Source organism: Chelatococcus composti (assembly GCF_014201415.1).
In the GTDB taxonomy this organism is placed as follows: domain Bacteria; phylum Pseudomonadota; class Alphaproteobacteria; order Rhizobiales; family Beijerinckiaceae; genus Chelatococcus_A; species Chelatococcus_A composti.
In genome coordinates this window covers 55,894-107,654 of the sequence record NZ_JACHEH010000008.1, presented here as the reverse complement: position 1 = coordinate 107,654, position 51,761 = coordinate 55,894, and the positions used below count along the sequence as shown (strand labels likewise).

Annotated in this window: 48 protein-coding genes, 2 tRNA genes and 1 pseudogene (1 of these 51 running past the window's edge); 24 read left to right on the top strand and 27 right to left on the bottom strand. The window is 68.1% G+C overall.

Annotated features, from left to right (window positions below; translation table 11 throughout):
* Window positions 1–176: 176 nt before the first annotated feature.
* The 3 genes from HNQ73_RS16140 to HNQ73_RS16130 all read left to right on the top strand — a co-directional run bounded on the left by HNQ73_RS16140 (window position 177) and on the right by HNQ73_RS16130 (window position 3,407).
* Window positions 177–1,175: a Bug family tripartite tricarboxylate transporter substrate binding protein gene (locus tag HNQ73_RS16140; protein ID WP_183336139.1), complete on the top strand. Its 999-nt coding sequence runs from the start codon at window positions 177–179 to the stop codon at window positions 1,173–1,175.
* A gap of 159 nt (window positions 1,176–1,334) precedes the next feature.
* Window positions 1,335–1,838 carry a tripartite tricarboxylate transporter TctB family protein gene (locus HNQ73_RS16135; RefSeq protein ID WP_183336137.1) on the top strand — a complete coding sequence of 168 codons (504 nt, stop codon included), beginning with the start codon at window positions 1,335–1,337 and terminating at the stop codon, window positions 1,836–1,838.
* A gap of 51 nt (window positions 1,839–1,889) precedes the next feature.
* Window positions 1,890–3,407, top strand: a complete 1,518-nt coding sequence (locus HNQ73_RS16130; protein WP_183336135.1) for a tripartite tricarboxylate transporter permease — start codon at window positions 1,890–1,892, stop codon at window positions 3,405–3,407.
* Between the two features lie 83 nt (window positions 3,408–3,490).
* Here HNQ73_RS16130 and HNQ73_RS16125 read toward each other — a convergent pair whose 3' ends face one another.
* Entirely contained in the window at window positions 3,491–4,891 is a 1,401-nt protein-coding gene (locus HNQ73_RS16125) for an NAD(P)H-dependent oxidoreductase (protein ID WP_183336133.1), read from the bottom strand.
* A 168-nt stretch (window positions 4,892–5,059) separates the two neighbouring features.
* Here HNQ73_RS16125 and HNQ73_RS16120 point away from each other — a divergent pair, with 168 nt between their 5' ends.
* A complete protein-coding gene (locus HNQ73_RS16120; RefSeq protein WP_244650260.1) occupies window positions 5,060–5,767 on the top strand; it encodes a GntR family transcriptional regulator in 708 nt (235 codons plus the stop codon).
* Between the two features lie 23 nt (window positions 5,768–5,790).
* On the opposite strand, the gene HNQ73_RS16115 is transcribed toward HNQ73_RS16120, so the two are convergent.
* The gene (locus HNQ73_RS16115) at window positions 5,791–6,258 is read right to left on the bottom strand and encodes a BA14K family protein (RefSeq protein WP_183336131.1); all 468 of its coding nucleotides are present in this window, start codon (window positions 6,256–6,258) and stop codon (window positions 5,791–5,793) included.
* Window positions 6,259–6,528: 270 nt separating this feature from the next.
* Here HNQ73_RS16115 and HNQ73_RS16110 point away from each other — a divergent pair, with 270 nt between their 5' ends.
* Entirely contained in the window at window positions 6,529–7,143 is a 615-nt protein-coding gene (locus HNQ73_RS16110) for a glutathione S-transferase family protein (protein WP_183336130.1), read from the top strand.
* Between the two features lie 163 nt (window positions 7,144–7,306).
* Here the strand turns inward: HNQ73_RS16110 and ada are convergent, their stop codons facing one another.
* Complete coding sequence (gene ada, locus HNQ73_RS16105; protein WP_183336129.1) at window positions 7,307–8,380, bottom strand: bifunctional DNA-binding transcriptional regulator/O6-methylguanine-DNA methyltransferase Ada; 1,074 nt, start codon at window positions 8,378–8,380, stop codon at window positions 7,307–7,309.
* A gap of 244 nt (window positions 8,381–8,624) precedes the next feature.
* On the opposite strand from ada, the gene HNQ73_RS16100 reads away from it, so the two are divergent.
* The 3 genes from HNQ73_RS16100 to HNQ73_RS16090 all read left to right on the top strand — a co-directional run bounded on the left by HNQ73_RS16100 (window position 8,625) and on the right by HNQ73_RS16090 (window position 10,526).
* Entirely contained in the window at window positions 8,625–9,824 is a 1,200-nt protein-coding gene (locus tag HNQ73_RS16100; protein WP_183336128.1) for a GGDEF domain-containing protein, read from the top strand.
* 160 nt (window positions 9,825–9,984) lie between these two features.
* Window positions 9,985–10,227: a hypothetical protein gene (locus HNQ73_RS16095; RefSeq protein ID WP_183336127.1), complete on the top strand. Its 243-nt coding sequence runs from the start codon at window positions 9,985–9,987 to the stop codon at window positions 10,225–10,227.
* Window positions 10,224–10,526: a hypothetical protein gene (locus HNQ73_RS16090; RefSeq protein WP_183336126.1), complete on the top strand. Its 303-nt coding sequence runs from the start codon at window positions 10,224–10,226 to the stop codon at window positions 10,524–10,526. Before HNQ73_RS16095 ends, HNQ73_RS16090 begins: the two co-directional genes overlap by 4 nt.
* Before the next feature lie 170 nt (window positions 10,527–10,696).
* Here the strand turns inward: HNQ73_RS16090 and HNQ73_RS16085 are convergent.
* The 3 genes from HNQ73_RS16085 to HNQ73_RS16075 form a co-directional block, all read right to left on the bottom strand.
* Window positions 10,697–10,773 (bottom strand) — tRNA-His (locus HNQ73_RS16085).
* Window positions 10,774–10,920: 147 nt separating this feature from the next.
* Window positions 10,921–12,012, bottom strand: coding sequence for a phasin family protein (locus HNQ73_RS16080; RefSeq protein ID WP_183336125.1), 1,092 nt, complete (start codon window positions 12,010–12,012; stop codon window positions 10,921–10,923).
* Between the two features lie 30 nt (window positions 12,013–12,042).
* Window positions 12,043–12,426 carry a phasin gene (locus HNQ73_RS16075; protein ID WP_183336124.1) on the bottom strand — a complete coding sequence of 128 codons (384 nt, stop codon included), beginning with the start codon at window positions 12,424–12,426 and terminating at the stop codon, window positions 12,043–12,045.
* A 237-nt stretch (window positions 12,427–12,663) separates the two neighbouring features.
* Here HNQ73_RS16075 and HNQ73_RS16070 point away from each other — a divergent pair, with 237 nt between their 5' ends.
* The 3 genes from HNQ73_RS16070 (at window position 12,664) to HNQ73_RS16060 (ending at window position 20,200) form a co-directional block, all read left to right on the top strand.
* The gene (locus HNQ73_RS16070; RefSeq protein WP_183336123.1) at window positions 12,664–15,576 is read left to right on the top strand and encodes an ATP-binding protein; all 2,913 of its coding nucleotides are present in this window, start codon (window positions 12,664–12,666) and stop codon (window positions 15,574–15,576) included.
* Window positions 15,577–16,209: 633 nt separating this feature from the next.
* Complete coding sequence (locus tag HNQ73_RS16065) at window positions 16,210–17,367, top strand: acyl-CoA dehydrogenase family protein (protein WP_183336122.1); 1,158 nt, start codon at window positions 16,210–16,212, stop codon at window positions 17,365–17,367.
* A 109-nt stretch (window positions 17,368–17,476) separates the two neighbouring features.
* Complete coding sequence (locus HNQ73_RS16060; protein ID WP_183336121.1) at window positions 17,477–20,200, top strand: bifunctional acetate--CoA ligase family protein/GNAT family N-acetyltransferase; 2,724 nt, start codon at window positions 17,477–17,479, stop codon at window positions 20,198–20,200.
* 54 nt (window positions 20,201–20,254) lie between these two features.
* On the opposite strand, the gene bfr is transcribed toward HNQ73_RS16060, so the two are convergent.
* Window positions 20,255–20,734 (bottom strand): bacterioferritin, encoded by a 480-nt coding sequence (bfr, locus tag HNQ73_RS16055; protein ID WP_183336120.1) that lies wholly within the window; start codon window positions 20,732–20,734, stop codon window positions 20,255–20,257.
* A gap of 112 nt (window positions 20,735–20,846) precedes the next feature.
* Window positions 20,847–21,221: a (2Fe-2S)-binding protein gene (locus HNQ73_RS16050; RefSeq protein ID WP_183336119.1), complete on the bottom strand. Its 375-nt coding sequence runs from the start codon at window positions 21,219–21,221 to the stop codon at window positions 20,847–20,849.
* A 202-nt stretch (window positions 21,222–21,423) separates the two neighbouring features.
* On the opposite strand from HNQ73_RS16050, the gene HNQ73_RS16045 reads away from it, so the two are divergent.
* Window positions 21,424–21,645, top strand: a complete 222-nt coding sequence (locus tag HNQ73_RS16045; RefSeq protein WP_183336118.1) for a hypothetical protein — start codon at window positions 21,424–21,426, stop codon at window positions 21,643–21,645.
* A gap of 153 nt (window positions 21,646–21,798) precedes the next feature.
* Here HNQ73_RS16045 and HNQ73_RS16040 read toward each other — a convergent pair whose 3' ends face one another.
* Both HNQ73_RS16040 and HNQ73_RS16035 read right to left on the bottom strand, forming a co-directional pair.
* Window positions 21,799–22,578, bottom strand: coding sequence for an outer membrane protein (locus HNQ73_RS16040; RefSeq protein WP_183336117.1), 780 nt, complete (start codon window positions 22,576–22,578; stop codon window positions 21,799–21,801).
* 348 nt (window positions 22,579–22,926) lie between these two features.
* Window positions 22,927–23,904, bottom strand: a complete 978-nt coding sequence (locus tag HNQ73_RS16035) for a LysR family transcriptional regulator (protein ID WP_183336116.1) — start codon at window positions 23,902–23,904, stop codon at window positions 22,927–22,929.
* Window positions 23,905–24,179: 275 nt separating this feature from the next.
* On the opposite strand from HNQ73_RS16035, the gene HNQ73_RS16030 reads away from it, so the two are divergent.
* Window positions 24,180–24,860, top strand: coding sequence for a TerC family protein (locus HNQ73_RS16030; RefSeq protein ID WP_183336114.1), 681 nt, complete (start codon window positions 24,180–24,182; stop codon window positions 24,858–24,860).
* A gap of 59 nt (window positions 24,861–24,919) precedes the next feature.
* Here HNQ73_RS16030 and HNQ73_RS16025 read toward each other — a convergent pair whose 3' ends face one another.
* Genes HNQ73_RS16025 through HNQ73_RS16010 form a run of 4 tightly spaced genes read right to left on the bottom strand, consistent with a single transcriptional unit; the run spans window position 24,920 to window position 27,613 of the window.
* Window positions 24,920–25,363, bottom strand: coding sequence for an arsenate reductase ArsC (locus HNQ73_RS16025; protein ID WP_183336112.1), 444 nt, complete (start codon window positions 25,361–25,363; stop codon window positions 24,920–24,922).
* A gap of 4 nt (window positions 25,364–25,367) precedes the next feature.
* Window positions 25,368–25,856, bottom strand: coding sequence for a UPF0262 family protein (locus tag HNQ73_RS16020; RefSeq protein ID WP_183336110.1), 489 nt, complete (start codon window positions 25,854–25,856; stop codon window positions 25,368–25,370).
* 12 nt (window positions 25,857–25,868) lie between these two features.
* Window positions 25,869–27,161 carry a histidinol dehydrogenase gene (gene hisD / locus HNQ73_RS16015; RefSeq protein WP_183336108.1) on the bottom strand — a complete coding sequence of 431 codons (1,293 nt, stop codon included), beginning with the start codon at window positions 27,159–27,161 and terminating at the stop codon, window positions 25,869–25,871.
* Between the two features lie 2 nt (window positions 27,162–27,163).
* The gene (locus tag HNQ73_RS16010; protein WP_183336106.1) at window positions 27,164–27,613 is read right to left on the bottom strand and encodes a DUF2948 family protein; all 450 of its coding nucleotides are present in this window, start codon (window positions 27,611–27,613) and stop codon (window positions 27,164–27,166) included.
* Between the two features lie 211 nt (window positions 27,614–27,824).
* On the opposite strand from HNQ73_RS16010, the gene HNQ73_RS16005 reads away from it, so the two are divergent.
* Entirely contained in the window at window positions 27,825–28,172 is a 348-nt protein-coding gene (locus tag HNQ73_RS16005) for a hypothetical protein (RefSeq protein WP_183336104.1), read from the top strand.
* A 53-nt stretch (window positions 28,173–28,225) separates the two neighbouring features.
* Here HNQ73_RS16005 and murA read toward each other — a convergent pair whose 3' ends face one another.
* Both murA and HNQ73_RS15995 read right to left on the bottom strand, forming a co-directional pair.
* The gene (murA, locus tag HNQ73_RS16000; protein WP_183336102.1) at window positions 28,226–29,515 is read right to left on the bottom strand and encodes a UDP-N-acetylglucosamine 1-carboxyvinyltransferase; all 1,290 of its coding nucleotides are present in this window, start codon (window positions 29,513–29,515) and stop codon (window positions 28,226–28,228) included.
* 45 nt (window positions 29,516–29,560) lie between these two features.
* Window positions 29,561–29,731: a hypothetical protein gene (locus HNQ73_RS15995; protein ID WP_183336153.1), complete on the bottom strand. Its 171-nt coding sequence runs from the start codon at window positions 29,729–29,731 to the stop codon at window positions 29,561–29,563.
* Window positions 29,732–30,006: 275 nt separating this feature from the next.
* On the opposite strand from HNQ73_RS15995, the gene hemA reads away from it, so the two are divergent.
* The 5 genes from hemA to HNQ73_RS15970 all read left to right on the top strand — a co-directional run bounded on the left by hemA (window position 30,007) and on the right by HNQ73_RS15970 (window position 35,488).
* Window positions 30,007–31,233 carry a 5-aminolevulinate synthase gene (hemA, locus tag HNQ73_RS15990; protein ID WP_183336100.1) on the top strand — a complete coding sequence of 409 codons (1,227 nt, stop codon included), beginning with the start codon at window positions 30,007–30,009 and terminating at the stop codon, window positions 31,231–31,233.
* Window positions 31,234–31,356: 123 nt separating this feature from the next.
* Window positions 31,357–31,431: transfer RNA gene (locus HNQ73_RS15985), tRNA-Thr, on the top strand.
* Window positions 31,432–32,344: 913 nt separating this feature from the next.
* Window positions 32,345–33,886 carry a calcium-binding protein gene (locus HNQ73_RS15980; RefSeq protein ID WP_183336098.1) on the top strand — a complete coding sequence of 514 codons (1,542 nt, stop codon included), beginning with the start codon at window positions 32,345–32,347 and terminating at the stop codon, window positions 33,884–33,886.
* 461 nt (window positions 33,887–34,347) lie between these two features.
* Window positions 34,348–34,638 (top strand): hypothetical protein, encoded by a 291-nt coding sequence (locus HNQ73_RS15975; RefSeq protein ID WP_183336096.1) that lies wholly within the window; start codon window positions 34,348–34,350, stop codon window positions 34,636–34,638.
* Between the two features lie 70 nt (window positions 34,639–34,708).
* Entirely contained in the window at window positions 34,709–35,488 is a 780-nt protein-coding gene (locus HNQ73_RS15970; protein WP_183336094.1) for a bestrophin-like domain, read from the top strand.
* 5 nt (window positions 35,489–35,493) lie between these two features.
* Here HNQ73_RS15970 and HNQ73_RS15965 read toward each other — a convergent pair whose 3' ends face one another.
* From HNQ73_RS15965 to HNQ73_RS15950, 4 genes are all read right to left on the bottom strand, one after another.
* Window positions 35,494–36,303, bottom strand: coding sequence for an inositol monophosphatase family protein (locus HNQ73_RS15965; protein WP_183336092.1), 810 nt, complete (start codon window positions 36,301–36,303; stop codon window positions 35,494–35,496).
* 34 nt (window positions 36,304–36,337) lie between these two features.
* Window positions 36,338–37,399 carry an ABC transporter ATP-binding protein gene (locus HNQ73_RS15960; protein ID WP_183336090.1) on the bottom strand — a complete coding sequence of 354 codons (1,062 nt, stop codon included), beginning with the start codon at window positions 37,397–37,399 and terminating at the stop codon, window positions 36,338–36,340.
* Complete coding sequence (locus tag HNQ73_RS15955) at window positions 37,396–39,636, bottom strand: ABC transporter permease (protein ID WP_183336088.1); 2,241 nt, start codon at window positions 39,634–39,636, stop codon at window positions 37,396–37,398. The genes HNQ73_RS15960 and HNQ73_RS15955 overlap by 4 nt, the downstream gene beginning before the upstream one ends.
* A 232-nt stretch (window positions 39,637–39,868) precedes the next feature.
* On the bottom strand, window positions 39,869–40,897 hold the full coding sequence (locus tag HNQ73_RS15950; protein WP_183336085.1) for an ABC transporter substrate-binding protein: 1,029 nt from the start codon (window positions 40,895–40,897) through the stop codon (window positions 39,869–39,871).
* A 191-nt stretch (window positions 40,898–41,088) separates the two neighbouring features.
* Between HNQ73_RS15950 and HNQ73_RS15945 the strand changes: the two genes are divergently transcribed.
* The gene (locus tag HNQ73_RS15945; protein ID WP_183336083.1) at window positions 41,089–42,144 is read left to right on the top strand and encodes a LacI family DNA-binding transcriptional regulator; all 1,056 of its coding nucleotides are present in this window, start codon (window positions 41,089–41,091) and stop codon (window positions 42,142–42,144) included.
* A gap of 16 nt (window positions 42,145–42,160) precedes the next feature.
* On the opposite strand, the gene HNQ73_RS15940 is transcribed toward HNQ73_RS15945, so the two are convergent.
* Window positions 42,161–43,171 carry a sugar-binding transcriptional regulator gene (locus HNQ73_RS15940; protein ID WP_183336081.1) on the bottom strand — a complete coding sequence of 337 codons (1,011 nt, stop codon included), beginning with the start codon at window positions 43,169–43,171 and terminating at the stop codon, window positions 42,161–42,163.
* Window positions 43,172–43,480: 309 nt separating this feature from the next.
* Between HNQ73_RS15940 and HNQ73_RS15935 the strand changes: the two genes are divergently transcribed.
* The 3 genes from HNQ73_RS15935 (at window position 43,481) to HNQ73_RS15925 (ending at window position 45,753) form a co-directional block, all read left to right on the top strand.
* A complete protein-coding gene (locus HNQ73_RS15935; protein ID WP_183336080.1) occupies window positions 43,481–44,911 on the top strand; it encodes a PTS galactitol transporter subunit IIC in 1,431 nt (476 codons plus the stop codon).
* 9 nt (window positions 44,912–44,920) lie between these two features.
* On the top strand, window positions 44,921–45,385 hold the full coding sequence (locus tag HNQ73_RS15930; RefSeq protein ID WP_183336078.1) for a PTS sugar transporter subunit IIA: 465 nt from the start codon (window positions 44,921–44,923) through the stop codon (window positions 45,383–45,385).
* 80 nt (window positions 45,386–45,465) lie between these two features.
* Window positions 45,466–45,753 carry a PTS sugar transporter subunit IIB gene (locus tag HNQ73_RS15925; RefSeq protein WP_183336076.1) on the top strand — a complete coding sequence of 96 codons (288 nt, stop codon included), beginning with the start codon at window positions 45,466–45,468 and terminating at the stop codon, window positions 45,751–45,753.
* Between the two features lie 98 nt (window positions 45,754–45,851).
* Here the strand turns inward: HNQ73_RS15925 and ptsP are convergent, their stop codons facing one another.
* From ptsP to HNQ73_RS15895, 6 genes and pseudogenes are all read right to left on the bottom strand, one after another.
* Window positions 45,852–47,840 (bottom strand): phosphoenolpyruvate--protein phosphotransferase, encoded by a 1,989-nt coding sequence (ptsP, locus tag HNQ73_RS15920; RefSeq protein WP_244650257.1) that lies wholly within the window; start codon window positions 47,838–47,840, stop codon window positions 45,852–45,854.
* 3 nt (window positions 47,841–47,843) lie between these two features.
* The gene (locus HNQ73_RS15915; RefSeq protein WP_183336074.1) at window positions 47,844–48,227 is read right to left on the bottom strand and encodes a PTS glucitol/sorbitol transporter subunit IIA; all 384 of its coding nucleotides are present in this window, start codon (window positions 48,225–48,227) and stop codon (window positions 47,844–47,846) included.
* 15 nt (window positions 48,228–48,242) lie between these two features.
* A complete protein-coding gene (gene srlE, locus HNQ73_RS15910) occupies window positions 48,243–49,247 on the bottom strand; it encodes a PTS glucitol/sorbitol transporter subunit IIB (protein WP_183336072.1) in 1,005 nt (334 codons plus the stop codon).
* A 37-nt stretch (window positions 49,248–49,284) separates the two neighbouring features.
* Window positions 49,285–49,803, bottom strand: a pseudogene (srlA, locus tag HNQ73_RS15905) (PTS glucitol/sorbitol transporter subunit IIC); the annotation flags it as partial.
* Between the two features lie 105 nt (window positions 49,804–49,908).
* Complete coding sequence (locus HNQ73_RS15900) at window positions 49,909–50,346, bottom strand: transcriptional regulator GutM (protein WP_183336069.1); 438 nt, start codon at window positions 50,344–50,346, stop codon at window positions 49,909–49,911.
* A 218-nt stretch (window positions 50,347–50,564) separates the two neighbouring features.
* Complete coding sequence (locus HNQ73_RS15895; protein WP_183336067.1) at window positions 50,565–51,527, bottom strand: sugar-binding transcriptional regulator; 963 nt, start codon at window positions 51,525–51,527, stop codon at window positions 50,565–50,567.
* A 184-nt stretch (window positions 51,528–51,711) separates the two neighbouring features.
* Between HNQ73_RS15895 and HNQ73_RS15890 the strand changes: the two genes are divergently transcribed.
* A protein-coding gene (locus HNQ73_RS15890; protein ID WP_244650255.1) for an NAD(P)H-dependent oxidoreductase crosses the window boundary here: on the top strand, window positions 51,712–51,761 show its 5' portion. It continues 1,294 nt past the right edge of the window; 50 of the gene's 1,344 nt are visible here — the first part of the coding sequence; its start codon is at window positions 51,712–51,714; the stop codon falls past the right edge of the window.

Below are 51,761 nucleotides of genomic sequence, written 5' to 3'. Positions count from 1 at the left end.
TACGACATCGCTGGAAAAGGCATCGCAAACATCGGTGCCACACGCGCCGCCTTCGAACTCGCCGCAAAAATCGCTCGCAAACGCCTCAAGGAGGCCAATGACGGGGCGATGAAGGCGGCCAGCTGAACACCCGCCGGATCTGCGGCGGCCCCTCGAGAGAAAGTCAGGAGGAAACGATGCTGATGAAAAAGGCGCTGACGGCTGCGACGGCCCTCGTCGCGGCGCTTGGCATTTCTGCGGCCGAGGCCGCCTGGAAGCCGACGAAACCCGTCGAGTTCGTGGTCTCGTCCGGCCCCGGCGGCGGCACGGACCAGTTCGCCCGCACCGTGCAGTCCATCATCACCAAATACAACCTGCTCGACCAGCCGATCGTCGTCGTCAACAAGGGTGGCGGCAGCGGCGCCGAAGGCTTCGTCTACGGCAAGACCGCCGAGGGCGAGCCGCACAAGGTCATCTTCGGCACCAACAACGAGTGGCTGCTGCCCCTCGTCGCCAAGCTCGCCTACAAGCCCGAGGACCTGACCCCCGTCGCCGTGATGGCCGTCGACGAGTTCCTCCTCTGGGTGACGGGCGACTCGCCGTACCAGGATGCCAAGAGTTTCATCGAGGCGGCCAAGGCCGAACCTGGCAAGATCAAGATCGGCGGCAGCCAGTCGAAGGATACGGACCACATCCTCGTCAAGCAGATCGAGCGCGCCGCTGGCATCAAGGTCATCTACGTGCCCTTCAAGAGCGGTGGCGAGGCGGCGACCCAGCTTGCCGGCGGCCACGTCGACGCCAACACGAACAACCCCTCCGAGAATATCGGCCAGTGGAAGGCCGGCGGCGTGCGTCCGCTTTGCGTCTTCGCGCCCGAGCGCATGGCCAAGGGCGAGCCGGTGGTGGACGGCAAGGGCTGGGCTGACATCCCGACCTGCAAGGAAGCCGGCATCCCGATCGAGCACTATCAGATGCCGCGCACGGTCTTCCTGCCGGGCGGCGTGAGCCAGGATGCCGTCGACTTCTACGTCGAGCTGCTGAAGCAGGTGCGCGAGAAGCCCGAGTGGCAGGAGTACATCACGCGCACGTCGCAGTCGAACCGCTTCTTTGTCGGCGAGGATCTGCATACCTTCATCAAGAACAACGAAGATGAGGGCCGCGCGGTCATCACCGCCGAGGGCTGGCTTGTGAAGTAAGGCGTTAAAGAGCGCCGCCGATTTGGGCGGGGCGAGGCGTGGGGGGCTCCCGGCTCCTGCACGTTTCGCCCCGCTCACCCTTCCCCTCCCCGGAAGGAAAGAGTTCCGTCGTTCGCTGGATCGGCCGTGCTCAAGGCAAGCCAATCGTAGAGGAAAGCCATGTCGACGAACGAAAGAAGCCTCATCTCCCGCTTCGCCATGGAGGTCGTGACCGGCTGCATCGCGCTCCTGGCCGGCATCGTCGTCGTTCTGGGCGCGCTGGAATACGAGATCGGGTGGGACGAGGCCGGGCCGCAGCCCGGCTATTTCCCGTTTTATGTGGGGCTCATCATCATCGTCGCGAGCCTCGGCGTGCTCGTGCAGGGCTTCCTCAACCGCAGCCGCACGACGGGCGAGGCCTTCCTCACGCGCGAGGGCTTCAAGCGGGTGATGGCCTTCTTCCTGCCGCTCGCCGCCTTCACCGCGGGTTCCTACGTCCTCGGTCTTTACGTCGGCACCTTCGTCTATCTCGCCGGCGTCATGATCTTCCAGGGCGGCTACCGCTGGCCATTCGCGCTCACGGTCGCCGGCGGGATCACGGTCTTCTTCTTCGTGCTGTTCGAGCGTTGGTTCCAGGTACCGCTGCTCAAGGGGCCGCTCGAAGCCTTTCTCGGCATCTACTGACCTCACCATCGCACAAGAAGCCGCCCCCAGCGGCCAGCAGGGAGAAAACGGGTGGATAACATCGCGTCCCTCATGCATGGCTTCAGCGTCGCGCTGACCATGCACCATGTGCTCCTGATGATGCTTGGCGTGCTGCTCGGCATCCTCGTCGGCGTGCTGCCGGGCCTCGGCGCACCCAACGGCGTCACGCTGCTGATGCCGCTCACCTTCTCGATGGATCCGATCTCGGCCATCATCCTCCTGACGAGCATGTACTGGGGTGCGCTGTTCGGCGGCTCCACGACCTCGATCCTGTTCAACATACCGGGCGAACCCTCCTCGGTGGCGACCACCTTCGACGGCCACCCCATGGCCAAGCAGGGGCGCGCCACGGAGGCTCTGACCTACGCCTTCCTCTCCGCCGGCTTCGGCGCCCTCGCCGGCGTCGTGCTGATCACCCTGCTGTCGGGCTGGGTTGCGAAGTTCGCCCTGCGCTTCTCCTCGCCCGAGTTCTTCGCGGTCTACTTCCTCGCCTTCGCCTCCTTCATCGGCCTCGGCGGCGCCTCCCCCTTCAAGACCGTCATCTCGATCATGCTCGGCTTCGCCTTCACCGCGGTCGGCATGGACACGGTGTCGGGCAACGTGCGCCTCACCTACGGCTTCGACGAGCTCCTTCGCGGCATCAGCTTCCTCGTCGCGGTCATCGGCCTGTTCGGCATCGGCGAGCTCCTCCTGACCATGGAGGAGGGGCTGCGCTTCGAGGGGGTCAAGGCACGCGTGTCGCCGCGCAAGGTGTTTGAGACGCTGCTGACGCTGCCGCGCTACTGGGTTACGCTGCTGCGCTCGGCGCTGATCGGCTGCTGGATGGGCATCACCCCCGGCGGGCCGACGGCCGCCTCCTTCATGAGCTACGGCCTCGCCAAGCGCTTCGCGCGCCGTCCCGAGGGCTTCGGCCAGGGCCGGGAAGAGGGCGTCATCGCGCCCGAGACAGCGGACCACGCCGCAGGCTCCAGCGCCATCCTGCCCATGCTCGCCCTCGGCATCCCCGGCTCGGCCACGGCCGCCGTGATGATGGGCGGCCTGATGATCTGGGGTCTGACACCCGGCCCGATGCTCTTCATCGAGCAGAAGGACTTCGTCTGGGGCCTCATCGCCTCGATGTACCTCGGCAATGTCGTCGCCGTGGTGCTTGTGCTCGCCACCGTGCCGCTGTTCGCCTCTATCCTGCGCGTGCCCTTCGCCATCATCGGGCCGCTCATCCTCGTCATCTGCGTGAGCGGCGCCTACACGGTGGATTCGGCGGCCTTCGACCTGTGGATGGTCCTGATTTTCGGCGTGCTGGGCTATGTCTTCAAGAAGCTTGACTACCCGATCGCGCCGATGGTGCTTGCCATGGTGCTCGGCGACAAGGCGGAGGACGCCTTCCGCCAGTCGGTGATCATGTCTGGCGGCGACCTGTCCGTCTTCTGGTCGAACAGCCTGGTCTCCTCGATCATGAGCCTCGGCATCCTGCTGCTGGCGTGGCCCCTGTTGACGCGGATCTTCCGGCTCCTGCGGCCTGGCCGCAGCACCGGGACAACGACCGCCTGATCTTCTTCCTCCCAGACGGCGGCGCTTGCGCCGCCTCACTTTCCGCCCCGGGGCCGTTGGCCCCGGGGATTTTCTTTTTGCGCTCAGGCCGCGGCCGAGGCCCCGAAGAAGGCCGCATCCTGCGAGCGGCGCAGGGCGAGGAGCACCGAGCCCTCAGGCACCTCGATGTCGGCCATGGTGATGAGCTCTCCCTGCCGGACATCGCGCACCAGGCGCTGGTTGGCGGCAAGATAGAACGGCGCCGGGGCCGTGTCCGACAGCGGCGCGGCCGGGCGCAGCTCGGCCGTCGCCCCGTCTATGGTGTGGTGGTGGCCGCCCATGACGAGCACCGAGCCGGCCGGCAAGTCGCGCTGCGCACGCGCGACGAGGTCGTAGCGCGGCTTCGGCACCGCGGCCCCGGTAGAAGCGCCATGGATGGCCGCCTCGAGAACGCTGGTGGCCGCCTCGAGGCCGAGCAGGTGGCGCGGCAGCAGGATGGTGGCGTGGTTGCCGGTGCGGCTCACGAGATGCCCCTTCTCGGCAAGGATGCGCCACGTCTCCTCGTTGGTGCAGCGCACGACGACGAAGACGCCGCCGGCCGCGCTGATCTCCCCTGCGCCGCGCAGACAGTGGAACACGTCAAGCCGCCCGGTGCCCGCGAGCAGCCCGCCGTCCTCGGCCGGGCACAGCAGCGAGGCGACCTCGTCGATACGGGCGATGGGCGCGTGCAGGTCCGGCCGGTCGAAGGTGAGGTCCGTCGCATTGGCGACGAGAAGCAGCTCACACAGGTCCGGCACCGCGCGCTGCGGCAGCGCCGCAGCGGCGCAAGACCGGGCAGCCACCCGCTCGACCGCCGGGGCATCGCCCAGCCGGCCGAGGCCGGCGAAGCCGGGCACCGCCACCGTGCGGCCGTTGCTGGTGATGGAACTTTCCGCCTCGTCGAGCACGAAGTCATATTCGCTGGACTTGCCGGCCGCGATGATCTCGAAGCCCAGCACCTCGGCCCAGGTGATGAGGCCGATCAGCAGGCTCGGCTGGTCGCCGTCCACGGGCGTGACGACGACGCCCTTCTCGCGCGCGCGGCGGGCGAGCTCGGGGCCAACGACGCTGTCCACCTCCTTGGAGACCATCACCACATGCCGGCCGGCTGCAATCGCGAGATCGCCGTGGCGGGCACCGGCCTCCGGATGGCCCGTCGCCTCGATGACGACGTCGATCGGCAGGCCGACCACGTGCGCGAGGTCGCCGGCGGCGATGAAGTCACCCGCCTGCCAAGCCGCGGCCGCCTCCTCGGCGCTCGCGCACTGGCGGATGCGCTCGGCCGGAACGCCGACCGCGCGCAGCGCCGCGGCCGCCGTCGCGGCATCGACATCGACGGCGACGCGCGCGTTCATGGCCTTCATGTGCTGGGCCTGCAGAAGGAAGCTGCGGCCGAAGCTGCCGGTGCCGACGATGGCCGTCTCCACCGGAGGGCGCTCGGTGGCAAAATAGCGATGGTAGTTCATGAGTGTCCCTGGCGTTCCTGTCACTACGGAATCCGGGCGGGCCGCAAGGCCGCGCGCGGTGGACATGATGGCAAATTGCATGCAATATGACCATCTATATTCTCCGGTCTCGCGTGATCAGCGCCATTGCAGGCCATTGTGCATTCAATCCATAAGAGGGAGGCGGACGTGCAGGCTGTGAGCCGCGGCCGACTGACGCCCGCCGTCGTCGAGAAGATCCGCGACATGATCGTCGGCGGCGACCTGCCGGCGGGCGAGCGCATCGGCGAGCGCGCCCTGATGGAACGCCTCGGTGTCACCCGCACGCCGCTGCGCGAGGCCTTCAAGGTCCTGGCGGCTGAGGGGCTCGTCGAGATCGTGCCGAACCGCGGCGCGCTGGTGGTGCAGCTGTCGCTCGAGGATGTCGATGCGGCGATAGAGGTGCTTGTTGGCCTCGAGATGACGGCTGCTCCCCTCGCCTGCGCGCGGGCGACGGAGGAGGAGATTGTGGCCATCGCCGCCCTGCACGCACGCATGGTGGAGGCGCACCGTGCGGGCGACTTGATGGGCTATTTCCGCCTCAACCAGGCGATCCACGAGAGCATCGTGGAGGCGGCCCACAACAGCGCCCTGTCACGCCTCTATCGCGGCGAGAGCGCGCGCATCAGGCGCTATCGCTACACGGGTAACCTCGACCCGGCCCGATGGGCGCGGGCACTGCAGGAGCACGCCCAGATTCTCGACGCGCTCCAGCAGCGCGCCGGTGTGCTGCTGAGTGAATTGCTCCGCCTGCATCACCTCGCCGGCTGGCGTGTCACGCGCGCGATGCTGGCCGACAGCACGGCCGGCGAGCCGAAAGCGCCGCGCCGCCCGCGGGCAAAGGAAAACCCCGCCTAGGCGGGGTTCTCAGGCATCAAGCCTCAGTAATAGGGCGAGATACACTGCTGGCGCGGCCCCTCATAGGGCTGGAAGGTATTGTCCGACACACGGTAGGAGCGGTAGCGGTCGTAGCACCAGCGCACGTGCGCGTCGCTGAGGCGCGCCCTGCGATAGACCGGCGGGGGCGGCGGCGCTGCGGCCTGGCTCGCGATGATGCCGCCGATGATAGCGCCCGTCGCAAAAGCCGCCGGCGGGAACCACCAGCCGTTGTAGTAGCGCCAGCCCTGCCGCGCGCGGGGAAAGCCGCGGTAGCCATTGTAGTAGTAGAACCCGCGGTGATGGTAGAAGCCGCGATGCGGCCGGTAGTGATACTGCACGGACTCGATCATGTTGCCGGCCGGCGCCACTTGCTCCATCCGCAGCGGCATCGCCTGCGCCGCGGTGCCGCTCGCGCCGATGGCCGCCAGCGCCAAGGCCGCTGCACCTGCTATTGAAGACAACAGCCTCATCGTTTTGATCCTCCGTTCCTAGATTCCCGGCCAGTTTGCAGCCAATCCGCTGAACCGATCCTGAATATATAATTAAATAATTGTAATGTTCTCGCCGCCGACCCAAGCAACCGTCGGGCGACGGCGAGGCTGCATGTCCCGCCTGCCGGCACAACTGTCCTCTCACAACCGTTCAGCGGCCAGAACATCGCTCTTCACCGCCAATCGGCCCGTTGACATCCCCGCGAGCCCGGCCAAGCTGCGAAACCTGCAACCGGCGGGAGCCAGTCCATGTCCGAAGAGGTGACCTTCTACTACAACCCGCGTTCGCGCGCGGTCATCGTCCACTGGATGCTGGAGGAGGTCGGCGCGCCCTACCGCATCGTCACGCTCGACATGGAGAAGGGGCAACACAAGGCGCCCGATTTTCTGGCCATCAACCCTATGGGCAAGCTGCCGGCCATCGTGCATCACGGGGTCGTGGTGACGGAGACGCCGGCCATCATCGCCTATCTCGCTGACGCCTTTCCGGCTGCCGGGCTCGCGCCGGCGCCCGGCGAGCCGGCCCGCGGTGCCTACTATCGCTGGCTTTTCTTCGGGGCCGGCTGCTACGAGCCCGCCGCGCTCGAGGTCGTTCTCGGGCGGGCGCCCCTCGAGGGCCGGCACAGGGCCATGGCCGGCTGGGGCTGTCACGCGGATGTTCTCGCCACCCTGAAAGCGGCGCTCACGCCCGGCGCCTTCCTCCTCGGCGACCGCTTCACGGCCGCCGATCTCTACATCGGCTCGGAACTCGTCTGGGGCATGATGATGAACGTGCCCGGCCTCAAGGACGAGCCGGTGTTCGACGCCTATGTGGCGCGCCTGCGCGAGCGCCCGGCCTTCCGCCGCAGCATTGGCGCGAGCTGACCGGTGCAGCCCGACGGCCACCGCCCGTCAGGCCGCATCGTGCAAGATGAGGAGGCCGGGAAGCACGGCGCCGCCAAAGGCGTCGGGCTCCTCCGCCACCGCGGGCCAGGCAAGTGCGCCACCCGGCCGGCGGCATCCTCCGTCATCTCTCGCACGGCGGCCGTCACGGCTTCGCCTCCCGGGCGAGCAGCGCACGCTTGCGTTCGACGCCCCAGCGATAGCCGGAAAGGTCGCCATCACGGCGCACTACCCGGTGGCAGGGCACGGCGACGGCCAGGCTGTTGGCGGCACAGGCATTGGCCACAGCTCGCACGGCCTGCGGCCGGCCGATGCGCCGGGCGAGCTCCGCGTAGCTCACAGTGCAGCCCGGCGGGATCTCCCGCAGCGCCTGCCAGACGCGTTGCTGGAAGGCCGTTCCGCGCAGGTCGAGCGGCAGGTTGAGCCCGCGCGAGGGCTGGTCGACCAGCCCGACAACCTGGGCGACGAGGTCGGCGAAGGCCGGATCATCGCCGACGAGACGGGCGCGCGGGAAGCGGTCCTGCAGGTCGCGCGCCAACGCCTCCGGGTCGTCGCCGAGGGCGATGGCGCATACCCCCTTGTCGCTCGCGGCAACGAGCACGGCGCCCAGCGAGGACTGGCCAATGGTGAAACGGATCCGCGCATCCTCGCCGCCCCGCCGGTAGGCCGTCGGCGTCATGCCGAGCATCGCCTTCGACGCCGCATAGAAGCGGCTGCTGGAGTTGAAGCCGGCCCCGTAGATGGCCTCGGTTACGGTGACGTCTGCCTGCGCCAGCTCCTCGCGCAGGCGCCGCGCGCGCCGGGCCGAGGCATAAGCCCGCGGGGTGATGCCCGTCACGGCCCGGAAGACGCGGTGGAAATGGAAAGGGCTGAGCCCGGCCGCCGCGGCAAGCGCCGCAAGGTCCGGTATCTCCTCGGCCTCGTCGATCATGCGGCACGCGCGTGCCACGGCCTCAGCATGGCGGCTTGCCGCCGGCGCCCTCGCCTGGTCCGGCCGGCAGCGCCGGCATGGCCGGTAGCCCGCAGCCTCGGCTGCCGCGCAAGTGTCGTAGAAGGTGACGTTCTCGCGCCGCCCGCGCCGCGAGGGGCAGGTGGGCCGACAGTAGACGCCGGTCGTCCGCACCGCGTAGACGAAGCGCCCGTCGCTCGCCGCGTCCCTGTCGAGCACCGCCTGCCAGCGGGCATCGTCCGTCGTGTCCGTTCTCGTGATGACGTTCATGGGATCCGACCTTTCCTGAAACGTCATCCCATCTATCGCGCAAGGCGTCGCCCGGCACTCCGCTGCTTGCTGCCGAATTGGGGCCTCGGGAACCGGCCGAGGATAGGGCGGCCGCCGGCCGCGGTCACGCCCGGTCTGCCCCGCGAACGGCTGGCGGTATTCTTTCAAGTTCTGTTGTAAAATTCGTGGCCTTCCCCGCGGTGACGCGGTATCGGCATTGTTCCTGCCACCAGCCCGCCGAGGCATGGCCGTGCTTGATCTCGTGACCGCCCTCGTCCTGTGGTCGTCCGCCACCGCCACCGTTGCCGTTGTGCTTCTGGTCGTCTGGTGGCGCAACCGGACGTTCACGGCGAGCCTCTGGTGGGCGGGCGCCTTCGCTCTGATGTCCGCCGGCAGGCTGCTGCTGGCCCTGCGCGGACACGTGCCGGACGTCTGGGCCATCGAGATGGCGATGGCGCTGACACTCATCGGCTTCGCCCTGTCTCTGACGGGCTTCGCGGAGCTCGACCGGCTGCCGCGGCGCCCGTGGTTCCTGCTGCCGCTCGCCTTGTGGGTCGTCGGCTGCTTCACCCCGTTCTTCGCCGCCAGTGGCAGCTTTCGCATCGCGCTGGCGCACGGCGCGACCACACTCGGCTATTTCCTGCACGTTGTGGCTCTGCGGCGGACGGAGAGGCGCTCGCCGGCGCGGCTGTGGCTCTACCGGATTTTCTGGTTCGCGGCCGGCCTCAACTTCGTCTCGCTGGTCTTGGCCATCGTCTTCCCGCCGGTCGACTTCTTCTCCTATCGCTTCGCCGCGGTGGCGCTCGTCTCCGGCTTCGCCGCACTGGTGGGTGCAGTCATCGCCGGCTCTCGCCTGCTGCTCGAGGAGACCGAGCAGGGCCTGCGCCAGCTCGTCGAGACCGACCCGCTGACGGGGGCGCTGAACCGGCGCGGCCTGGCGCGGTGTTTCGACGCCATGGTGGCGAGCGGCCGGCGCGCGCCACCGCTGATGGCGATGCTTGTCTTCGACCTCGACCACTTCAAGCTCGTCAACGACAGGCACGGCCACCAGGCTGGCGACCTGGCGCTTGCCCACTTCGCGCGGATTGCGAGCGCCTGCCTGCGGGACGGCGATGCCTTCGCACGCCTCGGCGGCGAGGAATTCGCGGTCTGCCTGCCGGTTTCGGCCCCGGCCGAGGCCCTGGCCATCGCCGAGCGTATCCAGCACACCCTGCGCGCGACGCCGCTCAACGTCGCGGGCCGCACCATCAGGATCACCGCCAGCATCGGCGTGAGCACCCGGCCGCGGTTTTCCGCCACGCTCGAGGAACTTATCGCCGCCAGCGACCGCGCCCTCTACGCCGCCAAGGCCCGCGGCCGCGACTGCATCATGACGGACGGCAGCCCGCTCGACGCCGCCGAACGACGCCTGCGCCAGCATGGCCAGGGCGCGTCTCTGGGCTAGCCTCGTCCGACGGCCGGAGCCCGGGCATGCGCAGCATCCCCCCCGCTTTTCTTGCGCCGCGCTGCCTTATAGGTTGGTGTCCTTGCCCCGCAAGCGATGCGTGCATGCCAGGAAGACCGAGCCTCTTGATGCTGTCGCCGTCCGTCACGGAGTCGCGCTCGTGATCGACCCCAGTACCCAGGTGGTGCTCGAGCTCGTGGCCGAGTTGCGGCTTCTCGTCGATGCCGTGCCGGTCGACCTGCGAGGGGTCCTCGGCAGGACGATGAACACGCTGCTCACGCTGGTCGAGGAACGGGACAAGATGGCCGCCGCCGTTGACGAACTGGCGACCGAGAACAAGGCGGTCGAGGTGGCGCTGCGCACGCTGGTCGACCATCTCGGCCCGATGGATGACGAGCCGTGAGCGGACAGGAATTGCTCCCCCTCTGGCCTGATGCGGACCAGCGCCTCGACAGCGCCCGTCGGGCCGTCGTCGTGCTTCTGGACATGGCCGGCTTCCGGGACGCACCGAAGGACAGCGAACTGCGCCGGCAGGCTGAGGCCCTGCTCGACATGCTGTCGTACCCCGGCAAGCCTGTCCCCTCCGAGCCGTGGACCTTCGGCCTGCCGCTGCCGAAGAAGGAAAAGCAGCGGCGTGGCAGGCGCCCGAAGCGCGCACCGGATCTTTTCGTGTGGGAGCGGCGTAACAGGCCGCAAGACTAGAACGCCGCCGGCAAGGGGGCGAACCGGTCACACGCCGATCCTACGCGGGTGATATCCGCAGCAAGTGTCGATGAATGTCCGTGGCGATCGATTGGCGGGAGCCGCGAACCTGAGGAGGCGCCACACCGCGCACCGCGTATCAGCTATCCAATGTTCCTGAGGACGGAGAGTGGTACAGCTGCCCCGGCTTGAACGGGGGACCTCCTGATCCACAATCAGGCGCTCTAACCAACTGAGCTACAGCTGCACACTCCGGGTGCCGCGGGCTCCGCAGCCAGCGGGAAACTAGGCGCATCGCTCCGCGATTTCAAGCCCCTTCGCTGCACCGCAAAGGGGCTGTTGAAAGAGGCCGCGCAGGAGGGCCGCAGGCGTTGCCCCGCCTCGCAAACGAGGCTCAGCGCGCCGGTCGCGCGCCGTCGTCCCTGCCCCAGGCGCCGATGATGCGGCGCATGGGAGCGAGCGACGTTTCGGCAACACGTCCGGTCGTCTCGGCAATGTCCTTGAGATGTGAGGACGTGCGCTCGTAGCCCTCGCGCAAACCCTTCGTCTGCAACTGCACGGCCTGCGAGAGCGAGTTCACGCCGAGCAGCTGCCGCCACAGGCTGAAGGCAGCATCGGTCTGCGCGCGCACGAGGTCCAGCACTTTGCCATTGATCTCCGCAACGCCCTTGGATGCGATGCCGGCGCTTTCGGCGAGGCCGCCCTGCAGCTCCTCGAGCGACTTGCGGATGGTCGCATAGCCTTCGCGCGCCTGGTCAAGACCGACCCGCGTCAGCACCTCGATGCCCGATGCCGTCTTCCGCTCGTCAATGGCGGCTTCCACCTGCCGCGCCGCCTTGGCACCGCGGTCGAGCGCCTCGGCCACTGTATGCGCCACCACACGCGCTGTCCGGGCGACGGAGGGGCGGTCTTCCGGCGCGGCCTTCGTGGCCGGGGAAGCAACGGCAGATGCAGGCCTGGCGACAGGCCGAGCCGAAGCGGGGGACGCCCTGCGGGCGGCGGAAGCCACGCGCCCGCGCACGGCACGCGGCGCCGTCGCCGCAGGCTTGGCGGGCTCTGCGGGCTTGGCCGGCCCCGGCGCCCCCGCGGCCTTCGCAGCCTTGGATGCCGGCGCCTTGGACGCAGAGGTGCGCTTGGGCGAGGCCGCCTGCTTGGGCGAAGCCGGCTTCGGAGCAGCCTCGACCTTGGGCGATGCGGCCGGGCCACCCTCCTTCACGGCCGGCTTCGGCGCCGGCCCGGCGGCGGCGGGCGCCGGGAGGGCGGCCGCCTCAGCACGCGCCTTCTCCCCCGTGTCCGTGCCGGCACTGGCCGCAGGCGCCGCCGCAACCGGGGCAGGCGCGGGCGGCGCGGACGCAACGGGCTCGGCGGGCTTGGCTGCAGGGGTCGCGACGGGAGAAGCGGCAAGCGCCGGCTTCTGCGCCGGGACATCCTTGTCCTGCGGACCCTGACCCGGCGGCGATGCCTCGTTCGACTTCGCTGTGGCCATGGTCGATCTCCTTCACATGTTGCGCACGGCTCAGCCCTTGCGCTTGGTCGCTCCGCCGACGGCCTTCTCCGCAGCGGAGCTGAATTCCTTCATCTGTTCCTGCAGGGATGCGAGCTGCTTCTGCAGGTAGTCGGCCTGCAGCTGCATGGCCTCCTGCATGTCCTTGGCGCGCACCAGCTTCTGCGCCAGGTCGAACGCGGCGGCGATGTTCTGCTCTGCGAAGGCCAGGGTCCGGTGCGTCAGATCCTGCGTGCTTGCCTGGACCGTCGTGGCCGATCCCTCGAAGGCGCTCACCGCCTTCTGGGCGGCGGCAATAAACCCGTCGAACGCCTTGCGCGCCTGCTCGACGCTGCGCTCCGCGAAATCGCGCATCTCGGCGGGAATTTCGTATTTCGGCAGATCCTTGGCGTCCATGGAAACCTCCTCGGGTTTATGCCGCCTGGGAGAGGACGGTGTTGTTGCGTCGCAATATAACATTGTGCGGCGCAAACTCAACCCGCGCCGTGCCCGCCGCGCCGTTAACGCTACTGCGAGGTCGCAGGGCAAGACAGCAAGGCCTTTCGTGACCTCGCCCGCGGATGCCTATATTAAGTCTTCGTTAGGCATTGGCCATATCAAGCTGGTGACGCGAGCAGGAGCGAACCGACAGGCATGAAGCGGACCGCACCCGAGGCTGGAGCGACGCTCGCCACGCTGCGGCACGATGCGATCTTCGGACCGCTCGTCGCTGCAGGGGGCGCGTTCGCGCTCGTTGACGCTCAGGGCGAGGTGCTCGAGGCATCCCCGGGCGGCAGGCGCCTCGTTGCCGCGTGGCTCGCGGCCGGCGGCGCCCCCCAGCTCGCGCGCCTCGCGGGCGGCCTTGCGCCGCGGGAGGGCATGCGGCTCGAGCGCGTGCGGCTCGCCCTCGGCTCGCGTATCCTCGCCGTCACGCTCGCCTGCCGCCGCATCGACGACGGCGGAACGCTCATTGTCGCCGCGACGCAGCCGCTGCCAGCGGCGCTCCCCGGCGCGGTCGAGGCTCCCGCCTCTGCGCCGCCGCAGCCGGCATCCGAGCCCCCTAAACCTGTGCCGGACGATGCGGACCCGGCGACGCGCCTGCGCGCCCTTGCCGGCCGGCGCACCACCGTCCGCTTCCTCTTCGAGACGGACGCGGAAGGGCGTTTCGTCAGGCTGTCGCCGGAGCTTGCCGAGGTCGTCGGCGCCGCGAGTGCCGACATCGTCGGGCGCACCTGGGCTGAGATCGCCTCCGATATCGTCAGCGACAACGCCGGGCACGTCGCTGCTGCCCTCGCGGGGCGCCAGACATGGAGCGGCGCAACCGTTCTGTGGCGCGTGGCCGGCAGCCCGCTGCGCGTCGAGGTGGAGCTCGCCGGCCTGCCTGTGCAGGGGCCGGACAAGAGTTTCGCCGGCTTCCGCGGCTTCGGCTTGTGCCGTCTCAACGAGATACACGAGGACGTGGCCATCGCGCCCCCCATCGGGGCAGCGCCCGCCGATCAGCTCATTCCTGCGACCGGGCAGCCGGCCCCGCGCGCCACGGACGACACGGGCGCGCCTGCCGCAACGCCTGCGGATGAGGCGCCGCCGGTCGAGACCGATCGGCGGCCGCAGGCTGAGGCCGCCGAAGGCGGGGCAGTGGTGCCCTTCCCCGCCGTCCGTACCAGCGTCGGTGCGACGCTCGGCACGCCGAAGGTCGTGCCGCTGCGCATCGCCGAGGGCCAGTCCGAAGGAGCGGCGCAGGAGCGGTCCGTCCAGCCGCCGCCCGTCGCACCGCGTCCCGGCCTTTCGCCGAGTGAGCGCAACGCGCTGCGGGAGATCGCGCGCGCGCTCGGCGCTCGCTTCGAGGGCTGGAGCGAGCCTCCCCCGACACCCGGACCCGAAGCAGAAGCAGCCGCGCCGGAGACCGGGACGGCGACGCCTGCGGTCGAGACACCTGTCGGGCCTCCCGCCCCCGCCGCGGTCGCTCCCGAGGCACCCGCCGCGGCGGCGGCGCCCGAAGAGCCGCAGGCCGCGCCCGCCGCAATCGCGCCGGTGCAGGCGGATGCGGCTGCCGCAACCGAAGCGGCCGCACCTCCCGCCGAGGCCCCTGTCCCCGCGGCGCTGTCGTCCTTCGCGCAGCTCGTCGACAAGCTGCCGGTCGGCGTACTGGTGAGCCGCGGCGAGGAGCCGCTCTATGCCAACCGCACGCTGCTCGACCTGCTCGACTATCCGGACGTCGAGGCCCTCGCTGCCGCCGGCATGTCGAAGATCTTCGCGAGCCAGCCCGACCGGCCGGGTGAGGAGCAGCGCATCGCGCTGCGCAGCGTGACGGGCGAGGCCATCCCTGTCGACGCGCGCCTGACCACGATCGACTGGCAGGGGGCGGCCGCCTCGCTGCTCACCTTCCGCCGCGCCCTGGAGCCCGAGCTCCAGCGTCACCTCGACGGGCTCGAGGAGGACCTGCGCAACTACGAGGAGCGCACCAACGAGCTCACCTCGATCCTTGACACGGCGACCGACGGCGTCATCGTGCTCGACGGGCACGGGCGCATCCTCTCCGTCAACCGCTCGGCCGAGGCGCTCTTCGGCTACGACCAGAACGAGATCGTGGGCGAGCCCTTCACCGTCCTGCTCGCGCCGGAGAGCCACGCGGTGGCGCTCGACTATCTGGAGGGTCTCAAGGCTGGCGGCGTAGCGAGCATCCTCAACGACGGGCGCGAGGTGACGGGGCGCGTCCGCCAGGGCGGCAAGTGCCCGCTGACCATGACCATCGGCCGCGTCAGCGAGCGCCCCCATCGCAAGTTCTGCGTCGTCCTGCGCGACATGACGGCCTCGAAAAAGGCTGAGGCGGACCTGATGGCGGCCAAGCGTGCCGCCGAGGAGGCCAACGCGCAGAAGTCGGACTTCCTCGCCAAGATCAGCCACGAGATCCGCACGCCGCTCAACGCCATCATCGGCTTTGCCGAGGTGATGCTGGAGGAGCGCTTCGGCCCCATCGGCAACGAGCGCTACAAGGAATACCTGAAGGACATCCACGTCTCCGGCGGGCATGTCATCAGCCTCGTCAACGATCTGCTCGACCTTGCCAAGATCGAGGCCGGGCGGCTCGACCTGTCCTTCACCAGCGTCAAGCTCAACGATGTCGTGGCGAGCTGCGTCGCCCTGATGCAGCCGCAGGCGAACCGCGAGCGCATCGTGCTGCGCACCAGTCTCGCGCCGCACCTCCCGGCGGTCGTGGCCGACGAGCGCTCCATGCGCCAGATCATCCTCAACGTGCTGTCGAACGCGGTGAAGTTCACCGATGCGGGCGGCCAGGTCATCGTCTCGACGGCTATGACCGACCGCGGCGAGGTCGTCGTGCGCGTGCGCGACACCGGCATTGGCATGACCGACAAGGAGATCGAGGCGGCGCTCGAGCCCTTCCGCCAGCTCGCCACCTCCCGCCGCACCGGGGGCACCGGGCTCGGCCTGCCGCTCACCAAGGCCCTCATCGAGGCCAACCGCGGCTCACTCACCATCAAGAGCGCCAAGAACGAGGGCACCCTCGTCGAGATCACCCTGCCGCGCACACGCGTGCTGGCGGAATAGCTGCCTGCCCGAACGGCTCAGGCGAGAGCGATGCCGCTTCCGGTCGACAGGCCGGGCAGCCGGCCCCGCCCGCAGCATCGCCATGTCCAGCGGGTGGATCGTTGCTGACGGCGGGCGCGCTGCGACTCGGAAATCCGCCGTAAGGGGCAACAGGATTCTGAAAGGCTGCTCCCGGGTCTCTTGAAACAGGGCATCTGCCGCCCCCGGCCTGTGCAGCCTTTATGCTTATGCACACGTCGCGCGCGGGCAGAGACGCGAACTCGCCCAGGAAGGCCTCAACCTGCCTGCTGGCCGCTTCCTCGCGCAGCAGCGGTGCAAGAAAAGAAAGCTCGTGTCGAGATAGCGCTCGCCGTCGCGCATCGCGCGAAGGGCCTTGGCACTGCTGCCCGGCCACGGAGGCAGCGCCGCACGCAGCCGCACGAGCTTCTTGAGCCGCAAGGCCGGCGGGGAGGGATCGCCGGAGGCAGGTGTGCCACCGGCCTGCCGTGGCGGATGATCACCTTTCGCAGGAACGGCCTGGCTGGAGAGCCCTCGCCGTGCGGGCCGCATTGATGCACAGCCGTCTGCCAGGCGCCGCGCGTTGCCCGTGGCAGCGGCGCGCCCTACCCTCGGCGCAAAGACAGGAGGTGCGCCATGCTGTTCGCCCTGAGCGACGAGGAGGAGATGATCCGCGAGACGGCGCGGCGCCTCGCGGCGGAGCGGCTGGCCCCGCTGGCCGAGGCGCTCGACCGCGGCGAGGGCCGCGACGGACTGCTCGCCAACCTGCGGCTTCTGGCCGAGAACGGCTTCATGGCGCTCAACGTGAAGAGTGCCTATGGCGGCACGGAGGCGGGTACGGTCGCCTTCGCCCTCGCCGTCGAGGAGCTGGGCTACGCCTGCGCCTCGACGGCCGTCACCGTCTCGGTCACCAACATGGTCGGGGAAGTCATCCAAGCCGTGGGGAGCGAGGAGCAGAAGGCCACCTACCTGCCACGCCTCGCCGACGGCACCTATCCGGCCGGCGCCTTCTGCCTGACGGAGGCCGAGGCAGGATCCGACCCTTCCGCCATGCGCACGCGCGCGCGGCGGGAGGGCGACAGCTACGTCATCGACGGCACCAAGGTCTACATAACCTCGGCCGAATATGCCGGGCTTTTCGTCGTCTGGGCGGTGACCGATCCCGAGGCGCCGAAGGGCCGCGGCATCTCGGTGTTCCTCGTCGAGGCGGGCACGCCGGGCCTCATCGTCGGCAAGGCCGAAAGGAAGATGGGACAGACGGGATCGGCGACGAACGTCGTCACCTTCGACAGCTGCCGCGTGCCGGCATCCGCCCTCATGGGGCGGGGAAACGACGGGTTCCGCGTCGCCGTCGGCGAGCTTGCCGGCGGGCGCATCGGGATCGCCGCCCTCTCGCTGGGCATCGCCCGTGCCGCCATGGACGCCGCCAAGGCCTACGCGCGCGAGCGACGGCAGTTCGGCACCCGCATCTGCGACTTCCAGGGAATCCAGTGGATGCTGGCGGACCGGGAGGTCGACCTCGAGGCGGCGCGGCTCCTCATTCTCAACGCCGCGGCGGCCAAGGATGCCGGTCGCCCCTTTGCCAAGGAGGCCTCGATGGCCAAGCTCTTCGCCTCCGAGGCGGCGCACCGGGCCACGGACACCGCCATCCAAATCCACGGCGGGGCGGGCTACGTGAAGGACTATCCCGTCGAGCGCTACGCCCGCGACGCGCGCATCACGCGCATCTACGAGGGCACCTCGGAGATCCAGCGCCTCATCATCGCCCGCGAGGTCCTGCGCCAGAACGGATGAGCGGCGCCTGCCGCAACAGCGGCGCGAGCGCGCCTTTGCCTTGCACGGCCCTGCCGTGTTTGATGGGGGTCAATGTCGTTTCACCCCCCATCGAGCAAGGCTGGGCCCCATGTCGACATATCGTCTCGACCGGCTGTTCTCGCCCCGATCCGTCGCCCTCGTCGGCGCCAGCCCGCGTGAGGGATCGCTCGGCCGGAAGGTTCTGGCCAATCTCAAGGCCGGCGGCTTTGCCGGCCGGCTCGCCGTGGTCAATCCGAAGTATCCTGCCATCGAGGGCATCGCGACCGTCCCCTCGATCGAGGCGCTCGAGGAGACACCCGACCTCGTCGTGCTGACGGCGCCGCCCGAATCGATCCCCGGCCTCATCGACACGGCCGGCGCACGGGGCGTTGCTGCCGCCATCATCATCACCGCCGGCCTCGGCCACGGCAGCGGATCGCTCGCCGAAAAGACCGAGCAGACGGCGCGCCGGCACGGCATCCGCCTCGTCGGCCCCAACTGCCTCGGCGTCATGGCGCCTGCGGCAAGGCTCAACGCCAGCTTCGCGGCGCGCATGCCGCTGGGCGGCGACCTGGCGCTTGTTTCCCAGTCCGGCGCCATCGCCGCGGGGCTCGTGGAATGGGCGGCAGAGCGCGCGGTGGGCTTTTCCGCCGTCGTCTCGCTCGGCGACAAAGTGGATGTCGATTTCGGCGACCTGCTCGACTATTTCGCCCTCGACCGCGGCACGCGGGCCATCCTGCTCTATGTCGAATCCATCAACGACGCCCGCAAGTTCATGTCGGCGGCGCGCGCCGCGGCCCGTGCCAAGCCGGTGGTCGTCATCAAGTCGGGCCGGCACGCGCAGGCCGCCAAGGCGGCCGCCACCCACACGGGGGCACTCGCCGGTTCCGACGCGGTCTATGATGCCGCCTTCCGGCGGGCCGGCCTGCTGCGCGTCTTCGATCTCGACGAGCTGTTCTCGGCGGCCGAAACGCTGGGGCGGCTGAAACCCTTCTCGGGCCGGCGCCTCGGCATCCTCACCAACGGCGGGGGCATCGGCGTCCTTGCCGTCGACAAGCTCGCCGATCTCGGCGGTGCGCTGGCCGACCTCTCCGCCGAGACGCTGGCGGCTCTCGACGCGGTGCTGCCGCCCACCTGGTCCCGCGCCAACCCGGTCGACATCGTTGGCGACGCCGACGCCGAACGCTACGGCGCCGCGCTCGAGGCGATGCTGGCCGACCGCGACTGCGACGCCGTTCTTGTCATGAACGTGCCGACGGCGCTCGCCTCGCCCACCGAGGCTGCCCGGCGCGTGATCGAGGTCACCGAGCGCCATCGCCGGCGCGCCATGCGGCCGAAACCCGTCTTCGCCGTCTGGCTCGGCTCCTCGGGCGCCACGGACGACCTGTTCGAGGAAGCGGCGATCCCGCATTTCGCGACGGAGGCGGATGCCGTCCAGGGCTTCATGCACATCGTGCGCTACCGCGAGGCGCAGGACCTGCTGATGGAGACGCCACCCAGCCTGCCCGAGGATTTCGCACCGCAGACGGACAAGGCACGCGCGGTGGTGGCCGGCGCGCTCGCCGAGGGACGCAGCTGGCTCGACCCGCTGGAGGTGACGGCGCTCTTCGAGGCCTATGGCCTGCCCATCACGCCGGCCGTGCTCGCCGTGACGCCGGATGAGGCCGGCGAGGTGGCGCGCCGCTTCCTCGAGGAGGGAGACCCCGTCGCCGTCAAGATCCTCTCCCCGGACATCATCCACAAGTCGGACGTCGGCGGCGTCCGGCTCAACCTCACCAACGAGGCGGCGGTGCGCGAGGCCGCCCAGGACATCCTCACACGGGCGCGCACGCTGCGACCGGAAGCGCGCATCACAGGCGTCACCATCCACCCGATGATCCTTAGGCCCAAGGCGCGCGAGCTCATCGCCGGCATCGCCGACGACGAGACCTTCGGGCCGGTCGTCGTTTTCGGCCGGGGCGGCACGGCCGTGGAGGTGATCAACGACAAGGCGCTGGCGCTGCCGCCGCTCGACCTCGCGCTCGCACGCACGCTGATTGCCCGCACGCGCGTCTCGCGCCGCCTCAAGGCCTATCGCGACGTGCCGGCAGCGGATGAGGACGCCATCGCCCTCGTGCTCGTGAAGCTCGCCCAGCTCGCCGCCGACCTGCCGGAGGTGCGGGAACTCGATATCAACCCCCTGCTCGCCGACCAGAACGGCGTGATCGCCGTCGACGCGCGCGTCGCCATCGCGCCGAGCGTCCAGCCCGCCCGCGGGCCGGCCGGCCACCCGCGCTTTGCCATCCGCCCCTACCCGAAGGAATGGGAGCGGCGCACGGCGCTGCCGGACGGCACAGGCGTCTTCATCCGCCCCGTGCGACCGGAGGACGAGGCGCTGTTCCGCAGCTTCTTCGAGAAGGTGACGCCCGAGGACCTGCGCTTGCGCTTCTTCGCGCCCATCCGCGACTTCAGCCACACCTTCATCGCCCGGCTGACCCAGCTCGACTACGCGCGGGCCATGGCGCTCGTCGCCATCGAGGAAAGCACCGGCGCCATGCTCGGCGCCGTGCGGCTGCACGCCGACGCCAACTACGACAAGGGCGAGTACGGCATCCTGGTACGCTCGGACCTGAAGGGCCGCGGCCTCGGCTGGCTTCTGATGGAGATGATCATCTCCTATGCCCGCGCCGAGGGCCTCAGTGTCATCGAGGGCCAGGTGCTGCGCGAGAACACGATGATGCTCGCCATGTGCGAGAAGCTGGGCTTCTCCGTCGGGCCTGACCCGAACGATCCCGACATCCGCCTCGTGCGGCTCGTCGTCCCGAAGGAGACACCGGCGACGGGGGGCGCCTGAAACGGCAAGGCCGCCGGCGCTGCCGGCGGCCCGGAAGGCGCCCGAGGGGCCAGATCAGTCGTCCAGCTTGCCGATGTGGTGCTGGCTGTAGAGCTGTTCGCCGAGCTTGTCGATGAGATCGAGCTGCGTCTCGAGGAAGTCGATGTGCCCCTCCTCATCGGCCATCAGTTCCTCGAACAGATCCTTCGAGGGATAATCCTTGACCGAGTGGCAGTAGGCGGCCGCCTCCTGATAAAGGGCCCGCGCCTCGTGCTCGGCGGCGAGGTCGCACTCCACCACCTCCTTGACGGACTGGCCGATGCGCAGCGGGTCGAGCACCTGAAGATTCGGATGGCCCTCGAGGAAGAGGATGCGGTCGATGAACCTGTCGGCGTGGTGCATCTCCTCAATGGATTCCTCCCGCCACTTCTTGGCGAGGTCCTTGAGGCCCCAGTTGTCCAGCATACGGTAGTGGAGCCAGTATTGGTTCACCGCCGTCAGCTCGCTGCGCAGACCGCGGTTGAGATACTCGATGACCTTGGCGTCACCCTTCATCGCTCCACTCCACAGTTTGGAAACCACAACTTAGAATCATTATAAATTAATGCCCGGGCACATCAAGGGCCCGGTCTCGCCTTCGGCGCATTTCCGCTTGCGACAGGCGCGGCTATTCCGCGGCAATGAGGGGCAGGGCCTCGGCCGGCTGCTCGGCGGGCGCCTCGGGACGCGGGCGTTTGTCAAACGGCACGACATTGTTGCCGGCGGGGACATGGGCTTCGTGCTCGGCGGCGCCGGGGCAGCCGGGACAGCCGACGTTGCAGGCGTCCATGCGCGCCGCCTGCAGGAGGCGGCGCACGGTGACGAGGCAGCGTCCGCATTCGGGATTGCAGCCGAGGCAACGATAGGCCTGTGCCGGCGAGCGCGGGGCCCCGGGGGTCTCGCTCTGCAACGTCGCGAGGATCTGCTTGTCGGTGAGGACGTTACAGGAGCAGACGATCATCGGACCCAGTTTGGAATGATTCAAAATTTTGTTGTCTTTCAATAACTTAATGACTGTCCCGGCGCTTCGCAACGCCCGAATTGCCGCAGGCTGTGCCGCCCTTTTGGGCAGGCCTGGCCGTTGCGACGGAACCACAGCGCCCCCATCTGATTCCCATGACTGGCCCGCCTTGCTGCGGCAGCAAGCGGGCTGCCCCTTTTTGGCATAGGATACGGAGCTTCCCTCAACCGACAGGAGGATAGCGATGCAAGCGAACATGCAGGACGCGGCGCGGCTCCACTATCGCTCGAGCCCGCACCTGACGGACCCCGACCATGTCATCGACTTCCCCTCGCTGGAGGATGCGGTCGCCTTCGCCATGACGCAGAACCCCGGCAACCGCGAGCTCGCCTGGGCGGATACGGCGAGCGGACGCAAGCTGCGGCCGAGCGAGATCGCCGCGCTGTGGGAGCTGCGCCGCCAGTGATCTTGGCACCCGGACAGATGGGCGCATGACGCCCCTTGCAGGAAGCCCGGCATCTTTCGGATGTCGGGCTTCTCCGTTCCTGCCCGGCAAAGAACAACGCCCGGCTGGGGAAGCCGGGCGTTGCTGGGTCGTTCGCCGTTCTGTCGGAGGAGCTCAGAACGTGTCGAACTTGTAGTTGACGCCGACGCGCACGATGCTGCCGCGGTTCTTGGCCTTGAGAACGGCAACGCTCGACGGATCGATCACACTCGGCGCAATCGCCGTCGTGTCGCCGAAGTCGTAGTAGAGATACTCGGCCTTTGCCGTCAGGTTGTTGGTGAAGGCGTACTCGAGGCCGCCACCGACCGTCCAGCCGGCCTGCGTGTCGGACTTGCTGCCGACGGCAAGCAGGGCGCCGGTAGTGTCGAAGATGCTGTGCGTCAGCTTGGTGTCGCCGTAGATCAGACCGCCGGTGGCGAAGATCAGCAGGCGATCCATCGCGGCGAAGCCGAGCCGGGCGCGCACCGTACCGAACCACTCAAGCTCCTTCTTGCCCTCGGCAAAGCTGTCCGTGGCAAAGGAGGTGCCGGTGTCGCTCATGTCGGTATACTGGATATCGGCCTCAAGACCGACCACGACCGACCCGAACTGATAATTGTAGCCGACCTGGGCACCGCCCAGGAACCCTTCCGACTTCAGCGAAAGGCTGCCCGGGGCAAGGCCCGCGCCCACCGCATCAAGATAGAGCGCGTCGCCCTGGTAGCGCGCGTTACCCGAGTCGGAGAAGCCGTAGCCGGCGTTCACACCGACATAGAAGCCCGTCCACGTGAAGACCGGCGGCAGGGGTTCGGCCGGCGGTGTGTACGTCCGGGACGGAAGATCGGCCGCAAGGGCCACAGCTCCGGAGAGAGCCAAAGCCGTCGCTGCCGCCGATAGTCGCAGGAGATTCTTCATCTGAGGCACCTCGTTGAACGAAACCTGGTCCTGTCGTGCTGGCCCGAACGGACCACTGTCTCACGCCAAAACTAAACTCGTGAAGCTGACAAAAGGAGTCAAGCGGTACATCGACCCAGCATCGCGAGCGCCAATGCATGCGACTTTCATGCAACAGCCGAATATATGCCTATGTTATCTATTGCTCATCATTAGAACAACTAATCGTATACTAACGATGGCAATGCAACCGGCCGCAGCGCGCGTGTGCGTCCCCGCGAGGAGCACAACGTGCAACTCCTAATGGAGTTCCATCCTGTGTGAAATTTCAGTCGAAACGAAGGCAGGCCCCGCAACCGGCCTGCTCGCTCATCCCGCCGTTGCAGCGCGCCTTGCCCGGCGCCTCACCCGCGGCAGGTGGCGGAAGGTGATGGCCCGGTCGTCGCTCGTCAGGCTCACGCGCTCGCGCAGCAAGCTGAGAAAGGCATCGCGCGCCGCCAGCCGCTGATGCGGCCGCCAGGCGACGCCGACGAGGGCTCCGTCAGGCGGCGGGTCCAGCAGCAGACCCTTGAGGCGGCGCGTCGTCACGCCCGGCCAGGACATGGCCGCCGTCCAGTCCGGCGCGAGCGCGAGACCGATGCCCGCGGCCACTGCGGCGAACATGGCCGGCTTCTCCGTGACCTCCTGCACCACGTTGGGCACCGTGCCGACGCTGTCGAAATAGGTCATGACGAGGTCATACGCATAGGGGCGCACGCGCCGCGAGGGCACGATGAAGGGCTCGCCCACGAGATCACGCATCGTGACGGCATCGCCCCGCGCGAGCGGATGCGTCTCCGGCATGACGACCAGCGGCATCTCGACCCGCAGGATCTCGAAGGCGCAGTCCACCTGCCGCCGCGGCGGACGCACGAGACACAGGTCGAGTTTGCCGGCGTCCAGCATCTGCAGCTGCGGCGCGGTCATCGCCTCGGTGAACTGGATATGCGAGCCCGGATAGCGCTGGCGGAACTCCGTCAGGATCTGCGGCAGGAAGCTCGCCGACGCGCCGTCGATGGCCCCGATACGCAGCACCTTGCTGGTGGAGCTTGCCGCCTCGCGCACATGGCGCGCTGCATGGTCAGCGCGGGCGAGGATCGCCTTGGCCTCGTCGAGCAGCAGGAGCCCGGCGCGCGTCAGGTTGACGCTGCGCGTCGTGCGGGCCAGCAGGCTGGCGCCCAGCTCCTCCTCCAGCGCCCTCACCTGCCGTGACAGCGCCGGCGGGGCGAGGCCCATGCGCTCCGCCGCCTTGCCGAAATGCAGCTCCTCGGCGACGGCCACGAAACACTTGAGCTGGCGCAGGTCCATGCAGCTCCCCATCCCTCCGCCGCCGGGCGGCGTTCCCGAGCCCCGATCGCCCGTCCACGGCCGGATCGGCCGATCCGGCCTGCGACCATCGGCCCCGGACGGGTGTCGCATTATAGCGATTATGTCCGTGGATTATGAAATAACTTGACGACGATCGTACGGCATACGCGCGCTAAGAGAAGGCCCCGACAGCGGGCCGACGCAATCTGGCGGCGGCAGATGTCCACTTCCGGGGCGCCGCCGGCGCTCCTTCCGACCCATGAGCTCTTAGCGTTATGGCCCTAGACACACAGACCCTGATCGCGATCGTCCAGATCATCTGGATCGACATTCTCCTGTCCGGTGACAATGCGGTCGTGATCGCGCTCGCCTGCCGGTCCCTCCCCGACAATCAGCGGCGACTCGGCGTCGTTCTGGGTGCGGGCACGGCGATCGTGCTGCGCATCATCTTTGCCTTCATCATCTCGCAGCTTCTCGCCCTGCCTTTCCTCAAGGTCGTCGGCGGCCTGCTGCTGCTGTGGATCGCGCTCAAGCTCATCCAGGGCGATGACGACGATCATGAGGTGAAGGAGAGCACCAGCCTCTGGGGAGCGGTACGCACCATCGCCATCGCAGATGCGGTGATGAGCCTCGATAACGTGCTTGCCATTTCCGCCGCCTCGCACGGCAACGTCTGGCTCTTCGTTTTCGGCATTCTTGTATCCATTCCGCTCATCGTCATCGGCTCCACGCTGATCATGGCCCTCATCGAGCGCTTCCCGATCTTCGTCTGGGCCGGCGCGGCGCTCCTGGGCTGGATTGCAGGCGAGATGCTGGTGGCCGATCCGTGGGTCGCCGAGCAGCTCGGCGGCGTCACCAAGACGATGCATTACGCCGCGGCCGTGATCGGCGCCGCCGTCGTCGTCGCCCTCGGCCTGATGGTGACGCGCCTCAACCGGAAGCCCGCGGCGCGCTGACGCGGGGGACATCGCTGTAATGAGGGCCGGCGGAAACGCCGGCCCTTTCGTTTGGGGGCTCAGCGGCAGGCGAAACGCTGCCTGATGCGCTCGAGGAGGCTGTCGCGGACGCTGCGATAGGCTGCGAGACGCTGCTCCCGCGCGCCGTGCACGACGGTCGCGTCGATCGTCGGCCAGTATTCCACCTCCACCGCCAGCGTGCGCGTCAGCTCCAGGGCGCGATGGTGCGCCTCGGGCGACAGGGTGACGATGAGGTCGAAGCCGCCATCCTCCAGATCCTCCAGCGTCTGCGGCCGGTGCCCCGCCACATCGATGCCGATCTCCTCCATCACCGCCACAGCAAAGGGATCGAGCTCCTCCGGGCGCACGCCGGCCGAGGCGACATAGAGCGAGCTGCCGAAATAGTGCCGCGCGATGCCTTCGGCCATGGGCGAGCGCACGGCATTGTGCGCGCACATGAAGAGGACGGATTGCACGCGTTTGCCGCCGGCCTCGGGCGCCATGCACCTAGCCCTTCCAGTGCAGCGCGAAGATGAGGGTGAAAAGCCGGCGCGCGGTGTCGAAATCCACCTCGATCTTGCCGGCGAGGCGCTCCCGCAGCAGCTCCGCCGCCTCGTCGTGCAGCCCGCGCCGGCCCATGTCGATGGCTTCGATCTGCGCCGGCGAGGCCGAGCGGATGGCCGCGTAGTAGCTCTCGCAGACGAGCCTGTAGTCCTTGATGACGCGGCGGAACGGTGTCAGCGAGAGAAAATGCGTCACCACCGGCTCGGAGGCGCTGTTGCGCACCTCGAGCGCCAGCTTCTTCTCCACCAGGGCAACATGCAGCGCATAGGGCCCGCCGTCGTGGCCCGGCACGGCGAAATAGTTGCGCTCCAGGATGTCCCAGATGGCTGTGGCGCGCTCATGCTCCTGATCGGGATTGCCGCGACCGAGCGACCCCTCGTCGAGCGTGACGGCGGTCAGCGTGCAGCGCTTCGTCGGGTCGGCCGCGCTCACGGGATCCCTCCGCTACCTGTTGAGCCTGATCGCGACCGAGCGGGCGTGCGCGTCGAGCCCCTCAGCCTCGCCAAGCGCGATCGCAGCGTCCGCCAGCGCCCTCAACCCTTCGGGGCCGCAGCGCAGGATGGAGGTGCGCTTCATGAAGTCGAGCACCCCCAGCCCGGACGAGAAGCGGGCCGAGCGAGCCGTCGGCAGCACGTGGTTGGAGCCCCCGACATAGTCGCCGATAGCCTCCGGCGTGTAGCCGCCGAGGAAGATGGCGCCGGCGTTGCGCACGCCCGCCGCCAGGCTGTCGGCATCCTCGGCCAGGATCTCGAGATGCTCAGGGGCGAAACGGTCAACGATGGGCAGCGCCTCCGCGAGACGCCCGACGACGATCACCGCGCCGAAGTCGCGCCAGCTCGCGCCGGCGATGGCGGCGCGCGGCAGGGTCTTGAGCTGGTCTTCCACCGCCTGCTCGACCGCGTCGGCGAGCGCGGCATTGTCGGTGATGAGCACCGACTGGGCGGCGGTGTCGTGTTCGGCCTGGGCGAGAAGGTCGGCTGCGATCCAGGCCGGGTTGGCGGAGCTGTCCGCCAGCACGAGCACCTCGGAGGGGCCCGCGATCATGTCGATGCCGACCGTGCCGAAAACGCGGCGCTTGGCCGCCGCCACATAGGCATTGCCCGGCCCGACGATCTTGGCCACGGGCGCGATGGTCTGCGTGCCGAGGGCCAGCGCCGCAACCGCCTGCGCCCCGCCGATGCGGTAGATCTCGTCGACGCCGGCAAGATGCGCGGCCGCGAGCACGAGGGGGTTGAGTTCGCCGCGCGGCGACGGCACCACCATGACGATGCGCGGCACGCCGGCCACCTTGGCCGGCACGGCATTCATCAGCACGGAGGACGGATAGCTCGCCGTGCCGCCCGGCACGTAGAGGCCGACGGCCTCGATGGCCGTCCACCGCCAGCCGAGGCCGACACCGAGATCGTCCGTGAAGGTAACATCCTCGGGGCGCTGGCGTCGGTGGAAGGCCTCGATGCGAGCCTTGGCCGTCTCGAGCGAGGCGAGCGTCTTCGCGTCGCAGCGGGCGAGCGCCTCCTCGATCTCGGCGGGCGTGACGCGCAGCGTCTCGGGCGTCAGCTCCAGGCCGTCGAAACGGCGCGTGTAGTCGATGACGGCGGCATCGCCGCGCTCCGCCACCTCGGCAATGATGGCGCGCACGGCCTCGTCGACGTCCTGCGAGACCTCGCGCTTCATCGCGAGCAGGCGCCCGAGGGCCTCCTCGAAATCGGGAGCGCGGCTATCGATCCTCAGCGCCATCGTCAGGCCTGCCTTTCGTCTTCGTCGTCGAGGGGATGGTAGGGTCGGCTGATGGCCTCCCAGGCCGGTCCCAGATCCTTGAGCTGCGCCTCGATGCACTCGACGTCGAGCGCAATGGCGGCGCCGCCGGAAAAGTGCAGCGTGACCGTGCCACCGGGCGCATCCCGCTCCTCGAAGGTGGCGGCCAGCAGGCTGAGCACGGCATCGGGATCGCCCGGTCTGACGGCCCGGGTGCGGGCGGCCATCACCCGCTCGAAATGCAGGGCCGCAAGACGCCGGCGTGGCGGCACGTCGGGAGGCGCCTGCCAGTCGTAACGCCTGAGCTCCAGGGCGAAGCGCCGCTCACGCGGCAGATAGACGAGATCGCGCACGCGCACGACGGCGTCCTGCACATGGGCCGAGAGGACTGCAAGATCCTGCCCATCGAGCGCGACGAGCTTCAACGGCTCCATCTTCAACGGCTCCACGACCGACCGGCTGTGTTCGCCATGTTGTTATCGGCGCAACCTGCCGCTGACAACCGACCCTGCCGGAGAACGCAGGGATGAGACGCTTCGGGTTGAACCATTCACCTTCATGAACCGTTCAGCACCTGTGGTGCTATCTGATGGCAGCGCCGAAGCACGGATGGCCGAAGGCCGCGGGCGGCGCCTGGATGAGACGATGATGACAAGGATCGTTCTGTTTGCGCTCGCCGCCATTGCGGCATCCATTCTGATCAGCTCCCCGCCGGCGTTGGCCCAGCCCTACGGCTGGGGCCCGCCGCGCTATGAGGAAGGCTGGGGGCCGCGCCGCCCGCCGCCCCCGCCGCCCCCGCCCCCGCCGCCCGGCTGGGGTCGCGGCGGCTGGGATCGCGGCTGGGGGCCGCCGCCCCCGCGCGGCGAACGCTTCGGCAGCGTATGCGTCACCTCACGCGGCAACTGCAATGCCGGCTTTCGTGCGCCGCGCAACACGCCCTGCCGCTGCTTCATCCCCGGTTTCGGCGAGAAGCGCGGCGCCATCGGCTTCTGAAGCACCACAGGTTCGCTCGAAGAAGACCCGGCCCATGCCGGGTCTTTGTCTTTTCAGCCGGAGATACGCTCGATCTCGGCGCCGCAGCGACTGAGCTTGCTTTCCAAGGCCTCGAAGCCGCGGTCAAGGTGATAGACCCGGTTCACCATCGTCTCGCCTTCCGCCGCGAGCGCGGCGATGACGAGCGAGACGGAGGCGCGCAGGTCCGTCGCCATGACGGGCGCGCCCTTCAGTCGCGCCACGCCTTCGACATAGGCAGCGTCGCCGTCGAGGCGGATGCGCGCGCCGAGGCGGGCGAGCTCCTGCACGTGCATGAAGCGGTTCTCGAAGATCGTCTCCCGGATGCGGCTGGTGCCCTTGCCGCGCGTCATCAGGGCCATGAGCTGGGCCTGCAGGTCTGTCGGGAAGCCGGGGAACGGCTCCGTGGTGACGTTGACTGCCTCGATGACCGAACCGTTGCGGCGCACACGGATCCCCTCGTTGGTGGAGGAGATGTCGACCCCGGCGCCCGACAGCACGTCAAGGGCAGACTGCAGCAGCTCCGGGCGCGCCCCCTCGAGCAGCACATCGCCGCCCGTCATGGCCACAGCCATGGCGTAGGTGCCGGTCTCGATCCGGTCCGGCAGGACATGGTGCTCCGCGCCACCCAGTCGCGCCACTCCCTCGACAACGATGCGCGAGGTGCCGGCACCACTGATGCGCGCACCCATCTTGATGAGGCACTCGGCGAGATCGACCACCTCCGGCTCGCGCGCCGCATTGTCGATGACAGTCGTGCCATGGGCGAGGGTGGCAGCCATGAGGGCAACATGGGTGCCCCCCACCGTCACCTTTGGAAAGGCAAACTCGGCGCCCCTGAGGCCCTTCGGTGCACGGGCGACAGCATAGCCGCCGTCGATGTCGATCTCGGCGCCGAGCTTCTCCAGCGCCATGATGAGCAGGTCCACCGGCCGCGTGCCGATGGCGCAGCCGCCGGGCAGGGAAACGCGGGCCTCGCCCATGCGGGCCAGCAGTGGCGCGATGACCCAGAAGCTCGCCCGCATCTTCGAGACGAGCTCGTAGGGCGCGCAGGTGTCGATGATGTCACGGGCGCGCAGGCTGATGGACTGGCCCGTCTCGCTCGTCTGGCCCAGACGCTTGCCGGCGATGCTGTGGTCGACTCCGTGGTTGGAGAGGATGCGCAGCAGGAGCGACACGTCGGCGAGGCGTGGCACGTTGTGCAGTTCCAGCGTCTCGTCCGTCAGCAGGCTCGCGATCATCAGCGGCAGGGCTGCGTTCTTGGCGCCGGAAATGGGAATGACGCCATCCAGCTTGTGGCCGCCAACGATGCGAATGCGATCCATGTGTTGTTCCTCGATTGACCGGGCCTGTGGCCGAGACGCCGGCGATCAGCCCTTCTGGTCGCGCCCGGCGCCTTGCACGGGTTCATTCGTGGCGCACGGCGCCTGGCCGCGCTTTTCCGCCGCACGCTCGCGCATCTGGCGCTTGCGCCGTTTCAAATTCTCCCGCAGCGCCGCGGCAAGACGCTCCTTCTTGTCGGGAGGCAGTGCGTGCGACATGCTCGAAGACCCGGTTCCTCGAAGGGTGATCGATAGCCGGCATCGGCGCACAGGACAAGCACAGGTTTCGGCCCGTCCACCCGCGATGCCGCTGCGCCCGTCACAGGCTGCATGGTGCCGACTGCGGCGATGCGGCCTATTGTGCAACGCGACATGGTGTGGAACGAGAGCAGTAACAACATGACAATGAGCAACCTTGCCCTGGCAGGGCAGCGGTTGTTCACCGGACTGGTTCCAAACTTGGTCTGCCGCCGGCGCGGCGGACGGATGTGATCATGAACTACGACAGCTATTTCGACGAAGCGCTCGGCCTTCTGCACAAGGAGCGCCGCTACCGCGTCTTCATCACCATCGAACGCGATGTCGAGCGGTTTCCGCGGGCCGTCTGGCACAGCGACCAGGGGCCGCGCGATGTCGTGGTGTGGTGCACCAACGACTACCTCGGCATGGGCCGCCATCCGGCCGTGATCGAGGCCATGGTCACGACGGCGCGGCGCATGGGCGCAGGCGCCGGCGGCACGCGCAACATCGCCGGCAACAGCGCGCCGATCGTCGACCTCGAGCGCACGCTCGCCGAGCTGCACCGCAAGGATGCTGCGCTCGTCTTCACGTCCGGCTACGTCTCCAACGAGACGGGCATCGCCACCATCGCCAGGCTGCTGCCGGACTGCCTCATCCTCTCGGATGAGAAGAACCACAATTCCATGATTGAGGGCGTGCGCCGCTCCGGCGCCGAGAAGGTGATCTTTCGCCACAACGACCTCGAGCACCTGGAGGATCTGCTGCGCCAGGCCGGCAAGACGCGGCCCAAGCTCATCGTCTTCGAGAGCGTCTATTCCATGGATGGGGATGTTTCCCCCATCCACGCCATCTGCGACCTCGCCGAGCGCTACGGCGCCATGACCTACATCGACGAGGTGCATGCCGCCGGCCTCTACGGCGCGCGCGGCGCGGGCTATGCGGAAGAGGTGGGTGCGCTTCACCGCCTCGACGTGATCGAGGCGACGCTCGCCAAGGGCTTCGGCTGCGTCGGCGGCTACATCGCGGCGCGGCGCAACATCGTCGATGCGGTCCGCTCGCACGCCCACGGCTTCATCTTCACGACGGCCCTGCCCCCGGCCGTGGCCGCGGCGGCCACGGCCTCGGTCCGCCACCTGATGGCGAGCGGCGAGGAGCGCCAGCGCCACCGCCAGCAGGTCGCGCTGACCAAGGCCTCGCTCTCGGCCGCCGGCATCCCGGTCAAGCCCGGCCCGACGCACATCGTGCCGGTGATGGTGGGCGACCCCGAGCGCGCCAAGCAGGCGAGCGACATGCTGCTGGCCGAGCACGGCATCTACGTGCAGCCCATCAACTACCCGACGGTCGCCCGCGGCACGGAGCGCCTGCGCATCACGCCGACGCCGTTCCACGACGCGGGCATGATCGAGCACCTCACCGATTCGCTCGTCACCGTCTGGAAGCAGCTGAAGCTGCCCTTCGTGGACCGCGCAGCCGCCGCCTGAGGACGCATTCCGGGGCCAACGATCCACAGGCTGCCGGCCCCGACAAAAATGCCGCGCCGACCCGGCTTGCGCCGGCGCCCCCCTTGTGGCAGTGTCCGCGCGCTTCTGCCCCCTCGGGGCCCCGCTGCCGTAGCTCAGTGGTAGAGCACTCCCTTGGTAAGGGAGAGGTCGCGAGTTCAATCCTCGCCGGCAGCACCAGCCAACAGCCTGAAAAACCAGGGGAAATTTACGCCGCGCTGCAATCGTGTTTGCGCAGCGCGATGCAGAACATTGCAAGAGCATTCAGGTATTTTGGCACGTTTTTGACACGCGGACTTCCGCTTTTATTCACGGGCGCGCGCCCTGATGTGGCACCAGGGCCCGACCGTGTGATTGTGGGTGGCGATTGTGGGTGGCGGGTGCCGCGTTGCCCCGGGCGCGCCAGCATTTTCTGATGAACGCGCGGATCAACCACATTCTGCAATTATAAAAAGATTAATAAAATTTAGGACATATAAGAATTAGGCACTGGATGCATTCAAGAAGCACCGGCGCCCGATTCCCCTGCCAAGCTCTTCCGCATAAATTCTGAACTGCGATTCGTATCCGTCAACCAGAGGGCGGAACGACGGGCGCCGCGCGCCGATTACTTGCAATCATACCAATATATACATTTCTCCAACTCACAATTGTGGAGATATAAAAATGTCGACTGCAGGCGACGATATTGCTGAGATTAATCTGACGGTTGTCGGTCAGCACTATGCTCTAGGCGGTAACGACATAATTTATGTACTCAATAGAGCTCAATCCATTCCAAACGGAATTATAATATATGGCGGATCTGGAATCGACACGCTCGACTTTTCCTCCAGGATGTCATCCAGCGCCTGTACTGGCTGGATCGAATTTTCGTCTTACGGCGACTATTTCACCCTTAGATCATATAGCGGCTCCAGGGCCAACGTCTATGGCATCGAGAAGATAATAGGCCAACATAACGCAGTAAACTACGCGTACCTCAATACGCTAACCTATGCTATCGACTTCACGGACGGCAACCTGAACGACGTCATCCGCGTCTCCAAGTATGGCGGCACCTATCGTGGCGGGGCAGGAAACGACTCGATCGTTGACTACGGCTCCGATGCCGCGGTGGCCGGATGGAGGCAGCGGCCGCGACGTCTTTATCATCCGCGCCTCCGGCGGCAACGATGTGATCACGGACTTCTCGACTGTAGACTATCTCGATCTGCGGCCGATGGGTTACATGAGTCTGGCTGCGATCCTCAATATCGCGTCGGACTACAATGGTAATCTCGTCTTCGATTTCGGAACCGGCAACACGCTGACGCTCGAGAACTTCAGCAAGGCCCAGCTGACAGCGGAAATGTTGCTCCTGACAGAGGATACGAGTTCGACCCTGACAGAGGGCGACGACAATTACGACGATGCTCCCGGCGGACATCTGATCGACGCACTCGGCGGCAACGACACCGTGCGAGGCCAGGACGGGAACGACACCATCCTCGGCAACTCCGGAGATGACCTGCTCTACGGCAACGACGGAGATGACGAAATCGACGGCGGAGCAGGCAACGACACAATTCTCGGCGGCAGCGGCAGCAACAAGCTCACTGGCGGGACTGGTAACGACGTCTTCGTCTATCAAGGCGGGGTCGATACAATTACGGACTTCTCATCCGTGAGCAACAACCGTGATGTGATCGACGTGTCCGCTACCGGTCTGACGACCTTCGCCGCTGTCATGGCGACGGCGCAGCAGATCGATAGCGACACCGTCTTTACCTTCGGCGCCGGCCAGACGCTCACCGTCAAGAATCGCGCGCTCAACCAGTTTACAGCCGAAGATTTCGGCCTCACCGACACGTCAGGCACTCCGGACACGGTGCTCGGCGGGGACACCGGCGACTATATGGACGGCGGCGGCGGTAACGATCTCCTCAGTGGCGGTGGCGGCAACGACTCCATCGCAGGTGGCTACGGAGATGACACGATTTTCGGCAGCACGGGCAACGACGTCATCTCGGGTGGCGACGGCAACGACACCCTGATCGGCGGTGAAGGCAACGACTGGCTCGACGGGGCCGCGGGCGACGACTGGCTGTTCGGCCAAGCCGGCCATGACACACTCCTGGGTGGGGCAGGCGCCGACTACATGGAAGGCGGGGCTGGCAACGACCTCTTCTACGGCGAAGCGGGCAACGACACGCTGCTGGGCGGCGACGGTAACGATGTCATGGCCGGACACGAAGGCAACGACTACCTTGCCGGCGGAAACGGCAATGACGAGCTTCACGGCGGGGGCGGCGACGACCTGCTGGAGGGCGGCGCCGACAACGATACCCTGATCGGTGCAAGTGGCAACGATACGCTCGCCGGCGGTGCGGGCGACGATTGGCTGTACGGCCAGGGCGGGCAGGATGTCTTCGTCTTCCGGCCTGGAGAAGGCCTCAGCCGCGTGATGGACTTCAATGTCGGAGGCGAAGCTGACTACGTGAGCATGCAGGGCTTCGGCTTCACCAGCGTGGCCGAGGCCGGCGCCTACTTCATCGACACCGGCGGCGGGGTCTATTTCGACTACGCCGGCACGCAGATCGCCATCTTCGGCATCAGCAAGGAGACGCTCGAGAGCAGCCTCCTCATCGCGTGAGGGACGACCCGGAGTCAATGCAGGGCCGGCGGCGAAACCGCCGGCCCTTTCTCCGCCGCGCCGCCGATGCCTTCAGGCAAGGTTCATCTTCTATATTTCAGTACTGGTTACCACCTCCATGGGAAGGTGGCGGGCTCTGCGATCGGGGGGATCGCACCATGACGTATGAAGCGCACATCGATCGGACTCGACCCGCCCTCGGACGACAACGGGGAGGGCGCACAGGCACGGCCCGGCACGCGCCGCCGCACAAGGCGCGGGCCAACAGCCGCCGTCCATGAACGTCGCGGAACCCCGGAGGGGCATCCATCGTTGCCCCGCGGACCTTTCCGCGATCAGGCCACCCCTCGTACGGTCAGCCCCCCCGCGCGGGACACGGACGCCGCGCTCCCTGCCAGCAAGGAACCCGCACCGGCACCGGGACAGCATACCGACGTCCGACGTAGGAAGGAGTGCAGCTCTTGCGTGAACCACCGATCCCGCCGGCCCTCATGGCCGAAGGCTTCGTCACCGCCGCTCTCCTCGAGACAGTCGAGGCGCTGGCCCGGGCCCTGAAGGCCCAGGGCGGCGACCCTTTACGGCTGCTCGACCTGATCGAGGCCCGTCTCGATGAGCATCACTTTCGAGCCGAGCAGCAGGCACGCGACTACCAGCTCGACCGGGCGGCCGAAGCCTCGACCATCACCCGGCAGCGCATCCGCGAGATTTTCGGTTCCCTGCGCGACAAGCTGGGAGCCCTGTCCGTCAACTGAGGAACCTGCCTATGGTGTGGTAACGACGATTGGCGCAGAGTGTCGCAAGCGATGACGGCAGGAGTGCGCCATGCCTCTTTTCGACGTGATCTATCGCTTCTCCAACGGCACGATCATCGCCATCTTCGTCGGCATCGCCATCGTCGCGTCAGTCCTGCTGCCGCTCATCGGCACGCGCCTCCTCAAGCAGGAGAAGGCGTCGGAACGGGCTGGATTCGCGCTCGACGCCTTCAAGCTCATCGGCCCGGTCATCGCCGTCTTCACGGCCTTCACACTGCTGCAGGCGCTCAACCGATACCGGGAGGCCGAGATCCTTGTGCAGCGTGAGGCGACCGAGATCACGCAGCTCGACCGTGCCCTGCGCCGCCTCGGTCCCGAGGCCGCGCCGGCTCGCGCAGCACTGAAAGCCTATGGCGAATCCATCGTCTCCCATGAGTGGCCGGCGCTGAAGGATGGGCGCGAGAGCTCGCAGACGCAGGCGCTCTTCAAGGAGCTCATCGACCGCGTCCACGCCGTGCACAAGCGTATGGACATCGACGCCACAACGCGCGAGGCGATCGACGACGCGATGGACGAACTCGTCGATGTCCGCTCCATGCGTCTTGGCGCGGCCGCGACGGGGCTGCCGGACATCTTCTGGCAGGTGCTCGGCTGCCTCATCGTGATGCTGGCCGCCGAGGCGCTGCTCTTCCGCTTCGACTGGAACCTCGTCGTGCCCAAGGCAGGCTATGCGGCGGCGATTGCCCTGCTCATCGCATTGCTCGTCATCCTGGACTATCCGTTCCGCGGGCATCAGAACGTCAGCCCAGACCCCATCGTGCGGGCCCTGGCGCACATCAGACAGTACTGAGCAGGTCACGCCAGCTGCGGCAGGCCGGCGATCCGGCGCAGATCGGCGACGACATCGGGCGTGGCGGCCATCACGGGCGCGCCGCGCGTCAGCGCCCCGTCCGCCACCGGGAACGGCAGCAGTGCACCGCCCGCCTCAGCCACGAGGCAATAGCCGGCGAGACAATCCCACGCATGCATGTAGGGCTCGTAATAGCCGACGAGGCGCCCCGCCGCGACATAGGCCAGCATGAGCGCGCCCGAGCCGTTGCGGACGAAATTGCCGCCCATGCCCAGCAGCCGCTCGACGACGCCGGCAAATTCCGCCGGCGGAACGTGGTGGTTGGCGCCAAGGCCGACGACGCCGTCGCGGAGGGAGCGGCCGGAGGCCACCTTCACGGGGGCATCGTTGAGCGTCGCCCCCTGCCCCTTGCCCGCGGCATAAAGCTCATCCGTGCAGGGCGCGTAGATGACGCCGACCACCGGCTCGTCGCCAGCAAGCACCGCAATGGACACGCACCAGCTTGGCATACCGTTGACGAAGGGGCTGGTGCCGTCGATGGGGTCGAGCACCCAGGTGAAGCCGGACGTGCCTTCGGAAAGTCCGTACTCCTCGCCCAGCACGCCATCCGCCGGGTGGGCCTCGGCGATGCGCGCACGCAGCGCCTCCTCGACCCGGCGGTCGGCGACGGAGACGACATCCTGCGGGTTGGCCTTGCTCTCGACGACCAGCGACTCGCGTGCGTTTAAATAGGATAGCGCCACGGCGCCCGCGTCGCGGGCGAGCGCGCGGGCAAGCGCCAGGCGTGCCTCGACCTCTGCGGTATCGACTGTCATGATGACCTCGTTGTCTCGCAAGAGGCGCGCCCTCTCACGCAGTGATGATGGCTACCCCGCGGTTGTGAAGCCCGATCGCGACGGGCGTCGTGGCGGCGAGGCTTCGATCCACGTCAGGATCGACGACATAGAGCGTTCCGACTTCGGTCTCCACCTCGTATTCGACATGGTCGCCCAGATAGGCTGCATGGCGGACGAGGCCCTGCAGTCCCGCTCCGTCGGCCGGCGCGAGGCGGATGGCATTGGGCCGGATGGCGAGCTTGGCTGGCCCCGGCTGCGCCGCGCGGCCAGGCACCCGGTGCTCGAGCGAGCCCAGCCGCACGACCGCCTCGTTGCCCTCGATGCCCACGACCTCGCAGGGCACGACATTCGCCTCGCCCATGAAGTCCGCGATGAAGGATGAGGCGGGTGTCTCATAGAGCGCACGCGGCGGCCCCTCCTGCGCGATGCGGCCTTCGTGCATGACGACGATGCGGTCGGAAACGGCGAGCGCCTCCTCCTGGTCGTGCGTCACGTAGACGGCCGTGAAGCCCAGCCGCTGCTGCAGATCGCGGATCTCGGTGCGCACGCGCCGGCGCAGGCGCGCGTCGAGGTTCGACAGTGGCTCGTCGAGAAGCAGCACCTGTGGCTCGAGCACAAGGGCGCGCGCCACAGCGACGCGCTGCTGCTGCCCCCCCGAGAGTTCCGCCGGCAGGCGGGAACCGAAACCGGCGAGGCCGACGAGGGACAGCCCCTCCTCGGCCTTCTCGCGCGCCTCCGCCTTCTTCAGACCTGAGGATTCGAGCCCGTAGGCGACGTTCTCCAGCACCGTCATGTGCGGGAAGAGCGCATAGGACTGGAAGACCATCGACACGTCGCGCTCGTTGGCCGGCAGCATGGTGACATCCTTGCCGCCGATGAAGATGCGCCCGGCCGTCGGGTGCTCCAGCCCGGCCAGCATGCGCAACGTGGTCGTCTTGCCGCAGCCTGAGGGCCCGAGCAGCGTGACGAGCGTGCCCGGCTCGATCGTCAGCGACAGGTCGTGGATCGCGGTGAAGGAGCCGAAGGTCTTGCGAACATGCTCGAAGACGACCGAGCCGGACTTCAACCCGCTCATGCGATTTTCTCCTTGATTGACTCGGCGGGCAGGGGCCTGACCCCGGCGGGCGCGGCGATGCGCGTCTCGCGGCGCAGGCGCCGCTCGCCGACCGCGAGCTGGAACCCGGCGATGATGACGAGCATCACCACGATCAGCATCGAGGAGTAGGCGATGGCCACGCCGTATTCCCCGTTCTCGACGAGGCCGACGATGTAGGCCGTGGCCATGTTGTACTTGGCGCTGACGAGGAACACGACGGCACTGATCGAGGTGATCGCCCGCACGAAGGAATAGACGAGCGCCGCCACGATCGCGGGCCTGAGCAGCGGCAGCACCACGCGGCGGATGGTGCGCCAGCTTGAGGCGCGCAGCGTGAGCGAGGCCTCGTCGAGGCTCCCGTCGATCTGCGACATGGCCGCGACGCCGCCGCGCACGCCCACCGGCATGTTGCGGAAGACGAAGCACGCGACAAGAATGAGCGCCGTACCCGTCATCTCCAGCGGCGGCATGTTGAAGGCCATGATGTAGCTGATACCGATGACCGTGCCGGGAATGGCGAAGCTCATCATCAGCGCGAACTCAAACATGTTGCGGCCGACGAACCGCTGGCGGACGATGAGATAGGCCGTCAGGAGGCCGACCGCCGCCGTCAGCGGCGCCGCGATGAGCGCGATCATCATCGTCGTCCAGAACGAATCCCAGGCAACGCCCGTCCAGGCGATCGAGCCGTCCTGCAGGGAGACGGAGAATGCGCGCGCGTAGTGGGCGAGGGTCAGCGAGTTGTCGAGGCCCCAGGTGTTCACGAAGCCGCCCACGAGGATCATGCCGTAGACGACGAGCGTGAAGATCGTCCACGGAATGACGAGCGCATTCACGCCGACGGCGAGTGCGCGCGGCAGTGCCGGGTGAATGCCGCTGTCGCCCTTGCCGGTCACGGTCGCGAAGTTCTTGCCCGTGAGCCACAGCCGCTGCGCCAGGAATGCCGATAGTGTGAAGAAGAGCAGGATGATGGCGAGCACGGCCGCGCGCGAGGGGTCCGTCTGTGCGCCGACGACGGCGAAGAAGATTTCGGTCGAGAGCACGCCGTGGCTGCCCCCCAGCACCAGGGGATTGCCGAAATCGGCCATGCTCTCGATGAAGCCGATGAGGAAGGCGTTGGCGAGGCCGGGCTTCATGAGCGGCAGGGAAACGCGCCAGAAGGTGCGTGCGCGGTCGGCCCGCAACGTCTGCGAAGCCTCCTCCATGGAGGGGCTGACGCCCTCGACGACGCCGATGAGGACCAGGAAAGAGATCGGCGTGAAGGACAGCATCTGGGCGATCCAGATGCCGGTGAGCCCGTAGAGCCAGCGCCCCGGCTCGATGCCGAAGAGGTCGGACAGGAAGGTGGTCACCACGCCGGCGCGGCCGAAGAGCAGGATGAGCGCAAGGCCGATGACGAAGGGCGGCGTGATGATCGGCAGCACCGTCAGCAGCCGCAGGCCCTTCTTGAACGGAAAGCGCGTGCGCGTGGCGACGAGCGCGAAGGCGAGTCCGAGGATGGTCGAGCCCGTCGCCGTCATCACCGCCAGCCACAGCGTACGCCAGGCGACTCCGCAGCGCGCGCCGCCCACGACACAGTCGAGGCTCCAGATCGCCGGGTCCTGGATGTTGCGCAGGAAACCTGACGGCTCGAAGGAACCGTCGATGTCCTGCACAGCGCCGACGAACATGCTCAGGACCGGGTAGAAGACGAAGACCGCGACCAGCGCGACAAGCAGGGCGATGGCCGCGATGACGAAGAAGTCACCCCGCATCACTCCCTGCTCGGCGAGCCCGACCGAGAAGAGGAAGAGGAAGGAGAGCCCGACCACGACGGCCCCCGCACCCATGGCGGGCTGGCCGATGGAAAGCGGACCGAAGAGGGCCTCGCCGATGGTCCAGCTCCAGCCGGCGAAGGTGATCGCGAAGCCCTGAAGGACGAGGAAGCCCATCCCCGCCACGCCGAGGGCGGTGAGGAGGCGGCCGCGCGCCTCACCCGCGGGCGAGAAGAAGCGGACGGCGGCGGCGGCGAGGAGCAGCGCCGCAACGACAGCGAGCCACCAGCGCCCTTCGGCGACCATCTGCACCAGACCCGGCGCCTCGTCGGCGCCGAAGGGAAACCGCGCCAGCCAGCGGAAGGCGTAGAACCCTTCCTCGATCCTGTACCAGGGCAGGAGCACGAACCCGGCGAGCCCGAGGCCGAGCGTCATGTCCACTCTGCGGTTGCGCTGCTCCATGAAAGGTTCCGTGCTGGAAAATGTCCCCGGGCTGGCCTGCTGGAGGCCGGCAGCGGCAGCAAGCGGCCCTCCCGGCTGGGGAGGAGGGACAAGGCGAGGGGCAGCCGTCCCCGTTTGTGACGGCTCGGGCCGTTCCGCCCCCGCCCCTCACCCTACCCCTCCCCTCTGAGCTGATCGGGAAAGGGCGCCCTGAATCTGTCGCGCGAGCGCGACGCTGACCCGCATCTCGCCGTCAGTTGGCGAGCGCGCCGATCTCGCGGTCCCAGCGCTGCAGCAGCGCCTTGCGCTTCTCGGGATCGCCGTAGACCTTGAAGTCGTAGTCGATGAGGCGGATCTCCTCGAACTTTGGCGCCTCCGGCGGCACTGCGGCGTTCTTGTTGGACGGCAGCTGGAAGGACTTGGCATCCTTCATCAGCGACTGGATCTCCGGCGACAGCACCCAGTCATACCACTTCTTGGCATTCTCGAGGTTGCGCGCGCCCTTCACGATCGACATGGAGCCGATCTCGTAGCCGGTGCCCTCGCAGGGAGCGACGGTCTTCACGGGGAACCCCTCGACCGCCTGTGCCACGGCGTCATGCATGAAGACGATGCCGACGGTCGTCTCGCCGCGCGCAGCCGCCTTCACCGGCGCCGAGCCGGACTTGGTGTACTGCGAGATGTTGGCATTGAGCTTCTTGAGATAGTCGAAGGCCTTGTCCTCGCCCATGATCTGCACGAGCGTGGCGAGCGCCGTATAGGCCGTGCCCGAGGAGTTGGGGTTGGCCATCTGGATCTCGCCCTTGTAGGCCGGATCGAGCAGGTCGGCCCAGCACTTGGGCTCCTTCAGCCCCTTCTTCGCCAGGATCTCGGAATTGTAGCCCCAGCCCAGGGCTCCGGCGTAGACGCCGACGGTGCGGTAATCGGCGCTCTCCGCCTGCCTGACGGCCCAGGTGTGCAGCTCGGGCAGCCGCGGCGACTTGTATTCGAGCGTCAGCCCCTCGGCCGCGGCCTGCAGATGCGGGTCGCCCGTGCCGGCCCACCACACGTCCGTCTTCGGATTGCGCGCCTCGGCCCGGATCTTTGCATAGGCCTCGCCGGAGGACATGCGCACCATGTTGACGTCGATGCCCGTGTCCTTCTCGAACCGGTTCTCGAGCAGTTCGCAGATGACGACATCGGCGGAACAGATGAGGTTGAGCGAGCCCTGGGCGAGCGCTGCCGCAGGCGTGAACTGAACAGCAGCGGCCACGGCCGCGGCAGCGACAAAACCGGAACGCATATTGTCCTCCCTCACGCGCCGCTGTATCGCGGCATCTGTCTTTGCAACCGTGTGCAAGGGTTCCACGTGCCAGCGCGGCATGTCAAGCAACATGATGGCGGGCCGTGGCACAAAATCCCGGCAGCAGCATTGCACGCTGTTGCAAGGCGGTGCATAGGAAAAGGCGTCCCGACGTCGGCTGCAGGACCATCATGCCACCGCCCCGAAAGTTCGTCAGCGCCCGCGAGGTGGCCGAACGCGCCGGCGTGTCGCGCTCGGCCGTGTCGCGTGCCTTCACGCCGGGCGCGAGCGTCTCGGAAGATACGCGCCGACGCGTTCTGGAGGCGGCAACTGCGCTCGGCTATCACGTCAACCACCTCGCCCGCGGCCTGTCGCTGAAGGAGAGCGGCATCGTCTGCCTCGTCGGCTCGGAGCTCGGTACACCCTACCGTGCCTCCCTCGTGAAGGCCATGACGCAGGCGGCGCAGGACGCCGGCAAGGTGGCGATGGTCATCAACACCGACCGCTCCGACGAAAGCGTCAGCGCCGCGCTGCGGCAGGCCCTGCACTATCGCGCCGATGCCTCGATCATCCTGTCCGGCATGCCGGACAAGTCGATCACGCGCCTGTGCCTCGAGAATGGCCAGCGAATCGTGCTGATCAACCGCGACGACGACCAGGACGGCCCGCTGCGCATCAACCTCAGGGACGGCGAGGCGGCCCGGTGCGCGCTCACCGCCTTCCTGCGCGCCGGCTGCCGGCGTCTCGCCTTCGCCAATTCCGAGGCCGGCACGCCGAGCCTGATGGCACGCGAGCGCGGCTTCCTGGCGGCGGCTGCCGCCATCGGCCTGCCGGTCACGGTGGAGCGCTTCGGCCCAAGCGTCTACGAGAGCGGTCGCGAGCTGGCGCGGCGCCTGCTCACGGCCCGCGTGCGGCCGGATGCCGTCTTCTGCGCGACGGATCTCATCGCCTGCGGCTTCCTCGACGCGGCGCGGCACGAGTTTGGCCTTGCCGTGCCGGAGGATCTGTGCGTCACCGGCTTCGACGACATCGAGCAGGCGAGCTGGTCCTCCTACAGCCTGACGACCTTCGCGCAACCGGTGGCGGAGATCGCCCGCGAAGCCTTTGCCTGGCTGCGGCTGGCGCCCGAGGAGGCCGCCCGGCGCCCTGCTGCGGTGGAGCTGGAGGCGCGGATGGTATGGCGCCGCACGGTGCGGGGCCGTCCGCCTGCGGCTCGCGCAGCCGCGCGGGCCGCCGTCGAAGCCTGACGGGTCCTGCGAGGCTTCACAAGCCCTCTGCCTGCCGCCGCTCCCGCGTCGGCATCGCCGCCACGAGCCGGCCGGCGAGCTCGCCGTCGATGATGAGGCGGTTGACGATGCCCGTCTTCAGCACGGCCTGCAGGGCGGCGGCCTTCGAGCGTCCTGCCGCGAGCATCACGACCTCGGTGCGCTTCAGGTCCTCCGGTGCGATGCCGATGGTGCGCGCATTCACACCGCATTCCACGAGCCGGCCCTCGCGGTCGAAGAACTTGCCGGCCACCTCGCAGACGGCTCCGGCCGCGGTCAGCCCCTCGAGATCGGTCCGCGACAGCAGGCCGTGGCGAAAGAGAAAGGCGTCGGGGGAGCAGTCGCCGAAGCTGATGAGATAAAAATCCGCCTCGCGGGCGAGGGCGAGCGAGGCCTGGACGGGGCGCTGGCGCAGCACGACCTCGACATCGCCCTCCTCGTCGACGACGAGCGGCGCGGGCAGGAAATAGCCCTCGCCGCTGCAGGCCTGGGCGAGGCGCACGACCTCGAAATTGTTCAGCGACACGTCCCGTGTCAGCGAGCCGAGGACGGACACGAAGCGCACGTTCTGCTTGGGAAAGGCGGTGAAGGCATCGACCACCGCCGAGACGGTGCGCCCGCAGCCGACGCCGATGGTGAGCCGCGGCGAGCCGAGGAGCCGGCGCGTCAGGTAGTTGGCGCCGGCAAGACCGACGCCCCGGCGCGCCAGCCGGTCCGCCGTCTCGTCGTCGAGGCTGCCCGTCTGCTCATCGAAGGGCGGCGTCAGGATGCACTCCTCGAGGCCGTAGCGGGCGGCGAGCCAGTCGCCGAGCGCCAGGGTCTCGCTCGTCTCGTGCTGGATGGAGATCTTGACGATGCCGGCCTCGCGCGCCTGGGCGAGCATGCGCGTGACCTTGAAGCGCGAGATCTTGAGATCACGCGCCACCTCCTCCTGGCCCTTGCCGTGGACGTAGTAGAGCCACGCCGCACGCACCATGAGGTCCTGATCACCCCGCCCCGGCTCGCTCATCGTCCCTCCCATTTTTTGCACGATCGTGCACAGATCGCACGAATTGACGATAGTCAAAAAGGCTGACATCATGAACTTGTGTGCGCGCTGCGCACGATTGTTCAGCCGCTTCGCCGGCAGCCTACTTCACCGGAAACCGTCGAAGCGCTGCATAGAAGCCGGCGCGGAATAGCACGAGAGGGGCCGTCAAGGCTCCCATCCGCAGCCGGACGGAACCAGGGATGAAGGGCGCACAAGCGCCCGCGAGGAAACGCACAACAACGGCGCCCGCCGCGACGGCGGAACGACGGCGCCGGCGGAGGAAAGGTCATGGACGGGCTGCTGAGCGGTCTCAAGACCATCGTCGATTCCCTGGGAGCGACCGTTCTGCTCCCCATCGTCATCTTCGTCATTGCCGTCGTCATGGGCGCCAAGCCGGGCCGCGCCTTCCGCGCGGGCGTGACCATCGGCGTCGCCTTCATCGGCATCAACCTCGTCGTCGGGCTCATGTTCACGAGCCTCAGCGACGTGGCACAGGCGATCGTGAAGAACACCGGCATCACGCGCGACGTGGTGGACGTCGGCTGGCCATCGGCCGCGGCCATCGCCTTCGGCTCCTCGGTCGGCCTGTGGGTGATCCCCATCGGCATCGCCGTCAATGTCCTGCTGCTGATGACGCGCATGACGCGCACGCTCAATGTCGACGTGTGGAACTTCTGGCATTTCGCCTTCATCGGCTCGCTCGTCGTCGCGGCCACCGACAGCCTCTTCTACGGTCTCGTCGCAGCCGCGCTGATGGCGGCGCTCGCCCTGCTCTTTGCCGACTGGACGGCCAAAGCTGTGCAGCGATTCTATGGGATTCCGGGTGTCTCGGTGCCGCACCTCGCCTCGGGGCAGATCCTGCCCATCGCGATTGCTGTCAACTGGGTGATCGACCGCATCCCCGGCCTCAACGCCATCAACCTCGACACTGACGTCATCCAGAAGAAGCTCGGCGTCTTCGGCGAGCCTGTCATTCTCGGTCTCGGCATCGGCCTCGTGCTCGGCGCCATCGGCTACTACGACGCGGGCGATGCCGCCACGGTGGTGAGCAAGGTGCTCAAGACGGGCATGAACCTCGCGGCGGTCATGTTCCTGCTGCCGCGCATGGTCAAGATCCTGATGGAGGGGCTCATTCCTGTCTCCGAGGCGGCGCGCAGCTTCGTCCAGAAGCGGGCCGGCGACCGGGAGATTCTCGTCGGGCTCGATTCGGCCATCCTCATCGGCCATCCGGCGGCCATCTCGAGCGCGCTCATCCTGGTGCCGATCGCCATCGTCCTGTCGATCATCCTGCCCGGCAACCGCGTCATCCTCTTCGCCGATCTCGCAGTCATCCCCTTCCTGGTCGCCATGGCCGCGCCGGTCGTTGGCGGCAACGTGCTGCGCATGGTCATCATCGGCACGGTGACGCTCGCAGTCGGCTTCTATGTCGCGACGGCGCTCGCGCCGCTCTTCACCAGCGCCGCGGTGTCGGCCGGCTTCGCGCTGCCCGAGGGCACGACGCAGATCACGAGCATCGTCGACGGCTTCCTGTGGGTGTCCTACGTGTTGGTCGAGGCGGTATCTGGGCTCGGCATTGTCGGCCTTCTGGCCGTGCTCGCGGTGATCGCGCTGTGCTTCATCGGCTTCCACCGTCGGCCGGCTGCCTGGGAGCGGCTCGCCGGCAGCGACGATCCCGCCCCCGCCCAGGCGAAGGGCGCCGCCGCCTCGCCTGCGGAGTGACGAGCCCCCATGCACGACAGCATCTTGCAGCATCTCGACCCCGAGGCGATCTGCCTCGGGGTCGAGGCCACGTCCGGCCGCGAGGTCATCAGCCTTCTTGCCGGGCGCCTCGCTGCCCTCGGCCGCGTGCGGGAGAGCTTTGCCGATGCCGTCCTCGCGCGCGAGGCGAGCATGCCGACGGGCCTGCCGCTCGGCGGCGACCTCAATATCGCCGTGCCGCACACCGATCCGGAGCACGTGGTGACGCCGTCGCTCGCGCTCGCCACGCTGGTGCGGCCCGTCAGCTTCGGCAGCATGGACGACCCCGACGAGCAGATCCCCGTCGGCGTCGTGATGATGCTGGCCCTCGCCGACAAGAACGCGCAGATCGACATGCTGCGCGAGGTGGCGGAACTCATCCAGCGGCCGGGGGCGCTCGCAGCCCTCGCCGCCGCGACATCACCGGATGACATCTTTGCGGTGCTGCGCGCCTGACGCGCGGGCGGCGGAAGGGTCCGCCTTGCCTTCGCCGCTCACGGCGGCGAGCATCGCCGAAAGGACACGGGAGGAACAAGATGCCAAGGAACAAAGTCGTCCTCGTCGCCTGCGGCACGGCCGTCGCGACATCGACGGTCGTCGCCAACGCCATCGAGGAGGAGATGCGCGAGCGCGGCATCACCGTCGACATCCGCCAGTGCAAGGCGACCGAGGTGCCGAGCCTCATCCACGACGTCGACCTCGTCGTCTCGACGACGCCGGTACCGCCGGATCTCGACAAACCGGTGATCACGACGCTCGCCTTCCTCACCGGCATCGGCAAGGACGAGGTGCTCGACAAGATCGAGGCCGCTCTGCGCGACTGAAGCCTTCCGCCTGACCCGCAAAAAAGAACCCGCCGGAAAGGCTCCGGCGGGGGTCCAGTCAGGGGAAGAAACCTTGCGGCAGACGGTTGCGCCTGCCTTCAACACTCGCTGACGATTTTCTTCGCCCGCGGAATGAGCGACGGGCTCATGGAGAGTTCGCTCACGCCCCAGCCGAGGAGCCGCGGGATCATGGCCGGCTCGCCGGCGGCCTCGCCACACACGCCGACCCTGATGCCGGCCTCCCGCGCGGCCCGGCAGGTCATCTCGATCATGGCGAGCACGGCGGGATGGTCGGCCCGGTTGAGATGCGCGAGACGGGCGTTGGTGCGGTCCGCGGCCATCGTGTACTGCGTCAGGTCGTTTGTGCCGATGGAAAAGAAGTCCACTTCGCGGGCGAGGGTGGCGGCACACAGGGCCGCTGCCGGGGTCTCCACCATGATGCCGACCTCGAGCGGCCCGGTTTCCTGCCCTTCCTCCGCAAGCTCCTGCCGGCAGGCGTCGACGATCGCCCTGGCTGCCCTCACCTCCGCGATGTCTGTGACCATCGGGAACATCACGCGCGCCGTGCCCAGGGCGGCGGCGCGCAGGATGGCCCGCAGCTGCGGCTTCAGCAGGTGCGGCCGGTCCAGGCACATGCGGATGCCGCGCCAGCCGAGGAAGGGGTTTTCCTCCCGCTCGGGCGCGATGCCGGGCAGGGCCTTGTCGCCGCCGATGTCGAGCGTGCGGAAGACGACCGCGTGCGGGCGGAACGCCTTCACCACCCGCGCATAGATGCGGAACTGCTCGTCCTCGCTCGGCAGCGTCCTGCCGTGCATGAAGAGGAACTCGGTGCGGAAGAGCCCGACGCCCATGGCGCCGAAACCGAGGGCGCCGTCGATCTCCGCCTCCGAGCCGAGATTGGCCGCCACCTCGATGACGCGACCATCGCGCGTTTTCGGCACCACATGGGTGAAGGCCGCGAGCGCACGCCGCTCCTCTTCCGCCTTCTCCAGCCGCGCCGCATAGGCCGCCGCGACGGCGGGATCGGGATTGACGACGGCAACGCCCCGCCCGCCGTCGACGGCAACCGTCCTCGCCGCCCGCAGCACTGCCTCCTCGGCCTTGACGCCGACGACGGCCGGAAAGCCGAAGGAGCGTGCGAGGATGGCGATGTGCGAGGTCGGCCCGCCCTCGCTGGTGACAAGGCCCCTGAGCAGGCGCAACGGCAGGCGGGCAAGATCGAGCGCGCTCAGATGCCCTGCTACGAGGATCGCGGGCTCGGCAAGCGCCGCAAGATCGCTCCCATCGCGTCCGAGCAGCACGTTCGCCACCTGGCGGGCGACGCCGCGCACGTCTTCGGCGCGGGCACGGAAATAGGCGTCGTCGATATGGGTGAAACGCTCGGCAAGCTCCCTGCCGACGGCGAGCACGGCGGCGACAGGGTCCTCCTGCGCCGCGATGCGCGCCTCGACGGCCTCGAGGAACTCGGGATCCTGCGCCACGTCCCTCAGCGCCGCCATGATGTCGGCGGCAGTTGCGGCCGCCGCATCGTCATCGTCGCTGCGGCGTTCAAGCATGGCGCAGACGGCCTCGACGGCACGGCGAAAGCGCAGCGTCTCGGCCTCGACCTCTCCAGCGGCGATGTGCGTGCGCCGGGGCTGTGGCTCGTGCGGCAGGTAGACGAAGGCCGGGCCGACGGCCACGCCCTCGCTGGCAGCGACGCCGACGAGCTCGCCCGGCGCAGCCGGCTCCTGCGCCGGGAGCGCGGTGGGAGCGGCACCAGCCGCCTCCTCGCGCGCTGCGGGGGTGGCCGGCGCATCCGCCTCGCCGGTGACGATGGCGGCGAGCCCTTCGACGGCTGCCTCGGCGTCCTCGCCACGGGCCCGGATGACAATCTCGTCGCCCTCCTTCACGGCCAGCAGCATGAGCTTGACCGTGCTCTTGGCATTGGCCGAGCGCCCGCCCTTGACGATTTCGATGTCCGAGACGAATCCCTTGGCGAACTGGACGACACGCGCCGCCGGGCGCGCATGCAGTCCCTCCTCCAGCTGCACAATCGCCGTCCGCTCGGCTTCCATCACCTGCTCCATACCCGCCTGCCCTGCCATTGCTCAGGCCCTCGCCAGGATCTCGATGGCGGCTCCCGGCACGAGCAGCGGCAGCACGTCCGCCCCCTCTGTCGCCTCAAGGCAGATCTCGCCCGGCCGGTCAGGGCTCACGACGCCGGAGAAGTTGAAGACGACGTGGCCCATATCGGCCACCTTCTTCCACGCCGTCTCGCCGATGGCGGTGATGGAAAACTCCCGCCCGCCAATGCGCAGCACGTCGCCCGGGCGGGGGGCGGCGCCAACCTCGCCTTCCGCCCGGTGCAACACGGCGACTTCCGCAAGTTCCGGCGGCGCCCCCTCCGCAAAGAGGATGACGACGCCGCCTTCGGCAAGATCCGCCACGTCGGGCCCGATCGTCGTGATGACCGTGCGATAGAGCAGCGTCATGGCGGTCTTCCTCCCTCAGAGCGCGAAGCTGGCGAGCCAGGCGATGACCACGGACACAGGCCCCATGATCTGGCGGCTGAGCAGCACCGCCGGCACGCCGATCTTGATGGTTTCGGGCTTCGCCTCGCCGAGCGCGAGGCCCACGGGCACGAAGTCGCAGCCGACCTGCGTGTTGTAGGCAAACAGGGCCGGCAGGGCCATGGCGGGCGGAATGGTGCCGTTGCCGATGGCCGGGCCGATGATGGCCGCGCCGATGACCTGGGCGATGACTGCGCCTGGCCCGAGCACCGGCGACAGGAACGGCAGGCCGCAGATGGCTGAGAGCACCAGTAGCCCAAAGATGTTGCCCGCCAGCGGTTCGAGCAGGTGCGCCAGCCAGTTGCCGATGCCCGTGGCGTTGATGACGCCGATGAGCATCGTCACGAAGGCCATGAACGGCAGGACGTTGCGGATGACCTGGTCGATCGAGCGCCGCCCGCTGTTGAACAGCACGCCGACCACGTGGCCCATGGAGCGGCCGATGCCGGTGATGAAGCCGACGACGCCCCCGGCATCCTCCGCCGGCATGGCGGCCCCGGCCGGCGCGGCAAAGGGGTTGGCACCGGCCGGCTGCGCGCCGGCAGCTGCCGGCGCCTCGCGGCCGTCGGCGGGGTGGATCGTGTCCACCGTCACGCCGGAGACGTAGATATCCTCCGTAATGAACTGGGCGAGCGGGCCCGACTGCCCGACGGGTGTGAGATTGACCGTGGGGATGCGCTTGCGCGGATAGACGCCGCAGCGCGCGGTGCCGCCGCAATCGACCACAACGACGGCGATCTCGCTCTCGAGCGGCGGCGAGGTGAAGCCGTCGACCGCTGTCGCGCCGGTCAACTCCGCGATGCGCCGGGCCACCTCCGGGATGCCGCCACCGGTGACGGCGACCACCTTGTCACGCTCCTCCGTCGGCTGGATGACGAGGGGGCCACCCCAGCCGCGCGCGCCACGCTCGATCCTGACGGCCTTGAACTGCCTGTTCGCCATGTCCGTGCTCCTTCCTTCGCGTTCCGAGCACGGCGGCTCAGAGCGTCACGCCTTCACGGCGCGCGATAAGCTTCGTGATCCACTCGGTGACGATGCCCTTGAGCAGGATCACCACGAGGCCGACCACGAAGTAGAAGAGCGCGAGCTTGGCGAGCGAGAAGGGGGCAGTGCCGTTCTCGACGAGCTTGGTGATGCCGGCCGCCACCCCGAGCCAGACGAAGAGCTCGCCCGGATTGGCATGCGGGAAGAGGCCGGTGATGGGGTGCACGAAGGACACCGCCGAGTCGTAGAAGGCCGGCTTGTGCTTTTCCTCAAGGAAGACGCCGAAGGTGTATGCCATCGGGTTGGTGAGGAAGAAGACGGCCAGTACCGGCAGGACGGTGTAGCGCGTGAAAGCGTTGCCCGCCGCATAGCGCGCCACCTTGTGCACGCGCTGCTCGCCCACCAGCTCGATGATGGCGTAGACCGCCGTCAGGAGCACGATCAGCGTCGGCAGGATACCCGTGACGAAGGCGACGAAAACCTTGCCGCCCTCGTTAAACACGCCGATGAAAGCCTCGGCGCCTCCAGCCAGCCATTCCAACATCGTTCACCCTCCCCAGACATTTTGCCTTGCTTCATCGTTCCCTCGCAGCGTCACCGCCGAGGGTTTCCCGGCACGTCAGGCAACGGCCGGGGTCGGCCCCGCCATGCGGGCGGACGCGGGCGCCTCCTCATCGCCGGCACGCAGCCGGTCGATCTGCTCCAGCGCCTGGCGGAAGGCCGCGGTCCGGTTGGCTGAGCTGGCGCGCGCGCCCGCACGCAGCTCGGCGGCCGGCACGCCGGCCAGCTCGGGCAGGGACACGAACTTGGCGAAGACGCTGCGCCCTTCCATGACGAGGGCCTCGCGCACCCGCTCGTCCGCACCGACGACAAGGATGGCGATGACACCGCGGCCGAAGTTCGCCTTGGCAACGCCGACGCCGACATAGCCGTCGGCCCAGCGCGTGGTGATGTCGCCGAGCACGCGGCGGTAGTGGCGCATCTGCAGATAGGTGCCGACGCTCTGGAGCGCCCACAGGACGCCCAGGACGAGCAGCGCACTTTGCCAGAAGTTCATGCCGTCCTCCCCTGATGCCGCACGTTTGTTCGTGTCTTGCACAAATGAATGTACATTTGTTTCCGTTGCCGTCAATGTGTTTGACACCGCGACAACACGGCCGCTTTCACGCGGGCGACCGGTCGCCCGCAAGCGGTGCGGTTTGCGGTATTCGCGGGATCGCGGAGCGGTGGCGATGACGCCCGGCCGGTGCGTCGCGGCACTCGAACGCCTGTCCGTCAGCCCTCGAGCAGGCCGAGCGCCGCCGGCTCGTCAGTGACGAGAACGCTCGCGGCGGTCGCCTTCAGCGCGGCGCGGATGGCGCGTACCTTGCTGTAGCCTCCGGCGGCCACGACGACCTTGGGAATGCGCCGGATGTCCTCGAGGTCGATCGCCATGATGCGGCGGTTGAAGGGATGGTCGACAACATTGCCCTCGGCATCGAGGAAATGGCACAGCACGTCGCCGACCGCGCCGGCCTCGCGCAGACTCTCGAGCTGCGAGCGCGGAAGCAGCCCCTGGCGGAAGAGCGTCGCCTCCTCGCTGACGTTGCCGACGCTGACGAGGGCGATGTCGACGCGGCGCGCCCTGTCCAGCAGCTCCTTGAGGCCCGGCTCCTCCCAGAGCAGGTTCCGCACCGTCTCGTTGGCCACGAAGATCGGCGCCGTGAGCTGGTAGCACTCGGCGCCGAAGGCGTCGGCGACCCGGCGCGCCACGGCCGAGGGGTTGATGGTGCGCGAGTGCGTGAGCCCGCCCATCAGGGAGATGACGGAGAGGTTCTCGTAGCGTCCGTTGCCGAGCGCCTTGAGGCTCATGTGCAGCGTGGCGCCCCAGCCAATGCCGATGGACATGCCATCGCGCACCTGGTCGTTAAGGTAGCTGCCAGCCGCCTGGCCGACGAGCATCGCGGTGTCCGCCTCGTCGGCAGCCGCCGGCACCACGATCGCCTCCCCGAGGCCGAGCTCGCGCACGAGGCGGCGCTCCAGCGCGATCTGCTCCGCGCCCTTGGCTTCGATGCGGATGCGGACCAGACCCTCCTCGCGCGCAGCCGCCAGCAGCCGCACGACCTTGATCCGACCGATGTTCATCGTCTGGGCAATCTGTTCCTGCGTGAGGCCCTCTACGTAGTAGAGCCACGCCGCCCTGACCTTCAGGTCGGACGAGGGCTGGATCTCGTGGCGGGCAAGCTTCTCGGCACGCATCGGCAACGATTTTCCCAATCATCCAATCGGCCGCGACAGTACGGAAAGCGTGGCCGGAGGCAAGCGCGCGGCGCCCCGTCCGATGCGCCTTGACGTCCAATCGTTCATGAATTTATGTTCGTTGCAACGTACAAATGTGCGAACGGCGGCACCTTGCAAGCCGCCACGCAGAGGGGAGCAGCCCATGGACAACAGGACGCCCGCAGGGCGCGCCAGTGACGATTCCCTCATCGA

What these genes read in the sequence shown, in the direction of transcription:
- hisD (WP_183336108.1), bottom strand. Translation starts at nt 27,161, where the DNA reads ATGGCGCTGAGGATCGATAGCCGCGCTCCCGATTTCGAGGAGGCCCTC.
- srlE (WP_183336072.1), bottom strand. Translation starts at nt 49,247, where the DNA reads ATGGCGAACAGGCAGTTCAAGGCCGTCAGGATCGAGCGTGGCGCGCGC.
- HNQ73_RS16070 (WP_183336123.1), top strand. Translation starts at nt 12,664, where the DNA reads ATGAAGCGGACCGCACCCGAGGCTGGAGCGACGCTCGCCACGCTGCGG.
- HNQ73_RS16010 (WP_183336106.1), bottom strand. Translation starts at nt 27,613, where the DNA reads ATGGAGCCGTTGAAGCTCGTCGCGCTCGATGGGCAGGATCTTGCAGTC.
- HNQ73_RS16005 (WP_183336104.1), top strand. Translation starts at nt 27,825, where the DNA reads ATGATGACAAGGATCGTTCTGTTTGCGCTCGCCGCCATTGCGGCATCC.
- HNQ73_RS16140 (WP_183336139.1), top strand. Translation starts at nt 177, where the DNA reads ATGCTGATGAAAAAGGCGCTGACGGCTGCGACGGCCCTCGTCGCGGCG.
- HNQ73_RS16100 (WP_183336128.1), top strand. Translation starts at nt 8,625, where the DNA reads ATGGCCGTGCTTGATCTCGTGACCGCCCTCGTCCTGTGGTCGTCCGCC.
- HNQ73_RS15935 (WP_183336080.1), top strand. Translation starts at nt 43,481, where the DNA reads ATGGACGGGCTGCTGAGCGGTCTCAAGACCATCGTCGATTCCCTGGGA.
- HNQ73_RS16035 (WP_183336116.1), bottom strand. Translation starts at nt 23,904, where the DNA reads ATGGACCTGCGCCAGCTCAAGTGTTTCGTGGCCGTCGCCGAGGAGCTG.
- HNQ73_RS15950 (WP_183336085.1), bottom strand. Translation starts at nt 40,897, where the DNA reads ATGCGTTCCGGTTTTGTCGCTGCCGCGGCCGTGGCCGCTGCTGTTCAG.
- ptsP (WP_244650257.1), bottom strand. Translation starts at nt 47,840, where the DNA reads ATGGCAGGGCAGGCGGGTATGGAGCAGGTGATGGAAGCCGAGCGGACG.
- HNQ73_RS16080 (WP_183336125.1), bottom strand. Translation starts at nt 12,012, where the DNA reads ATGGCCACAGCGAAGTCGAACGAGGCATCGCCGCCGGGTCAGGGTCCG.
- HNQ73_RS15895 (WP_183336067.1), bottom strand. Translation starts at nt 51,527, where the DNA reads ATGCGTGCCGAGAAGCTTGCCCGCCACGAGATCCAGCCCTCGTCCGAC.
- HNQ73_RS15945 (WP_183336083.1), top strand. Translation starts at nt 41,089, where the DNA reads ATGCCACCGCCCCGAAAGTTCGTCAGCGCCCGCGAGGTGGCCGAACGC.
- HNQ73_RS15925 (WP_183336076.1), top strand. Translation starts at nt 45,466, where the DNA reads ATGCCAAGGAACAAAGTCGTCCTCGTCGCCTGCGGCACGGCCGTCGCG.
- murA (WP_183336102.1), bottom strand. Translation starts at nt 29,515, where the DNA reads ATGGATCGCATTCGCATCGTTGGCGGCCACAAGCTGGATGGCGTCATT.
- bfr (WP_183336120.1), bottom strand. Translation starts at nt 20,734, where the DNA reads ATGAAGGGTGACGCCAAGGTCATCGAGTATCTCAACCGCGGTCTGCGC.
- HNQ73_RS15940 (WP_183336081.1), bottom strand. Translation starts at nt 43,171, where the DNA reads ATGAGCGAGCCGGGGCGGGGTGATCAGGACCTCATGGTGCGTGCGGCG.
- HNQ73_RS15930 (WP_183336078.1), top strand. Translation starts at nt 44,921, where the DNA reads ATGCACGACAGCATCTTGCAGCATCTCGACCCCGAGGCGATCTGCCTC.
- HNQ73_RS15970 (WP_183336094.1), top strand. Translation starts at nt 34,709, where the DNA reads ATGCCTCTTTTCGACGTGATCTATCGCTTCTCCAACGGCACGATCATC.
- HNQ73_RS16060 (WP_183336121.1), top strand. Translation starts at nt 17,477, where the DNA reads ATGTCGACATATCGTCTCGACCGGCTGTTCTCGCCCCGATCCGTCGCC.
- HNQ73_RS15900 (WP_183336069.1), bottom strand. Translation starts at nt 50,346, where the DNA reads ATGAACTTCTGGCAAAGTGCGCTGCTCGTCCTGGGCGTCCTGTGGGCG.
- HNQ73_RS15955 (WP_183336088.1), bottom strand. Translation starts at nt 39,636, where the DNA reads ATGGAGCAGCGCAACCGCAGAGTGGACATGACGCTCGGCCTCGGGCTC.
- HNQ73_RS15995 (WP_183336153.1), bottom strand. Translation starts at nt 29,731, where the DNA reads ATGTCGCACGCACTGCCTCCCGACAAGAAGGAGCGTCTTGCCGCGGCG.
- HNQ73_RS16025 (WP_183336112.1), bottom strand. Translation starts at nt 25,363, where the DNA reads ATGGCGCCCGAGGCCGGCGGCAAACGCGTGCAATCCGTCCTCTTCATG.
- HNQ73_RS16125 (WP_183336133.1), bottom strand. Translation starts at nt 4,891, where the DNA reads ATGAACTACCATCGCTATTTTGCCACCGAGCGCCCTCCGGTGGAGACG.
- HNQ73_RS16030 (WP_183336114.1), top strand. Translation starts at nt 24,180, where the DNA reads ATGGCCCTAGACACACAGACCCTGATCGCGATCGTCCAGATCATCTGG.
- HNQ73_RS16075 (WP_183336124.1), bottom strand. Translation starts at nt 12,426, where the DNA reads ATGGACGCCAAGGATCTGCCGAAATACGAAATTCCCGCCGAGATGCGC.
- hemA (WP_183336100.1), top strand. Translation starts at nt 30,007, where the DNA reads ATGAACTACGACAGCTATTTCGACGAAGCGCTCGGCCTTCTGCACAAG.
- HNQ73_RS16135 (WP_183336137.1), top strand. Translation starts at nt 1,335, where the DNA reads ATGTCGACGAACGAAAGAAGCCTCATCTCCCGCTTCGCCATGGAGGTC.
- HNQ73_RS15965 (WP_183336092.1), bottom strand. Translation starts at nt 36,303, where the DNA reads ATGACAGTCGATACCGCAGAGGTCGAGGCACGCCTGGCGCTTGCCCGC.
- HNQ73_RS16065 (WP_183336122.1), top strand. Translation starts at nt 16,210, where the DNA reads ATGCTGTTCGCCCTGAGCGACGAGGAGGAGATGATCCGCGAGACGGCG.
- HNQ73_RS15915 (WP_183336074.1), bottom strand. Translation starts at nt 48,227, where the DNA reads ATGACGCTGCTCTATCGCACGGTCATCACGACGATCGGGCCCGACGTG.
- HNQ73_RS15960 (WP_183336090.1), bottom strand. Translation starts at nt 37,399, where the DNA reads ATGAGCGGGTTGAAGTCCGGCTCGGTCGTCTTCGAGCATGTTCGCAAG.
- HNQ73_RS16040 (WP_183336117.1), bottom strand. Translation starts at nt 22,578, where the DNA reads ATGAAGAATCTCCTGCGACTATCGGCGGCAGCGACGGCTTTGGCTCTC.
- HNQ73_RS16115 (WP_183336131.1), bottom strand. Translation starts at nt 6,258, where the DNA reads ATGAGGCTGTTGTCTTCAATAGCAGGTGCAGCGGCCTTGGCGCTGGCG.
- HNQ73_RS16110 (WP_183336130.1), top strand. Translation starts at nt 6,529, where the DNA reads ATGTCCGAAGAGGTGACCTTCTACTACAACCCGCGTTCGCGCGCGGTC.
- ada (WP_183336129.1), bottom strand. Translation starts at nt 8,380, where the DNA reads ATGAACGTCATCACGAGAACGGACACGACGGACGATGCCCGCTGGCAG.
- HNQ73_RS16045 (WP_183336118.1), top strand. Translation starts at nt 21,424, where the DNA reads ATGCAAGCGAACATGCAGGACGCGGCGCGGCTCCACTATCGCTCGAGC.